This window comes from Thermoactinospora rubra (assembly GCF_002093975.1).
Classification (GTDB): Bacteria; Actinomycetota; Actinomycetes; order Streptosporangiales; family Streptosporangiaceae; genus Nonomuraea; species Nonomuraea rubra_A.
In genome coordinates, this window is record NZ_MSZZ01000060.1 from 1 (window position 1) to 57,001 (window position 57,001).

Here is a 57,001-nt window from a genome sequence, read left to right on the forward strand (position 1 = left end):
CGCCCAACGGCCAACGCCAGACCCCTAAAGTTCCTGACATTGGCCCTGGGGTCACGCCCGGGGAAACCCCGATGTGCGGTCCCTACCCGCAGGGAAGGATCTGAGCCATGAAGAAGCTCGTGATTGCCGGGGCGCTGGTCTCCGGCGCCCTTCTGACCGGCTGCGGCGTCGTCGACAGCATCGGCGGTCCCACCCACCAGGAGGAGAACTCCTACGACGTCCGCGACGAGGTGACCAAGATCCAGCTCAGGAGCGACGCCGGCGACGTGGTGATCACCGAGTCGGACCGCTCGGGCATCCGCGTGACCGAGACGCTGCACTGGCGCGACGACAAGCCCAAGCCCGAGCACCGCGTGGACGGCGGGGTGCTGGAGCTGTCCTACGACTGCAACAAGGTGCTCAACTCCTGCGGCGTCGACTACCGGATCGAGGTGCCCAAGGGGCTCGCGATGGACCTGGAGACCGGCGCCGGCGACATGACGCTCAGGGCCCTGTCGGGGGAGGTCGGGGTCAGGAGCGGCGCGGGCGACATCACCGCCGAGGGGCTGACCGGCAAGAGGCTGACCGCCAACTCGGGCGCGGGCAGCGTGAAGCTGGCCTACTCGGCCGTGCCGGACAACGTGAGCGTGGAGACCGGCGCCGGCGACGCCACCGTGACGCTGCCGAAGGAGTCCTACGACGTGCAGGTGACCACCGGGGTGGGCGACGACGAGATCGCCGTCCAGGACGACCCCGGCTCGCCGCGCAAGATCAAGGTCGAGACCGGCGCCGGCGACGCCCGGGTGCTCGCCCGCGGGTGAGAAACGTGCCCCACGTCGCCGCGGCGCAGGCCGGATGGGTCCACGGGGACCCCAGGCGATCACCGGGCACGTTTCTTGCCCGATAATCCGGGTGCCTTCCCGGGGCGCGACGTGTCACCATCGGGGAAGACACCGAGGTGTCCAGGCGTTCCCTACTAGAGATGACACGAATGCACGACGAAGATATCCAGATCGGCGAGATGGACCTCGAAGAGCGCTACGCGCTGCGTCGCGTCGCGGGTCTGTCCACCGAACTCCAGGACGTCACCGAGGTCGAATACCGGCAGCTGCGCCTCGAGCGGGTGGTGCTGGTCGGGGTCTGGACATCCGGTACGGCGAGCGAGGCGGAGAACTCGCTGCTGGAGCTGAAGCTCCTGGCCGAGACCGCGGGGTCCCAGGTGCTCGACGGGCTGATCCAGCGGCGGAGCAAGCCTGACCCGGCGACCTACATCGGCTCCGGCAAGGCTCAGGAGCTGCGCGACATCGTCGCGGCCAGCGGCGCCGACACCGTGATCTGCGACGGCGAGCTGACCCCCGCCCAGCTGCGCGAGCTGGAAGAGGTGGTGAAGGTCAAGGTCATCGACCGCACGGCCCTCATCCTCGACATCTTCGCCCAGCACGCCAAGAGCCGCGAGGGCAAGGCCCAGGTCGAGCTGGCGCAGCTGCAGTACCTGCTGCCGCGCCTGCGAGGCTGGGGCGGCAACCTGTCGCGTCAGGTCGGCGGCCGGGCCGCGGGCGGCGTCGGCATCGGCGGGCGCGGCCCCGGTGAGACCAAGATCGAGCTGGACCGCCGCCGCATCCGCGAGCGGATGGCCAAGCTGCGCCGCCAGATCGCCGGCATGTCCACCTCGCGCGAGACCATGCGCGTGGCGCGCCGGCGCCGGGAGGTCCCGGCCGTGGCGATCGCCGGCTACACCAACGCGGGCAAGTCCTCGCTGCTCAACCGCATCACGGGGGCGGGCGTGCTGGTGGAGGACGCGCTGTTCGCCACCCTCGACCCGACCGTGCGCCGCTCGCGCACGCCCGAGGGGCGGGTGTTCACCGTGGCCGACACGGTCGGTTTCGTGCGCCACCTGCCGCACCAGCTGGTGGAGGCGTTCCGCTCGACGCTGGAGGAGGTGGCCGACGCCGACCTTATCCTTCACGTCGTCGACGGCTCCCACCCCGACCCCGAAGGCCAGATCGCCGCGGTGCGCGAGGTCTTCAGGGACATCGAGGGCGCCCTCGACGTGCCCGAGATCATCGTGATCAACAAGGCCGACGCCGCCTCGCAGGAGGTCCTGGACCGGCTGTCGCGCCGCGAGCGCAACAGCGTCGTCGTCTCGGCCCGCACGGGCGCCGGGATCGACCGGCTGATGCGGATGATCGAGGACCAGCTGCCCAGGCTCGACCACGAGGTCGTGATGCTCGTGCCGTACGAGCGGGGCGACCTGGTGTCGCGGGCGCACAGGGAGGGCGAGGTCCTCTCGGTCGACCACACGCCGGAGGGGACCGTGCTGCACGCGCGGGTGCTCTCCAGCCTGCTCCACGAGCTGGAGAAAGTGGGCAAACCCGTCGAAATGGTATGATTCTGCTCGAAAGAGTGTGATTCTGCCACGTACATTGGCTGGCTGGGCGAAAATGGACAGCACCTTGACGGCGTGCTAAAATCTGCCCAGCTATTCCTTTACTTTGGCGCGGGTTTCGGATGTCGGCTGCTGCGAGTCATGTCACCTGCGGGGGTCCCTGGGATGATTGGGCTTTCTTCCGAATAACCCTGTACAGCGAGCCGACCCGTGAAATAACGTAACTGAACTGAAATCGCCGGATCATGAGTCCCGGCGGTCGGTTGCCGCACAATCTTGCGCGGACGAGAGCAGGAGACCCCATGTCGTCCGGACCCGGAGCGGACCCAGTGGGCGCGGTGCACACCGTGGCGCGCTGCGCCGTGCTCGCGGCCCGGACTCTGCGCACTGGCGGGGTGGTGATGCGGTGACCGTACGACTACTGACCAACATCGGCCGGCTGTGGACAGGCCATGACGTCCTCAGCAACGCGGCCATCCTGGTGCACAACGACCGCATCGCCTGGGTCGGGCGGGCAGCAGACCTGCCGCAGAGCGTGCCCGGAGTCGTCGACGACATCGTCGACGTCGACCACGTCGAGAACCTGGGCGGCGCTCTGGTCACGCCCGGCCTCATCGACGCGCACACGCACCCGGTCTACGCGGGCAACCGCTACGCCGAGATGGCGATGCGCTCCAGCGGCTCCAGCCCGGCGGCCATCGCGGCCGCGGGCGGCGGCGTCGCCTCCACCGTGACCGTCACCCGGGGCACCGACCCCTGGACCCTCTGCAACGGCGTGCGCGAGCGCCTGCGTTCCTGGCTGCTCAGCGGCACCACCACGGTCGAGGCCAAGACCGGTTACCACCTCACCCGCGACGGCGAGCTGGCCGACGTCCGGCTGCTGCGCGAGCTGGAGAAGGAGCCGATGATGCCGCGCGTGCACGTCACCTTCCTGGCCGCGCACGTGCTGCCGCCGGAGTACTTCGGCCGCCAGCGCGACTACGTCGAGGCCGTGGCCGCCTGGTGCGCCGACGCGGCCGCCGCCGGGGCCGACAGCGTCGACGTCTACTGCGACGAGGGCCACTTCACCACCGAGGAGTCGCGCTGGGTGCTGGCCTCCGGGCGCAACGTCGGCCTGCTGCCGCGCATCCACGCGGGCGTCTTCAGCCGCCGCGGCGCCGTCCAGTTGGCCGCCGAGCTCGGGTGCGCCTCGGCCGACCTGCTCCACTTCACCTCCGACGAGGACATCGCGATCATGTCGCGGTACGGCGTGCCGGCGGTGATCTGCCCGGCGACGGCGATGCAGCGGGGGAGCGTGCCGCCGGTCAAGCGCATGCTGAAGGCGGGCGTCACCGTGGCACTGGGCAGCGACCACAACCCCGGGCACTGCGGGATCACCTCGATGCCGCTGGTCATCAGCCTGGCGGTGGCGATGTTCGGGATGAGCGTGGGCGACGCCCTGCGGGCGGCGACGCTGGGCGGGGCGACCGTGCTCGGGGCGCCGGACCGGGGGATGCTGGCGCCGGGGCGGCTGGCGGACATCGTGCAGTGGGACGCCGACCACGAGGGGGCGTTCGCCTGGTCGTTCGGGTTGAAGCCGCGGCGGGTGTGGCGTGGGGGGACGCCGGTCCAGTAAGGCCTGGCGCCTTGGTTTCGTGGCTCGTGTTCGCTCGGCGTCCGGCGGGTGTCCGCGCGTGCTGCCGGCTGTGGTGTAGGGGCGGTCGTTCGTCCGCTGTCGTGCCTGCCGTACCGGACGCGCGGTGCTCTCCCTCGCCGTCGCAGCCGGGCGCGTCCCGCGAAGGACGGCATGTCGCCACTTGTAGGTTAACTTCGGGGTATGCCGCCATCCGTCGCAGTTGTCACGGACTCCACGTCGTACCTGACCCCTGAGGCCGGTGTCGCGATCGTGCCGCTGCAGGTGGTGGTGGGAGGGTTCGCGTACGACGAGCCGGATTGCCCGGCGTGGACGGCTGCGGCGACGACGTCCCGGCCTTCGCCTGAGCGCTTCGCCAGGATTTATCGCGATTTATCTGCATCCGGTCACTCCGGCGTGGTCTCCGTCCACCTCTCCGCCAGGCTGTCCGGTACGGCGGAGGCCGCCTCGCTGGCCGCCCACGACGTCGACATCCCCGTCGAGGTGGTCGACAGCGGCTCCATCGCCATGGGCCTGGGGTTCCCCGCGCTCGCCGCCGCTCGGGTCGCGGCGCTGGGCGGGTCGTTGCCCGAGGTGGCCACGGCCGCTCGCCGGTGTGCCGCCGCCACCCGCACGCTGTTCTACGTCGACACGCTGGAGTACCTGCGCAAGAGCGGGCGGATCGGCACGGCGGCCTCCCTGGTCGGCTCCGCTCTCATGATCAAGCCGCTGCTCCACATCGCCGACGGCCAGATCTCCCTGCTCGAGAAGCTGCGCACCCCCGCTCGCGCCATCGCCCGCCTGGAAGAGCTCGCGGTGAAGGAGGCGGCCTCCCTCGGCACTGCCCTGGAGGTGGCGGTCCAGCACATCGCCTCGCCCGCCCGCGCCCAGGCTCTGGCCGAACGGCTGCGCCAACGGCTCCCGGAGGCCACCCGGATCCGGATGGCCGAGCTCGGCCCCGTCGTCGGCGTCCACGTCGGGCCCGGCATGCTGGGCGTGACGGTGTCGCCCGCCCCGGAGGCCGCCTGAGCCCGTCGCGGGCTCGCCCGCTTGTCCACAGGCCCGCCGCTCCCGGCCCCGGCTGTCCCCAGAACGCCGCTCGGCACCCGAAGTGAGAGGCCCCGCCTCCTAACCTCGGCCCGTGCGCGTGAACGACCAGGACCGAGCGGTCGCCGAATCCCGGCTCCGCACGATCACCTCACCAGACGAGGGAGGCGGCAAGCTGCTGCCACCCCGGATCCCCGCGTCCTTCCAGGCGTTCCGAGCGTCACTCGCCGCCCAGGCCCCGGTGGTCGACCCGGGCGGGCGAAGCCTTCGCGTCCTGCTCACGCTCGGCCTGGCGGCCGCGGTGGTCGCCGGATTCCTGGTCTGGCGCTCGCAACCCGAGCCCGAGCCGCTGCCCCCGCCGGCGCCTGTGCTCGCCTCCGCGTCTCCCCGCGCCTCCTCCTCGCCCACGTCCGCCGCGGAGGTGTTCGTCCACGTCACCGGAAAGGTCCGCCGTCCCGGCGTCTACACGCTCGCCGCGGGGTCCCGGGTCGCCGACGCCGTCCGTGCCGCGGGCGGCGCCCGACCCGGCGCGGACACGAGTTCGGTCAACCTGGCGCGCCGGGTGGTCGACGGCGAGCAGATCGTCGTCGACGCTCCGGGCGCCGTCGGCGCCTCAGCCGCGGCCGATCCGGCGAGCACGGTCTTGAACCTCAACACGGCGACCCCCGACCAGCTGGAGCAGCTACCCGGCGTGGGAGAGGTGCTCGCGCAGCGGATCGTGGAGTATCGGGACGCGCACGGCGGCTTCCAGAGCGTGGAGCAGCTCGGGGACGTCGTCGGCATCGGTCCGAGCAGGTTCGCGGACTTGAAGGACAAGGTGCAGGTCTGATGCGCCGCCGCCGGCCTTTCCCGGATGCGTGTGCTTGCGCGCCCTGCCGACGCGCGAGCTGGGACGCCTGCCGTACCGGCCGCGGATGCGGTCCAGCCTGCCGCGCCGGGCAGCGAGCACAGGGAGCGCAGGGCCGAGCTGATGGCCGCGTCCGCAACGCGCCACGTCAGGCGGCGTGGTGCTGGGCCGTGCCCGATCACCGGGGAGGGGCCGCCCGTCCATGAGCCCTTCCGCGAACTCCAACGGTTCCGCCGCGCAGCCACCCTCCGGATCGCGCAACGCCCGCGCCCGCATGCGCCCACCTGCGGCGACTTCGGCCGAAGGCACGCGCGGGCACGCTGACGGGCGGGCCAGAACCCCGCGAGAGAGGGGTGCATCGGCAGACGCGCCCGCACCTGACGCGGTGACAGAGGTCCATCCAGCGGCAAGGGGACATCCAGCAGATGGGAGACATCCAGCGGCACAGGCGCATCGAGCGGCAGTGGCGCACGGAGCGGCAGGAACGCATTCCGTGGCGCATTCGGTGGCGGAAGCGTCGGGGCGGCGGCCGGGCCATTCGTGGATCTTGACCCTTCCGGCCCTCGCCTCCTGGATGTGCGCTCTGGTGCTCCTCGGCTGCCATCCAGCGCTCGGCGGGGCTGCGGCGGCGTCGTGCGTCACGGCGGCCTTCGCCCTACGCCGTCGCCTCGGCCCGTGGCGCAACACCGTGATCGCCGTCCTGGGCTGCACCGCCGCGACCTCCGCCGTGGTGGCTCTCCACGTCCACAGCGTCACCACCGGCATCGTGCCCGATCTCGCCGCACGTGGCGCCTTTGTGACGGCAAGGCTGGAGATCACGGACGACCCGAAGGTACGGCGAGCCCGCAGCGGGCCGGTCAGGCGTGAAAGCGTCGTGGTCGAGGCGGTGGTGACAGCCGTCCATTCGAGGACGCCCGTTCAGCCGGCCGCGGTACGGCATGCCGTCCACACGCCGGTGGTCGTCTTCGCCTCCGGGCACGACTGGCGCACCCTCCTGCCCAGCCAGCAGGTCGAGGTGACCGGACGCCTGGCCGAGGCGGACTCCGGCGAGCTCGTCGGCGCCGTGCTGATCGTCCGCGGCCCGCCTCGTGTGATCTCCGGGCCGTCGCCGATCCAGACATTGGCCGGGCACCTCCGCGCCGGTCTCCGGGATGCGGCCGACGTCCTGCCACCCGACCAGCGAGGTCTCCTGCCCGGCCTCGTGGTCGGTGACGTCTCCCGCATGGACCCGGCCGTCACGGCCGACTTCAAGGACGCCGGACTCGCGCACCTGACAGCGGTAAGCGGCGCGAATTTGGCCATCGTCGCCGGCGTCGTGCTCGCCCTCGCCAGGCTGGCGGGCCTGTCGCTGCCCGCGCGGGCGGTCCTCGCGGGCGCGGCGATGGTCGCCTTCGCCGTGGTCGCGCGCCCGTCGCCCAGCGTCCTGCGCGCCTTGGTGATGGGCCTGGTCGCGGTTGTCGCGCTCGGCACGGGCCGCGCCAGGGATGGCATCGCCGCCCTGTCGGCCGCCATCTTGATCTTGATGTGGTTCGATCCGGGACTGGCTCGCTCCTACGGCTTCGCCCTGTCGGTATGCGCTACGGCGGGCATTCTGCTCCTTGCTCCGCGCATGCGCGACCGTATGGCCGACGAGCCTTCCGGCCCGCCACGATCGCCGCTGGACCGCGTGATCGGGGTGCTTTCTTATCTTCCGGGCTTGGCGCGTGAGAAGCGGGCGGGCAGCCGCGTGGCGTCGGCCCAGGGCGGCCTGGCGACCGTGCGCCGCCCGACGCCGCGATTCCGGCAGATGGGCGCCCCCGCACCCCTTCAGAAGGTCCCGACACCCACGACAACCCCACCGTCGCATCACGTCTCGGCGCAGCCATCGCTCGCGGGGAGACCGGGCCCGGGTACACCGCCTTCGCGTGTGACAGTCCTGCGCGGCCCGCTTGGCCTCATCCGGCCAATGCGGCCCGGACCGCCAAGGCCCTCAAGGGCAGGCACGGCGGGGCGTGTGGAGGCGGATGAGGGCGCGATGGCGGCATCGGGCGGCGGTTGGGCGGGGTGGCTCAGGGGCGGGGCGTTGGGATGGTCTCTGGCCGGGAGAGCGGCATCGGGTGGGGGCGGGGCGAGGCGGCTCAGGGGTGGGTCGTTGGGGCCGTCTGGGATCTTCAGGCCGGCCGGTGAGGCCCTGGCGGGGCAGCGACCATGGGTGCCGTCATGGACGCTGTCATGGGCACCTTCACGGACGCCTTCACGGACGCCTTCACGGACGCCTTCACGGACACCTTCGTGGGCGCCGGATGGAGGAACACGGCGGCCGTGGCATGCCGGGGTGCTGGGCCGCGTACGGGTGCCTCGGTGGGCGGCTGAGGCGGTGGCCGTGCCGGCAGCAGCCCAGGCTGCGGTGACGCCTGTCCTCGTGCTCATGTCCGGTGATCTCTCGCTGATCGCCGTCCCCGCGAACCTCCTCGCGTGCCCGGCCGTCGCTCCCGCCACCATCCTCGGCTTCGCCGCCGCGCTCGTCGCCCCGGTGTGGCCGGATGCCGCGCAGTGGCTCGTCATGCCCGCCGGGTACGCCGTCGGCTGGATCGTCTCCGTCGCCCGGTGGGCGGCTCAGGCGCCCCTGACACACCTGCCGTGGCCCGGCGGGATGCTCGGCGTCGCGTTGCTCGCCGTGGCGGTCGTGGTGGCGGCACTTGTCCTGCGCCGCCCGACGTGGCGTCGCGTCGTCCTGGTGGCCTCCGGGGCGGCGCTCGCGGCGGCGGTGGTCGTGCCGCCGATCGCGGCGCCCTGGCCGCCGCCGCGATGGCTCCTGGTGGCGTGCGACGTGGGTCAGGGCGACGGCCTGGTGATCGCCGCGGGGTCGGGACGCGGGGTCGTCGTCGACACCGGCCCCGATCCGGTGGCCATGGACCGTTGCCTGCGGGATCTCGGCGTCCGCGAGGTGCCCCTTGTGGTGCTCACCCATCCGCACGCGGACCACATCGGAGGACTGCGGGGAGTGCTGCGTGGCCGGAGCGTGGGGGCTGTTGTGGTCAGCGCCGCGCACCAGACTCATCGGGCGAAGGGCGGGTGGGAGTACCGAAGCCATGGCGCACAGGACGGGCCGGTGCCGCCGGACGGACCGGGCGAGGGCCAGGCGGCTCCTTCCGGCCAGGCGAGCGCCTCGGGTCACGAGCGACCTGGTACGGCACCGCATGATGGCCGTCAGCTTCCGGAGTGGGTCGCCACACCGGGCGCGCGGTGGCGCTTCGGCCCGTCCGAGCTCACGGTTGTCGCACCCTCGCCGTCCTCGGTCGCCGCGGGGCCGGGCGAGGGGAGCGTCCTCAACAACGCCAGCATCGTGCTTCATGTCCGCTGGGCCGCCGGTTCCGCGTTGCTGGGAGGCGACATCGAGACGGAGGCGCAGACGGATCTGGTACGGCAGGGCATGCCGAAGGCGGACGTGCTGAAGGTGCCGCATCACGGGTCCGGGCGCCAGGACCCGGAGTTCTTGGCCGCCGTGGGCGCGCGTGCGGCCCTGATCAGCGTCGGGGCGGACAACGGGTATGGCCATCCCGCCGTGGACACGTTGACGGCACTTCATCGCCTGGGCGTACGGGCGCACAGGACGGACCGGTCCGGTGATCTCGCGATCGTGGAACGCGACGGGTCGCTGGCGGTGGTGTCGCGCGGTGTCCGTGAAGAGCGCTGATGGAAGCCGATGCGGATGCTTGGCCTGACAGCCAAGTGTCTGGCAACGGGTTGACGTTGTTCGTGTGGAGTCGGCTCTGGCTCGTTCTCGCGGCGTCGGCTCTGGCCCGCGGCTGGATGCCCCAAGACAGAGCAGCAAGCGTGGGGCCGGGTGAATCTCGACGTCTGAGGTCTGGAGGAGGCGTGGCAGAGCAGTCGCCTTTCGGCGAGCTGGGATGAACGTGGGGATTGGCGTAGCCGCAAAGCGTCAGGGCGCGGCCGTGTGAGGAGGTGGCCGTGTGATGGGTCATGGCCGTCCCGGAACAGCCGGGGTCACGGGTCGAGCGGAACTGGCAGAAGTCGAGACGCCGTGACCAGGACGGACGCCGGATACGGTGAGCAGGGCGGAGGCGTGGAGGCGGTGAGTATGACCGACGTGTGAAGGCGGTGAGCAGGACTGGCGCGCGGCGGTGGTGAGCGCGACAGGTGCCCGGACGCCGTGAGCATGTGGGACGGCGAGCACGCTGGAGCATCGAGTACCCGGATGTCAGTGGCGCGTGGCATGCTGCTCGGCATGGCGCAGACCCAACCGGCACCCGTCACCCTGGTCGTCGGCGAGGAGGAGTTGCTCGTCGAGCGGGCCGTGCATGCCGCCGTGGCGGCCGTGAAGGCGGCCGATCCCGATGCCGAGGTGCATGACCTGGTGGGCGGCAAGGTGGAGGTCGGGGAGCTGACGAGGCTGGCGTCGCCGTCGCTGTTCGGCGATCGGTCCGTGGTGGTGATCCGGTCGGCGCAGGACCTCGCGAAGGAAGTGATCGGCGAGGTGGTGGCCTACGCGGCGCATCCGTCGGAGGAGACGGTGCTCGTGCTGGCGCATCCGGGCGGGGTCAAGGGCAAGGCGCTGGTCGACGGGGCGAAGAAGGCCGGCGCCCACGTCGTCACGATCGCGAAGGTCACGAAGCCGGGGGAGCGGCTGGAGTTCATCCGGGGGGAGTTCAAGCGGGCGGGGCGCAGCATCTCCGCCGACGCCGCCCAGGCCTTGCTCGACGCGGTGGGAAGCGATCTGCGGAGCCTGGCCGCCGCGTGCAGCCAGCTCATGTTCGACACCCAGGAGAAGGCGATCGGGCTGGCGGCGGTCGAGCGCTACTACCGCGGCCGGGCTGAGGTGACCGGGTTCACGGTCGCCGACTCGGCCGTCGAAGGGCGGCTGGGGGAGGCGCTGGAGCAGGTCAGATGGGCCCTGGGCAGCGGGGTGGCGCCGGTCCTGCTGGTGAGCGCGCTGGCGGGCGGGCTCCGCTCGCTGGCCAAGGTGCAGGGCGCGCCGCGCAACCTGCGCGGGGGCCAGCTGGCGGCCCAGCTCGGGATGCCGCCGTGGAAGGTCGACCGGGTGCGCAGGCAGCTCAACGGCTGGGGGCCGGAAGGGCTGTCGAGGGCGATCCAGGCGGTGGCGCACGCCGACGAGCAGGTGAAGGGCGGGGGCGCCGACGCGGGCTACGCGCTGGAGCATGCGATCCAGGTCATCGTCGCCAGCCGCACCGGACGCTGACGACAGCGGGTCCCGACACGCCGCCAGTGCCGTCCAGGACGCTGACGGATGGCAGGATCCGACGGGTGCCAGTGCCGTATGGGCGGGCGGGTGGCAGGGTCCCGTCACATGTCAGTGCCGCACGGGATGTCGAGGGACAGCAGGGTCCGGCGCCGGGCTCAGGGCGCTGCCGGGGCGGTCTCGCGCACCATCCCGTCCGCGATCTCCAGCACCCTGTCCGCCAAGGTGATCAGTCCCGGGTCGTGCGTCGCCACCAGAGCCGTCACCCCCTCGCTGCGCACCAGAGCCCGCAGCAGCTGCATGATCTGCCGCCCCGTCTGCGAGTCCAGCTGCGCCGTCGGCTCGTCCGCGATCAGCAGCCGCGGCCGGTTCGCCAGCGCCCGCGCGATCGCCACCCGCTGCCGCTGCCCGCCCGACAGCTCGTACGGCCGCTGGTTGGCGTGCTGCTCCAGCCCCACCAGGGCCAGCAGCATGCGGATCCGCTTCTCGCGTTCCTCCACCGGCATCCGCACCAGCCGCATCGGCACCCCGACGTTCTCGGCCGCCGACAGGACCGGGATGAGGCCGAAGGTCTGGAACACGAAGCCGATGACGTCGCGCCGCAGGGCCAGCAGCTCGTCCTCGCCCATGGCCGTGACCTCGTGCCCCGCGACGACGACCCGTCCGGTGTCGGGCCGGTCCAGGCCGCCGATCTGGTTCAGCAGCGTGGTCTTCCCCGATCCCGAGCGGCCGCGGATGGCCACCAGCTCCCCGGGATGGGCCTGGAACGACACCCCGCGCAGCGCGACGACCTCCCGGGGCCCGCTCCGGTAGACCTTGCGCACGTTCTCGACGACGACGAGCGGCTCACTCATCGGTTTCCTCCGGTCCCTGGGCGGCGGGCCACACGCCGATGTGGTCGGGTTCGAGCTCCAGCCGGACGCGGCGTTCCATGTTCAGGGCGTTGATGAAGTCGCGCGGCAGCTGGAGCCGGCCGACGCGGTCGAGCACCGCGTACTCCTCCGCCCGCCCGCCGTCGCGCCGCAGCGTCTCGCTGGAGGTGCGCCCGTCGCGGATGCCGACCGTGCGGTCCACCTGCTCGGAGACGAGGGGGTCGTGCGTGACGACGACCACGGTCACCCCGAGCTCCCGGTTGGCCCTGCGCAGCGCCTCGAACACCGTCGCGGCGCTCTCGCTGTCCAGCTCGCCGGTGGGCTCGTCGGCCAGGACGATCTGGGGCGAGTTGGCCAGCGCGACGGCGATGGCGACGCGCTGCTGCTCGCCGCCCGACAGCTGGCCGGGCTTGTTGTCCGCGCAGTGCCCCACGCCCAGCAGGTCCAGCAGCTCCAGCGCGCGTGCGGAACGCCGCCGGCCCGCCAGCCGTACGGGAAGCTCGGCGTTCTCGCGGGCGGTCAGGTAGGGCAGCAGGTTGCGCGAGGTCTGCTGCCAGATGAAGCCGACGATCTCGCGCCGGTAGCGGAGCCGGTCGCGGGCGGTCATGGCCAGCAGGTCCATGCCCGCGACCCTGGCCAGGCCCGCGGTGGGCACGTCCAGCCCGGACAGGATGTTGAGCAGGGTCGACTTGCCCGACCCCGACGCGCCGACGACGGCCACCAGCTCGCCCTTGTCCACGAGGAGGTCCAGGCCCTGCAGGGCGACGACCTCGACGCCTTCGGTCTTGTAGATGCGCACCAGGTTGTCGCACACGATGTGCGCGTCGTGGCCGAAGGCGACCCGTTCCCGCGACGCCTGCGCCTCCAGCTCGGCGAGCGTGGGGTCCATCCGGTCTCCCTTCCAGGTCAGGCGGCGTATGCCGACAGGTCCAGGGCCGAGCCGATCAGGTACGGCAGGGCCAGCCCGGCCAGGAGTCCCGCGCCCGCCGCCAGGGCGAGGACGGGCGCGAGCTCCAGCCAGGTCAGCCGTCGCGCCTGCCGCGCCGACAGGCCGATGGCGCGCAGCATCGACAGGGCGCCGCCCCGCTCCGAGCCGGTGACGGCCACGGTGAGCACCACCGCGGCCAGCGCGTAGAGCGCGAAGGCGGCCACGGCCGTCCAGAACATGCTCTGGACCAGCCGCGTCAGCGGCGTGGAGCGCATCCCGGCCAGGACCTCCTCCCGCACGTCCACCCTCGCGTCCTGCCCCAGCGCCTCGGCCAGCCGGCGGCGGTCCAGGTCGTGCCCGCCGACGTAGACGACGTTCACCTGCCGCGCGCCGCCCAGCCGTTCGACGGCGTCCTCTGGCACGACCACCGAGCCGCCGGGCAGCCCCGGGAACGTCTCCAGCCTGCCTCGCGGCGCGAGCTTCATGTGCCGGTGCCAGAACACCTCCACCTCGCCGGTCTCCATCAGCAGCGGCGGCACCAGCGCCGGGATGGGCTGCCCGCCCGTGTCCGGCGGCGGGGGCGGCATCCGCAGCGGCGAGTCCTCGATCAGCTCGCGGTAGGCGGCCAGGTCCAGCGCGAGCATCGTGTAGGTCTGGCTGTGGGGGAACCGCGCGGTCCCGGACTGGACGGCGACCACGCGCTCCACGCCGGGCACGCGCCGCAGCCGCTCGATCGCCTCGGGCGGGAACTGCGTGGCGGTCCACAGCCGGGCATCGGCGCCCACCCGCTCCCAGGCCGCCCGGTCCTGGGCCTGCGCCAGGTTCGCGGCCACCCCGCCGCCGAACACCGACACGGCGAGCGCGGGCAGCAGCACCAGGACCGGCAGCGCCGACAGGGCCGTGCCGCGGGCGGCCATGGTCAGGCCCAGGAAGGGTACGGCGGAGCGCCGCCGCGCGGCCAGCCGTACCAGGAGCAGCAGCGGATAGGGATAGCAGCGCACGACGAGGACCCCGCCCGCCAGCGTCAGCCCGAGCGGCGCGAGCAGCAGGAGCGGGTCGCCGGCCAGCCCGCGCGAGCGGAGCAGGGCCACCGAACCCGCGCCCAGCACGACGATCGTGGCCTCGACCGCGAGGCGCAGCGGGGAGGACCTGCCGGTCACCAGGTCGGCGCGGCGTTCGAGCAGGGGCCTGCGGTGCCTGACGGCCAGCGCGGCGGCCGCGCCCAGGACCGTGACCAGGGCGATCGCGGCAGGTCCGGCCTGGGACAGCGGTACGGCGGGGCCGGGGACGGCGAGCGCCGCGAGGTGCCCGGCGGCAGCGGCGGGCAGCGCCGCGAGCGCGACGACGCCGGCGCCGGTGCCGGCGACCTGCCGCAGCGAGCCGCCGCGCGCCCGGATCAGCGCGAGGGCCCGCTCGGTGCGGCCTGCGAGCAGCTGGACGGCCAGCGCGATGGCCCCGACGGCGACGACGAGCAGGCCGCCGATCACCAGGTAGGCGACGGAGGAGGCGGCCGACCGCTCCTGAAGGAAGCCCTCCACGAGGGTGGACAGCGCGCTGTCCAGCACGAACGTGGTCCAGGGTGACTGGCTGAGCCCGCCCATGCGGCCCTTGACCTCCTCCAGTCCCTGCAGCAGCGCGGGAGCCGCGGCGGAGCGCGCCTTGGCCGGATCGACGCCGAACACCCACACGCAGGTGAGGGGGTCGGGCATGGTGCGCAGCCGCTCCAGCGCCTGGGCGGGGAGGACGGCGTTGACGTGGTGCTCGAGGTAGTCCAGCCCGGGCTTTTGCAGGTGGTTCAGCTCGCGGGTCAGCGCGTTGTGCTGCCAGTAGCGGTCGGCGGGGTCGACCGGCTCGAACAGGCCGGTGATCTCGACGGCGAACCGGTCGGTCCCGCCCAGCTGGAGGACCGAGCCCACGCCGATCTTCAGCTCGGCGGCGGCCGACCGGACCAGGCCTGCCTGGAAGCGGCCGTCCCCGCCGGGCGGGCCCGGCGGGGCGCCCTCCACCCAGCGGACGCGGCGGTCCAGGTCCGACAGCCAGACGAGGCCGACGAAGGTGTCGGAGACCGGCGTGCCCTTGTGGACGGGGAGCGTGGCGCGCTCGACGCGGATGTGGCTGGTGCCCGCCGTGGTGGTGAACCGGGCGACGGACGGGGGGATGACGGACCGCAGCCGGGCGCCCGTCTCGGCGAAGCCCTGCGCGCCCTGCGGCATGCCCTGACCGGCGACCACGTCCAGCCGGACGCTCAGGTCGGACTGCCGGGCCGTGGCGTCGGTGACGCGGCGGGCCAGCGCCGAGTCGAAGGCGCCCTCGGCGGCCTTGGGCAGGGCGGCCGGCAGCAGGCTCGCGCCCAGCACCAGCAGGGCCAGGACGGCGAGCGCGCCGCGGTGCTCGCGGGCCAGGCGCAGCGTGGTCATCGTCCCTCCTCCAGGTCCGGGCTCATCGCTCGTCCCCGATGCGCAGCAGCCGGCCGAGCCCCTGGCGGCGCAGCGTGCGCGCCAGCGCGGCCAGCACGGCGGCCAGCAGGACGGTGACCGCGGCCAGCATCCCGAGCGTCGCGCCCCACGGGATGTCCAGCAGCACGCCGGGCGTCACGGTGGTGGCCTGGCCGGTCAGGACGATGCGCGGCACGACCTGGACGGCGATGCCGGCGGCCAGGGCGGTGCCCACGGCCAGCGACAGCCCGATGACGAACGCCTGCTCCACCGCCAGCAGCCCCGACAGCTGGCGGAAGCTCACCCCGAGCGCCCGCAGGATGCCGAAGTCCGTCATGCGTTCGCGGGCGGCGACCGCGGCGTTGACCACGAAGCCGAGCACCGCGAACAGCAGGGCCGCCAGGAAGCCCAGCACCAGCGCCCCCTGCAGGCCGCCGGCGAGCGGGTCGTCGCGCAGGCGGGCCGTGACCTGCCCCAGCTCCACGGCCGTGGCCTCCCACGCGGGGTGCCGCCGCAGCTGCTCCAGGGCGGCGCCGGCGTCGCCGCCGGCCACGCGCGCCCACCACTCGGTGACCGGCCTGGGCTCGCGCCCGGTGAGCTGCTGCCTGGCCTGCAGGGACGGCAGGTCCAGCAGCAGGGCGGGCTGCCCGGGACGGGTGGTGGGCAGCGCCTCCACGATCCCGGCCACGGTGACCTGGACCGGCCAGCCGTCGAGCACGAGGTTCCTGGTCTCGGCGGGCCGCAGGTTCAGCGCCTGGGCCAGGTCCCGGTTGACCACCGCGGGCAGGGGCGCGGCGGCCTGCTCGCCCACCAGCACGACGAGCGGCTGGGGGCGGTCCATCCGGGTGGCCGCGCCGAGGGCGAGGGAGAAGCCGCCGGGCCGTACGGTCAGATCGGCCGCCGGCAGGGGCGGCCGGCCCTGGAACAGGCGCGTCCACCTGGCGCCGGGCAGCCCGTGCACCTCCACCGTGGCGGGCCCCTGCCAGGGCGTCATGGGGACGTCGAAGGTGAGCCCGCGCAGCGCGATCGGCTCCGCCAGCCGCCCGCTCTTGCCGGTGAGCTTCGAGGCGTCGACGCTGACGGGGTTGTCGCCGCGCTTGAGCGTCCCCAGCGGCACGTCGCGCCAGACGCCCATGCCGTCGACCAGCACCGCCCTGGCCTCCAGCCCCTGGAACGCCGGTTCGGCCGTCACGCGGACGCCGAAGTCCAGCCGCCCGCCGGAGGCCGGGAGCGCAGGCAGGGCGGGACGGCCCGCCCGCAGGCGTTGGGCCAGCGTCGAGACGCCGTCCCGCGACAGGTCGGGCCGCAGCGTCATGAGGCTGCCGAGCTGGCCGGCGTCCATCGCGAGCGCCGTGCTGACCTTGCCGCCCACGTCCATGCCGCCGCGGTGGACCGGGCCGAAGGAGGTGACCCCGGGCAGGGCGCGGAAGGTGGCGCCGCGGCCCAGCGCGCCCAGCTCGGGGCTGTCGGGCGGGTCGGCGATGCGCAGGTCGGTCCCGGCCTCGTGACGCGCCTGGTCCAGCTGGGAGGTGCGCCACGTGGCGGCGGTGGCCATGCTGATCACGCCGATCGCCACGGCCATGGTGAGCAGCAGCGCCGGGCCGGCGTAGCGGAGCGGGCGCCTGCTCACCTGCCAGGCGCCCAGCGCGGGAGCCAGGCCGGAACGCCTGGCCGCCATCCCGGCGATGAGCCGCGCGACCCGGGGGACCAGACGCAGCCCCAGCAGGCCGCCCGTGAGCAGGGCCAGGGCCGGTCCGCTGACGATGAGCGGATCGATGCCCAGCTCGCCGCCGGCGCTCGCGGTGACCGGCCCGCCGTAGCGGGCCAGCTGCCACAGCGCCAGCGCCGCCACGCCGAGCAGGAGCACGTCCGCGCCCGCCCGCTCGATGAGCCCCTTGCCGGCGCGTGCCGTCTGGACCTCGACATAGGTACGGCGCGCGCCGGCGAGCGCGGGCAGCGCCAGCAGCACCGCGCAGGCGAGCGCGACGCCGCCCGACAGCAGGAACGTGCCGGGTCCGGGGGCCGGGGCCAGCCGCAGGCCGGTGGAGCCGATCCACGGCAGCAGGTTGACCAGCCGCAGCAGCGGCGGGGCGAGGAACGGCGCGGCCGCCGCGGCCGGCAGCGCCACCAGCAGGGCCTCGGTCCCGGCCAGGAGGGCCAGGCGGCCGTTGCCCGCGCCCCGGGCGCGCAGGAGCGCGACCTCCATGCGGCGGTGGTCGGCCAGCAGCCGCGCGGTGAGCACGAGGGCGTAGGCGGACAGGAGCAACAGCTGTAAGACGGGGATGAGCATGGTGGAGCGGGCCACCAGCGCGGCGGTCGCGAGCTGCGTCAGCGCCTCGGGCAGCCGGCTGGACACGCCGCAGCCGTAGCATCCCGCCTGGTCCAGGTGCTGCTTGAGCCCGGCGGCGCCGGCCGCGACCGCGCCCGCCCGGTCGAGGGAAACGACGCCCAGGTCGGGCACCAGCATCCACGTGGCGCTGACCTGGTCGGCGAAGTGCCGGACGAACGTCTCGCGCGGCACCATCAGCGGGCCGAACGTCGTGTAGCCGCCGCGCTCCACGCCGCGTACGAGCAGCTGGTGGCGCTGCCACAGGTCGGAGAAGGGGTCCTCCAGCTGGAAGACGCCCGTGATGCGGACCTTGACCGGCTCGTGGGTGATGCGGCTCTCGGTGGTGATCTCCTTGCCGGGCTGCAGGCCGAGCGCGGTCGCGACCGGCTGGGAGACGGCGGCCTCGGGCGTGGCCCCCGGCGCGGGCCAGGAACCGGCGACGAGCCGGGCGTGCTCGGCGAGCCGGTCGTGGGTGCCGAACACCAGCAGATCGGGATGGTCGCGGCCCTCCTGGCCGGGGACGACGTAGGAGCCCGACTGGGCGCTCATGGTGATCGTCAGCGGGACACCGGGATAGGCCCGGCGGGCGGTGTCCTGGATGAGGCGGTCCACCTGGGCGACGTCGTCACGGCCGGCCGACCCGGTGATGGTCGTCGAACGGGTGGCGACCGGCATCGTCGCCAGCGCGCGGCGGGCTCCGGCGTCGACGACCGAGGAGGCGTACATCGCCAGCGCCACCAGCGTCGTGGTCGCCAGCAGAATGGACAGCAGTGCGGCGGCGAGCAGCAACGGCTCGCTCCGCGCCCTTGCCATCACCAGCCCCCGCATGCCGACCATGCTCGGTGCTCCCGGACGGGACGGGCAAGATCGGAAGGGCAACGGTGACGCAAGCGTGACACTTTCCGCCCTTTTGGGGGGCGAAAGTGACAGATCTTTTCACGGAGATCACGGCAAGGACACGGGCATGCGAAAACGCCGCACCCCGTCCCAGGGTGCGGCGCTCGGCGGCGCGAGAGCCTACTTGGCGGCGGCCAGGGCGGCGGCGCGCTTGGCGATCGCCGACTTGCGGTTGGCGGCCTGGTTCTTGTGGATGACGCCCTTGCTGACGGCCTTGTCCAGCTGGCGGGCGGCGGCCCGCTGCAGCGCCACGGCCGCCTCGACGTCACCGCGCTCGGCGGCCTCGCGGAACTTGCGGACCGCCGTCTTCAGCGAAGACTTGACGGCCTTGTTGCGCAGACGACGCTTTTCGTTCTGCTTGTTGCGCTTGATCTGGGACTTGATGTTCGCCACGAAGAAGCCTCGGTGAAGGTCATTGGGTGGATGGGACGCGCGGGGCTCGGAGAGAGGGCGCGCCACACGCAGTTGTTCAGGTTACCAACAAGCCAGGTCGCCACTCAAATCAACGAGCTGTGCCGCAGCATTCTAAAGGGTGGTCAGCCGGGCTGGAGCCATGCGTCGCGGTACTCGCGCCAGTCCTGCTCGGTCGCCGCGAAGTCGACATACAGCGCCAGCCCGAACAGCTCGCGCGAGCCGTACTCCGTCAGGGCCAGGCGCGCGGCCCGCGCGGCGGTCGCCACGCTCTCGGCGGCGTCCAGCCCCGGCACGCCGTGGTCGTGGTAGGCGGGCGCGCCGATCAGCAGGAGCCTGTCGCGCGGCACGAGCGGCATCGCCAGCTCCGCCTGCCGGACGACGTGGCCGCCGTAGAGGTCGGCGAGGGGCAGGAAGGCGTCGTAGGTCATGATCGCGACCTGGTCGGACCGGGCGGCGACGGCCTTGAAGTAGTCCTGCGACCAGTACTTGTCGTGGCCGAGCACCGCCCTGGCCGCCGGGCGCATGAGGGGGTACGGCTCGATCTGCGGGGTCGAGACCGACAGCAGCTTCGTGAGCGGCCGGGTGCGGTCGAGCAGCTCCAGGAACTCCGCGTCGCCGTCGCCGATCGGCTCGAAGTTGTAGTGCACGCCGTCGAAGCCCTGCGCGAGGATCTGCCGGACCCCGGCCAGGACGCGCTCGCGCGCCCGCGCGTCGTCGAGGTCGAGGGTGCCGTCCACCGCCTGGCCCAGCCAGGCCGAGACGCGGACGCCGGGGAGGTGCTTGCGCACCCAGCTCACGAAATTTCGGGCGCTGGGGTATTTATCGGGCCTGAGGCTCCCGTCCCGCTCGAAGGGCCCGGAATGGACGTATAAATCCTCGATCCCGGTACGGCGGAGCCGTACGGCCAGCTCCTCGACGTCCTGCTCGGTGCGGCGGCCGTCGACCCACATGTGGCCCAGCCACAGGGCGTCGTGCCCGGTGCTCTTCGCCCAGCCCGCCGGCTCGCCGGTAAACTTGAGCCGGTGCGCGGCGGCCAGCAGGCCGGCCGACAGCACCACGAGCGCGGCGGCGAGCGCGACCAGGCGCAGGCCGCGGCGGAGGGCGGTCCGGGTCGTCACCCGGACATGCCACCATGGAAGACGCTTGAGCTCAACTCTGTCGAAACGGACTTCGGTGCGCATCCAGCCTGGCCAGACTGACCCCGCGTTGATTCGCAACTTCTGCATCATCGCGCACATCGACCATGGCAAGTCCACCCTTGCCGACCGCATGCTCCAGATCACCGGCGTGGTCGACGAGCGTTCCATGCGCGCGCAGTACCTCGACAGGATGGACATCGAGCGGGAGCGCGGCATCACCATCAAGTCGCAGGCCGTGCGCCTGCCGTGGAAGGGTCATGTCCTCAACATGATCGACACGCCCGGCCACGTCGACTTCACCTACGAGGTCTCCCGGTCGCTGCAGGCGTGCGAGGGCGCGATCCTCCTGGTCGACGCCGCCCAGGGCATCGAGGCGCAGACGCTGGCCAACCTCTACCTGGCCATGAACGCCGACCTGCACATCATCCCGGTGCTCAACAAGATCGACCTGCCCGCCGCGCAGCCGGAGAAGTTCGCCGAGGAGCTGGCCGGGCTGATCGGCGTCGACCCCTCCGAGGTGCTGCGGGTGTCGGGCAAGACCGGCGAGGGCGTGCGCGAGCTGCTCGACCACGTGGTGGAGACGGTCCCGGCGCCGGTGGGCGACGCCGACGCGGCCGCCCGGGCGCTGATCTTCGACTCGGTCTACGACACCTACCGCGGCGTCGTCACCTATGTCCGCGTGATGGACGGGCACCTGGGCAAGCGTGAGCGCATCCTCATGATGTCGACGCAGGCCACCCACGAGACGCTGGAGATCGGCGTCATCTCGCCCGAGCCGCGGCCCTCCGACCTCGGGCTGGGCGTGGGCGAGGTCGGCTACCTCATCACCGGCGTGAAGGACGTCCGTCAGTCGAGGGTCGGCGACACCGTCACCTCCGCGGCGCGCCCGGCCTCCGAGATGCTGGCCGGCTACGAGCACCCCAAGCCGATGGTGTTCTCCGGCCTGTATCCGATCGACGGCGACGAGTACCCCGAGCTGCGCGAGGCGCTCGACAAGCTGCAGCTCAACGACGCGGCCCTGATCTACGAGCCGGAGACCTCGGCGGCGCTCGGCTTCGGCTTCCGCGTCGGCTTCCTCGGCCTGCTGCACATGGAGATCGTCCGGGAACGGCTGGAGCGCGAGTTCGGGCTGTCGCTGATCTCCACGGCGCCCAACGTCGTCTACCGGGTGATCATGGAGGACGGCAAGGAGTTCACGGTCACCAACCCGTCGGAGTTCCCCACGGGCGGGAAGATCGCCCAGGTCTTCGAGCCGGTCACCAAGTCCACGATCCTGGCCCCGGCCGAGTTCATCGGCGCGATCATGGAGATCTGCCAGGGCCGCCGCGGCCAGCTGCAGGGCATGGACTACCTGTCGGAGGACCGCGTCGAGATCCGCTACACCCTGCCGCTCGGCGAGATCATCTTCGACTTCTTCGACCAGCTCAAGTCGCGCACGCGCGGCTACGCCTCGCTCGACTACGAGCCCGCGGGCGAGCAGGAGGCCGACCTGGTCAAGGTCGACATCCTGCTGCAGGGCGAGCCGGTCGACGCCTTCAGCGCCATCGTGCACAAGGACAAGGCGTACTCCTACGGCGTCGAGATGGCCAAGAAGCTCAAGGACCTCATCCCGCGGCAGCAGTTCGAGGTGCCGATCCAGGCGGCCATCGGCTCGCGCGTCATCGCGCGCGAGAACATCCGCGCCATCCGCAAGGACGTGCTGGCCAAGTGCTACGGCGGTGACATCACCCGCAAGCGCAAGCTGCTGGAGAAGCAGAAGGAAGGCAAGAAGCGGATGAAGATGGTCGGCCGGGTCGAGGTGCCGCAGGAGGCGTTCGTGGCCGCCCTGTCGACGGAGTCGAGCACGGACAAGGCCAAGAAGTAGGCCGGGTCGCGCCCGGGCGTCCGGACGCCCGGACGCCCGGGCGCGGGCTGTCCGTGAACAGACACGGAGCCGGGGCCGGATTTTGTCGGTGGCGTCGCCTACCGTGAATCTCGAACTTGTGTGCGAGATGGGAGTGGTGTGGCATGAGCGTCGCCTCCGAGAGGTTCGAGCGCGCGGCCGTCCTCGGGATCGCCATGGCCGGGGAGGCGCGGCGGATCCTGCGCGAGCACATGACGCCGTCCGAGGTGGCCGACGACGGGACCATCCTGATCTCCGTGCCCTTCCCCGACTCCGAGCTGCTGCGTGCCGTGCTGGATGTGGCGGCGGAGTGCTTCGGCCAGGCGGGCGCGTCCCGGGAGGAGGCCAGGCGGCAGGCTCTCGACACGTTGTTACAGCTGGCGGGGCCGGATATGGAGTCGCAGCTCAACAGCCGTGTGAGCTAACGTCTCCAGCATGTTGCTCCTGTCTGTCAACGTGGGCACCTCTGTCGACGCCGAATGGGCGGGCAAGCTCAAGCGGACCGCCATCGACAAGCAGCCCACGACCGGGCGTGTCACCGTGCACCCCAACGGGCTGGCCGGGGACGAGCGTGCCGACAAGGCCAACCACGGCAGCCCCGACCACGCGGTCTACGCCTACGCCAGGGAGGACTACGACTGGTGGGAGGCTGAGCTGGGGCGCGAGCTGCGTTCCGGGCAGTTCGGGGAGAATCTCACCACCCAGGGCATCGACGTCAACGGCGCCATGCTCGGCGAGCGGTGGCGCATCGGCACGACCGTGCTGGAGGTGAGCGGGCCACGTGTGCCGTGCGTCGTGTTCCGCAACTGGATGGACGAGCCGGGCTGGGTCAAGCGCTTCACCGTGGCCGAGCGGCCGGGGGCGTACCTGAGCGTCGTCGAGCCCGGCGAGCTGGGGGCCGGGGATGAGATCGAGATCGTCTCGCGTCCGGGGGACAGCGTGACCGTCGCGGAGTCGTTCCGCGCGTATCACGGTGACGTGGAGCTCATGCGGCGCTTGCTGGCCTTCCCGGGGCATGGGCCGCGCTGGGACGAGATCGCCGCCCGCGTCCTGGGCTGACCACCTCGCCGCGCGGACCGTCGCAGGCCGTTGCGGACCGGTCGCCGGGTGGTGGTCGCCGGGCGGTGGTCGCCGGGCGGGGTCGCCGGGTGGCGGCAGGCGCCGTGGCGCCGGGCATGGCCGGCGTCCAACGGCACAGGATCGCCGAGTTCGAGGTCGCAGCGCTCCGAGCACGGCCGGGCCGATCATGGGTGAGTCACGTCCGGTGAGCGTGGGCTTCACCCGATCGTGGGCGTGGGCGCTACCCTGATCGCCAACCGGTTGTGCGGGCCGCCGAGGGAGCGCCTGGCGGCCCGGTGGCGGACGCACCGCCCAAAGCGTCAGCCACCGAAGCCAGCCACCCCCGAGTGTCGGCCACCTGAGCTCATCACCCCAATGAGCCGGTCACCGAGGTCAACCACCCTGAAGCGCCGGTCACCGAGGCCGGCCGCCATGAAGTGTCGGCCGCCGAGGACGGCCGCCCTGAGGAGTCGATCACCGGGGCCGGCCGCCTTGAAGTGCCGGTCACCGGGGCCGGCCGCCCCAAGAGCCGGCCACCGAACCAAGCCGAACCAAACGTCACATGCGCTGCCACAAGGCCGGTACGTTGGGCGGTTCCCAGCCGACCTGTGACGTGTGCGCCTGAAGGCAGCGATACGTCGCTCCGCCGTACGTCACCTGCTCCCCGGCCTGGTACGCGCGGCCGGCCTGCCACGTGGTGCCGCCGGGTGGCGGCGAGGTCGGCGGCGGCGAGGTCGGCGGGGTGCCCGGGACGTTGAGCACGAAGTCGAAGGTCGCCTCGCGGCCCGAGCCGTTCGTGCGGACCGTCATGACGAGCGCCGGGTTGAAGATCGAGTCCGTGGAGTTGCGCGGCTCGCCGGGGAAGTAGAGCTGCGTGGTCAGCACCGGGCGGTTGGGCGCCTGGAGCTTGACGTGGATGTGGCGCGTGCGCCCGGGGTAGAGGCCCGGGACGATCGTGGTGAGGTGGTAGGCGCCGTTCGCGTCGGTGAACTGGTGTCCGCGCAGGTTGTAGCCGACGTTGTCGTACTGCCCGTTCGCGTCGGCCTGCCAGAAGTCGAGCAGCACGTTGGCGAGCGGCTGGCAGGCCAGGCCGAAGACGTAGCCGCTGACCGTCAGGGGCGTGCCCTGGCCGGGCAGGGTGCTGCGGCGGGGCGAGTTCGGCTTGAAGTAGGGTCCCTCGGTCTGAGGCGGCGTCGGGTCGTCGCCGTCGTCGCAGGCGGGTGTGGGAACCAGCGATTGGGCGAGCGTGGGGGCCTGCCCGGCGAGGAAGGGGAGGGGTGCGCCGACCAGGGCGGCCTTCAGGAGGGTCTTGCGCGAGATGAGCGTCCGGCCCGGCTCGGCGTCGCTGGTGACGTGGTCTTCCCTGTCGTCCATGAGGGTCTCCGTGTCGTCCGTGAGCAGGGACTCCCGGCCATGGTGGCATCGGGGCATCCGGCCGGATAACCCGTCATCTCTCCATAACCCCGCACTATGTCCCCCGAAGGAAGGGCCGAACCATGGCCCTGGTGGAAGACCCGCACCACGTCTCCCGGTGGAAGACCGCATTATGTCCCCCCGGCAGAAGACCCCACTGTGTCCCCCGGCGTACCCCGGCGGAAGAAAGGGAAGGCGCTCCCCGGAGAACCCAGATCGTCGGGGAGCGCCTTCCGGCTCGGTGAGCCCTACCGCAGGACGCGGTAGAGCGCCGTCGTGAGGGAGGCCCGGGCGTCGTCCTGGTCGATCGACCACATCATCGAGCCGCCCAGCCCGCGTGCCCGGATGTAGAGCGCCTTCTGGGTCATGACCGCCGGGTCGTCGTAGGACCAGAACTCGCTGCCGTCGTAGAGCCACAGCGTGCCGGTGCGCAGGTCGCGGTAGCGCTTGCCGGGCTTGGCGACGAGGTCCTTGTAGTCCTCCGAGCCGGCGGCCCACTTGCCCGGCGCGGGTCCGGCGGCGGGCTGGTAGAGGCCGTCGCCGCGGGGGCCGGGGGCGACGCCGGTCCAGCCCTGGCCGTAGGCGGGGACGCCGACGACGAGCTTGCGGGCGGGCGCGCCGCGCGACAGGTAGTCGCGCACGGTCTGCTCGACGCTGTAGCGGACCTCGTTGGGGTCGCGGCGGTCGGTGAACAGGTTGCCGTTGTGACCCGTGCGGCTCTCCCAGCTGCCGCGCAGGTCGTAGCCCTGGATGGTGGCGAAGTCGAGCTGGCGGAAGACCTCGCGCACCTCGTAGCCGGCGTCGATCTTCGTGGCGGCGGCGGGCAGGAAGGCGGTCAGCTCGGCGTCGCGGGAGTAGGCCCGCAGCTGGGCGCGCAGCTCGGTGACGAAGGCCGTGAAGTTCTGCTTGTCCTCGGGCCGGATGACGTTGCCCGGCGCGCCGGAGGAGCCGGGCCACTCCCAGTCCAGGTCGATGCCGTCGAAGACGCCGGCGGCCGCGCCCTCGGGCAGCCCGGGCAGGTTGCCGCGCAGCCACAGGTCGATGCACGAGCGCGCCAGCTTGGCCCGCGACTCGGGGGTGAGCACCGCGTCGGAGAAGTGCTTGGAGCCGGTCCAGCCGCCCAGCGAGATCAGGACCTTCAGCCCGGGGTGCCTGGCCTTGAGCTTGCGCAGCTGGTTGAGGTTGCCGTTGAGCGCCTGGCCGGGGGCGTCGGCCACGCCGTCCACGCTCTGCTCGGCCGGGACGGGGCGCTGCCAGTCGGCCCACGGGTCGGCGGAGTAGCACTGGGCGTCGGCGCTCACGAAGCCGAAGGCGTAGTTGAGATGGGTGAGCTTGGCCGCGGCGCCGCTGGCGTCGACGTCCTTGACGTGGAAGTTGCGGCCGTAGATTCCCCACTGGATGAAGTACGCGACCCGCCTGAAACCGGTGTCCGCCTCCGCCGGAGCGGCGAGCGCCGAGGGGAGCACCGATAAGCCGAGCGCGACCGAGAGTGCGACGATGACCTTCTTCACAGGGCCTCTCCCGCGAAAGCCGTACTTATAGGAAACTTTCCTATAAGTTGAGCGGATCGTAGGGCCGCGGGACCGGCCAGTCAATGGCAGGCGGCAGACTGGAGAGGTGCCATCCACCCTTCCCGAAGGCGAGCCCGCTCCCGCCTCCGGCGAGCTGCCTCCCAGCGCCCTGCGCAGCCTGGGGGAGCGGCCGTTCGGCTGCTACGTCCACGTGCCGTTCTGCGTGACCCGCTGCGGCTACTGCGACTTCAACACCTACACCGCCGCCGAGCTGGGCCCGGGCGCCTCGCAGCGCGACTACGCCGACACGGCGATCCAGGAGGTACGGCTGGCGCGGCGCGTGCTGAAGGACGCCGACCTGCCGGTGACGACGGTGTTCTTCGGCGGCGGCACGCCCACGCTGCTCCCGGCGCGCGACCTGGCCAGGATCCTGCGCGCCGTCGACGCGGAGTTCGGGCTGGCCCCGGACGCGGAGGTCACGACCGAGGCCAACCCCGAGTCGGTGGACCAGGCATACCTGGAGGAGCTTCGCGAGGCGGGCTTCACCCGGGTGAGCTTCGGCATGCAGAGCGCCCGCGAGCACGTGCTGAAGGTGCTCGACCGGCGGCACACGCCCGGGCGGGCGGCGCAAGCCGTCCAGGAGGCCAGGAAGGCGGGCTTCGAGCACGTCAACCTGGACCTCATCTACGGCACGCCGGGCGAGTCGGAGGCGGATTGGCGCGTGTCGCTGGAGGCGGCGATCGCGGCGGGGCCCGACCATGTGTCGGCGTACGCGCTCATCGTCGAGGAGGGCACGAGGCTGGCGGCGCGCATCAGGCGCGGCGAGGTGCCGATGCCCGACGACGACGTCGCGGCCGACCGCTACCTGCTGGCCGACCGGCTGCTGGCCGAGGCCGGGTTCGCCTGGTACGAGGTGTCCAACTGGGCGACCTCGCCCGCCGCGCGCTGCCGCCACAACCTGCTGTACTGGACCGGCGGCGACTGGTGGGGCGTGGGCCCCGGAGCGCACAGCCACGTCGGCGGCACCCGCTGGTGGAACGTCAAGCACCCGGCGGCGTACGCGGCGCGCCTGGCCGAGGGCGTCTCGCCCGCCCACGCCCGCGAGGTGCTCGCCGAGGAGGACCGCGAGGTCGAACGGCTCATGCTGGAGCTGCGGCTGGACTCCGGCTACCCGCTCGCCGGCGTCAGGCCGCGGGCGCGCACGGCCGTCGCCCGGGCGCTGGGCGACGGGCTGCTGGAGCCGGAGGCGTTCAAGCGCGGCCGCATGGTCCTCACGCTGCGCGGCAGGCTGCTGGCCGACGCGCTGGTCCGCGACCTGGTGTAGCGGTCAGGTGACCATCCTGATGTTGATCGGGTAGCGGTAGTTCTCGCCCCGGTTGGCGGCCATCGCGGCGATGATCTGGAAGATCAGCGCGCCGATCCAGACCACGAAGATCATCACGAAACCGATCAGCACGAACATCAGCACGATGCTGACCATGTAGGCGATGAACGCGGTGATCTGGAAGTTGAGCGCCTCGGCCGACTGGTCCCTGACATAGGGCGACTCGTCCTTCTTGACGAAATACAGGATCAGCGGGCCGACGAAGCCGGTGAGGATGCCCAGCAGGTGGGCGAGCATCGCCAGCGAGGTGTCGTCGGTGCCGGGACGCGGGCCGTACCGGCCGGGGACGTGCGGCTGCGGCGCGAAGTAGCCCGGCGGCTGGTATCCGGGCGCGGGGGGCTGGTACCCGGGCGGGGCGTACGGCGGAGGCGGGGCGTAGCCGGGCGGCGGCGTGGGCGGCTGCCCGTACCCGTATCCGGGGTGCTGCGGCCCCGACCCGTAGCCGGGCTGTTGTGGCCCCGACCCGTAGCCGGGCTGCTGCCCCGACCCGTATCCGGACGGGCCCGGCCCGTACTCCGGCTGCTGGTGGGGCCCGGGAGTGCCGTACCCGGGCTGCTGCGGTCCCGAGGGCGGGATGCGCCGGGTGGCGTCGTCGTCCGGAGGCTGCGTCATAGGTCGAGGCTAGTCGGACTCGCCCGGATCCGTCACGAAGTCGATGAGCTCCTCCACCCGCCCGAGCAGCTCGGGCTCCAGGTCCGCGTACGTCGACACCGCGCCCAGGATCCGCCGCCAGGCCTCCGCCGGGTCCGCCCGCCAGCCGAGGGCCTTGATCACGCCCTCCTTCCACGGCACGCCCCTGGGCACCTCCGGCCAGGCGCGGATGCCGAGCGCCGACGGCTTGACCGCCTGCCAGACGTCCACGAAGGGATGCCCCACGACCAGCACGTACGGCGAGGCCACCTGCGCGGCGATCCTGCTCTCCTTGGACCCCTCCACCAGGTGGTCCACCAGGACGCCGAGCCTGCGCCCGGGCCCCGGCCGGAAGTCGGCCACGATGGCGGGCAGGTGGTCCACGCCCTCCAGGTACTCCACCACCACGCCTTCCACGCGCAGGTCGTGGCCCCAGACCTTCTCCACGAGGGCGGCGTCGTGGACCCCCTCGACGTAGATCCGGCTCTCCCTGGCCACCCTGGCCCGCAGGCCCTCGACCGCGATCGAGCCGGAGGCGCTGCGCAGCGGACCCCGCGGGGCCCGGGCCGGGCGCACCAGCGTGACCGGCTTGCCCTCCAGCAGGAAGGCGGCGGGCGCCAGCGGGAACACCCGCCGCCTGCCGAAGCGGTCCTCCAGCGTGACGGCCTCCTTGTCACAGGCGACCACCGCGCCGCAGAAGCCGCTGTCGGCGTCCTCGACCACCAGCTCAGGTTCGGCCGGGACCTGCGGGATCTTCCCCTTCAGCGGCCGACGCCAGTTGCCCGCGAGCACGTCTCCGTCGTAGCGACTCACACCGGGGACCGTAGCAGGCGCCTGCGGGCGGCACTCCGCCGTACCAGGACCACGATCGTCGTGGCGGCTCCGGCGAGCAGCCCCACGGCGGTGAACAGGATCAGCCCGCCCACGCCGCCCAGGATGCTCCCGGCCGAGTCCGCCGGCGCGCCTCCCACGCCGAACCGCGCCGCCACCTGCTCCTGCGTCGTGCACTGGAACCGGTACTCGCCCTCCGCGGGCACGTTGACCATGCCGATCACATACCAGCTCATGCCGCCCGAGAGCAGCTTCTGCTGTCCCGACTGCTTGACCAGCCTGGCCGGACCGAGGCTCTTGCAGGTGTAGGTCGCCTTGGGGCCGTTGTAGTACAGGGCCGAGGGCGTGCCGGGATCCAGGCGGACCGTCACCTGCTCGCCCGGGCCGAACTGCGTCCGTGGCGTGCCGCGCGTCACGCCGTCGGACACGCCGTTGAGGAACATCGCCACGCCGATGACGACGCACACCAGGGCGACTCCCCAGCCGCCCGCCAGCCACCCCAGGGACGGGCCGATCTTCGGTCCCCTCTGGGGCGGCCCGCCGTACTGCGAGGGCCCGTACTGGGGAGCGCCGTACTGCGGAGCGAGGTGGGGCGGGTACTGCGGGCCGCTCGGGGGAGGCGGCGCGTAGGGGGGAGCTGGATGCGGACCGGACCCTGGCGGGCCGTACGGCGTGGCCTGCGGCGTGTACGGCTGGCCCTGGGGAGGCGCCCCGTACGCCGGCGCCCCGTACGGCTGCTGCCACGGGGGAGGCGGCGCGGAGGCGGGCGGCGGAGGCGGGGCGTCCCATGACCCTCGCGCGGGAGAGTCCCGGGGGTCGCGGGCAGGGGACTCCCGTGAGTCGTGCGTGGGCGAACCGTCCGGCGGCGTCGGGGATTGGTCGGTCATGCCAGTCAGTGTGACCTTCGACCGGTATTGCCCGCCATAGGACAATCGCTTCATCGCACCCGGAGGGCGAGAGCCGTACACTTGGCACTCAGGAACACAGAGTGCTAGACCAGTGTTCCCGTCAATGGGCGACGCAGGAGGTGAGCACGTGCTCGACGACAGGAAGCTGGCGGTGCTCCGCGCCATTGTCGAGGACTACGTGGCCACCAACGAACCGGTGGGCTCCAAGGCACTGGCCGAGCGCCACAACCTGAACGTCTCCCCGGCCACGATCAGGAACGACATGGCCGTGCTGGAGGAGCAGGGCTACATCACCCAGCCCCACACCAGCGCGGGCCGCGTGCCGACCGACAAGGGCTACCGGCTCTTCGTCGACCGGCTGTCGCAGGTCAAGCCGCTGTCGGCGGCCGAGCGCCGGGCGATCGAGACCTTCCTCATGGGCGCCGTCGACCTCGACGACGTCATCATGCGGACCGTGCGCCTGCTGGCGCAGCTGACCAGGCAGGTGGCGGTGGTGCAGTATCCCACGCTCACCCAGTCGACGGTCCGCCACGTGGAGCTGGTGCCGCTCACCGAGCGGCGCATCATGCTCGTGCTGATCACCAACACCGGCCGCGTCGAACAGCGCGTCATCGAGCTGCCCGAGGTGGTCGAGGACACGCGCATCGCCCACCTGCGCGCCGTGCTCAACTCCTGCCTCGACGGGCGCTACCTCAGCAGCGTCCCCGACCTCGTGGCCGACGTGCCCGACCGGCTGCCGGTCGAGGACCGCCCGGCCGCGGCGACGATCCTGTCGGTGCTGCTGGAGACCCTCGTCGAGCGGTCCGACGAGAAGATCGTCTTCGCCGGTACGGCCAACCTGGCCGGGGCCGACTTCAGCAGCGGCCTGCGCGAGGTGCTCGAGGCGCTCGAGGAGCAGGTCGTGCTCATGCGGCTGCTCGGCGAGACCACGCCCGACACCCCCTCGGCGCTGACCGTGCGGATCGGCTCGGAGAACCCGGTCAGCGGGCTCCGCCGCACATCCATCGTCGCGGCGGGATACGGTTCAGGCGACAAGCAACTGGCCCGCCTGGGCGTGCTCGGCCCCACTCGGATGGACTACCCGGTGACGATGGGCGCCGTCCGCGCGGTGGCCCGCTACGTCAGCCAGATCCTGGCTGCTTCCTAAGAGGGTTCACAAGGGGACTGATAAGTGGCACACACCGACTACTACGCCACCCTCGGGGTGAGGCGTGACGCCAGCCAGGACGAGATCAAGAAAGCCTACCGGCGTCTCGCCCGCGAGCTGCACCCCGACGTCAACCCCGACCCCGCGACCCAGGAGCGGTTCAAGGAGATCACCCAGGCGTACGAGGTGCTGTCCGACCCCAGCAAGCGGCAGATGTACGACCTGGGGGCCGATCCCTTCGCCGGGGCCGCGGCGGGCGCGGGCGGCTTCGGCGCCGGGTTCCCGTTCAGCGACATCATGGACGCCTTCTTCGGCACCGGCGGCGCCTCGCGCGGGCCCCGCTCGCGCGCCCGCCGCGGCCGCAACGCGACCATCCGAGTCGAGCTGGACCTGCGCGAGGCGGCGTTCGGCACCACGCGGGAGCTGCACGTCGACACCGCGGTGCTGTGCGAGGTGTGCCAGGGCGCCGGCGTCGCGCCGGGCACCCACCCGGACACCTGCGACATGTGCCGCGGGCGGGGCGAGATCTCCCAGGTCACGCGGTCCTTCCTGGGCCAGGTCATGACCTCGCGGCCCTGCCCCCAGTGCGGCGGCTTCGGCTCGGTCATCCGGCACCCGTGCCCGGAGTGCTCCGGCGACGGCCGTGTCCGCACGCGCCGCACGCTCAAGGTGCGCATCCCGGCCGGCGTCGAGGACGGCACCCACATCCAGCTGGCCGGCGAGGGCGAGGTCGGACCCGGCGGCGGGCCGCCCGGCGACCTGTTCCTCGAGATCGTCGAGCGGCCGCACGAGATCTTCGAACGGCGGGGCGACGACCTGCACTGCACCGTGCAGATCCCCATGACGGCCGCCGCGCTGGGCACCACGCTGACCATCGAGACGCTCGACGGCGCCGAGGAGGTCGACGTCCGGCCCGGCACCCAGTCCGGCCAGGTGATCACCATGTACGGGCGCGGCGTGCAGCGGCTCAACGATCCCGGACGCGGCGACCTGCTCATCCACGTCAACGTGGAGACGCCCACCCGGCTCGACGCGGCCCAGGAGGAACTGCTGCGGGAGCTGGCCAAGCTCAGGGGCGAGGAGCGGCCGCCCGGCAAGTTCGCGCCGGGGCAGCAGGGCTTCTTCTCGCGCCTGCGCGACGCCTTCAACGGACGCTGACCTCGCCTCCTCCCTGGCCCTCAGCCCGTGCCTCATCTCCTCCCCTTGGTCCTCAGCCACGTACGGCGGGGCAGGGGCGCACGGCGGACCAGGGAGTACGGCGAGCCGCCCGCCGAGGACACAACGCCCCCCACCTCCGTGGGAGCCTAGAGGGCATGAGCGTTCCGGTGTTCCTGGCCGACCGGGCCCAGTTCGACGCGGATGACGTGCTGCTCGACGGGCCCGAGGGACGGCACGCGGCCACGGTGCGGCGGTTGCGCCCCGGCGAGAGGGCCGACCTGACCGACGGAGCCGGCGCGGTGGCCGAGTGCGTCGTGCGCGAGGCGCTCAAGGACGCCCTCCGCCTGGAGGTCCTGCGAACCTACGACACGCCCCCGCCCGCCCCGCGGATCGTCGTCGTCCAGGGCCTGCCCAAGGGCGAGCGGGGCGAGCTGGCCGTGGAGATGATGACCGAGGTCGGGGTCGACGTGATCATCCCCTGGCCGGCGGCCAGGAGCATCACCCAGTGGAAGGCCGAGCGCGCGGCCAAGGCGCTGGCCCGCTGGCGCTCGACCGCCCGGGAGGCGGGCAAGCAGGCCAGGCGGTTCCACCTGCCCGAGGTGGCGGAACCGGCGTCCACGGCGCAGGTGGCGCGGCTGCTGGAGAAGGCGGCGCTGGGCCTGGTGCTGCACGAGGAGGCCGAGACCGGGCTGGCCGCCATGGACCTGCCCGGCGAGGGGGACGTCGTGCTCGTGGTCGGCCCCGAGGGCGGGGTCGCGCCGCAGGAGCTGGAGGCGTTCGCGGCGGCGGGAGCCGTACCGGCCCTGCTGGGACCGACGGTGCTGCGCACGTCGACGGCGGGGGTCGCGGCGGCGGCGGTGGTGATGGCCAGGACCGGGCGGTGGTGACGCTCCGGTGACGCGCTGGCGTGTCAGCCGGTGGGCTGGCTGAGCGGCGTGTAGGCCTCGGTGGCCGAGGGCATGGCCGGCGGCGAGGCCGGGGGCTCCTCCGGCGGGCACTGCTCCGGCGGGCACGTGGCGTTCGGGTCCGACGTCTCGGTGGGCGTCGGGGTGTCCGTCGGCTCCTCGGGCGGGCACTCCTCGTCCGCGGGGCGCGTGCTCGGGCAGACCGTGGGGGACGGGGAGGGCGAGGGCTGGGAGGTCGAGTCGGCGGTCCGCTGCCGCTTCTCGGGCTCCTTGCGGGTCGGGCCCGGCACGATCGCGGGCCGCGACGAGTTCGGCTTCGGGGTGGGCGCCGGCTTGGGCCGGGAGGTGGACGACGAGCTGGGGGTCGGGGTGACCTCGGTGGTGTTATCGACCCAGTTGGTGATGACCGTGTCGCGCCACTCGGGGACGATCATCACGATGGTTCCGGCCACGAGCACCGCGCTCACGGCCGCCGCGCCGGCGCGCCACCAGAACAGGTTGCGCACGCCGCGCCGCGCGATCTTCGCGCGAATGATCTCCAGTCCATCGGGAGATGGCACGACCTGGTCCGCCTCCGCGCGCAACACCCTGCGCAGGAGGTCGCCGTACTCGTCGTTGGACTGGGTCATGAGAGCTTCTCCAGGACAGAACGGAGGGCGGCCATGCCACGTGCCGTGTGGCTCTTGACCGCCCCCTTGCTGATGCCCATGGCGTGGGCTATCTCCGCCTCCGACAGGTCACCGTAGTAGCGAAGGACCAGGGCCTCCCTCTGTCTGGCCGGCAGGGCACGCAGAGCCTCGATGACGGCGGAGCGCTCCAGCTCGCCGATCGCGCCGTTCTCGGCGCTCGGGGCGTCGGGCATGCCCTTGGGGGCGTACTTCTCGACGACGGCACGGTGCCGCAGCACGGACCGGGACCGGTTGACGACGGATTGACGCAGGTAGGCGAGTGCTTTGTCGGGGTCGCGAAGACGGCGCCACGCCCCATGGAGGGCTACGTAGGCGTCTTGCACGACTTCCTCCGCGGTTGCAATGTCGCGCACCAGCAGCACAGCGAGACGCACCAATGACCGAAAGTGCGCGCTGTAGAGCGCGGTCACGGCCATGTCCGCGTCCCACCCGACCGGCACCGCCCCCAGCGACCTGTCGGCCAGCAGGGTTTCGGTGGTCACATCAGTGGGACGCGCGGCCTTCCCCGTGGGTTTACGCTCTTCCGGTTGTTTAGAGGGCATGACCCACTCGTGTCCTCGCCAGGTGGCCTCGCCCGACCCTGAACGTCGTTTTGTTCGTGAAGTGTCGCACATACACCCTAGCTGTGGGGATCTTCCCGCGCACGACACGGCGAATTACCAATTGACAACGGCGCCCTGCTCGCGTGACCGGGAGTTTACGATCTCCTCAAGCGACTGAGACGGACCGGGTGATGACCGACCGAGATCGCGACAGCGTCAAGCAGCTCAGGCATCGGCTCGCGGAAGCCGCCACCGCGCTGTCCCCGTACTTGGTCATCATCACCGCGTCGGGCCCCTATCTGCCCTCCCCGGCGATGTTCTGGGTGCTGGCCGCCCTGTACGTGTCCGCGAGCCTGCTGCTGGCCCGGATCTCGGTCGTGCGGCCCGACGGCCGGGTGGCCCGGCTGGTGAGGAGCACGGCCGGGGCCTTCCGCGGGGCGGCCGTCCACGGCTGGCGGCTGCTCGCCGTCCGGCGCGAGCCGCCCGGGCCGGTCCCCGACCGGCCTCCGGCACGGCGAGCGTCCGCTGTGGCCGGCCGTACCGCCATCGCGCTGGCCGGGACGGCGGTCGGCGCGGGCGCCATGCTGGGCGTGTCGGGCCTGGCCACGCTCGTCCGGTCGGCGGTGGGCCCGTGCCCGCCGCCGGTGCAGCTGAGGGTGGCCACCGCGGCCGAGAACCTGGCGGCGGCAGAGGCGCTGACCGGCCAGTTCGTCCACGAACACCTGGCCGCCGGCGGCTGCGCGCCCGTCCGGTTCACCGTGGAGGAGCAGCCGCCGCTCGCGGCCATGGTCAAGGGCGCCCAGACCGGCTGGCACGATCGGGCCCGCGCCGACGGCCCCCACGTCTCGCTCATCGGCCTGCACCCCGACGTCTGGCTGGCCGCCGGCACCGCGACCGCGGACCACGTCCTGGCCGCCTACGCCAACCACACCAGCGTGGCCGAACTCCGGCGGCTCGGCCCGGTCGCCGCCTCGCCCCTGGTCGTCGCGGTCACCCCGGAGCTGGCCCAGCGGCTGGAGGCCACCGGCGCGGCCACGGACACCGTGGCCGACTTCGAGCCGCACGGCCTGATCCGGCCGCGCGCCGACCTGTCGGAGGTGGCGCTCATCGCCACGGCCGGGCTCTACGCCGACCCGAGCGGCGACGTGGCCAGGGAACTGGCCCTCACCCCGCCCGGCCTGCCGCTGACGGACGCCGCCGCGCTGCTGTGCCACGTCCGCGAGCGCCTGGCCGCCGGCGCCGACGACGGCCAGGCCATGGTCGTGCCGGAGCACCTCGTGCTCGCCTTCAACGACGACCAGGCCCTCGGGCCGTGCGGGCCCGGCCGGGCGGGCCCCGACCTGACCATGTACCGTCCGGGCGACCTGCCCAACCTGACCTACGAGCTCGTCGAGGCCAAGTGGCCCGGGCAGGACCTTCCAGAACGGCGGCGCTGGATCCGCGCCCTCCACGCCTGGCTCGCCGAGCGCGGCATGCAGGAGTACGGCTACCGCACGCCCACGGGGGAGTTCCGGGGACGCAACAGCCCGCTCGGCGACCGCGTCGACGTGCGGGACGAGCGGATCGGCGACGTCGGCGCCCTCATGGACCGGGTCTCCCGCGCCCATCCGCCCATGACGACTCTGCTCGCCCTGGATGTGTCGGGATCCATGGACGACGTGCCGGCCGAGGGCGGCCCCGCCCTGGAGACGGCCCGCTCGGCGGCGCGCGAGCTGCTGCGCCGGCTACGCGACGGCCACGACACGGCGGGACTGGTCACCTTCTCGGAGCCGGACGGCGGCGCGCCGGTGCGCGAGCAGCCCGGCGCCACGCTGGACGACCTCGCGACGGCCCTGCAGCGCGTCACCGCCGAGGGCCGGGACGCGCTGCTCGGCCAGGTGCTCGACGAAGCCGCCAGGCGCCTGGACGGAGAGCCGAACCCCGTCGTCGTCATGCTGACCGACGGCGGGAGCCGTACGGGACCGGCCGGCCGGCTGGCCGAGGTCACGGGCCTGGAGGTGGTGCTGCTGCTCACCGGCGGCCAGGAGTGCGCCGCGCCGCACCTCCAGCCGCTGCTGGAGGAGGCCGGCGAGGCCGTCCACTGCCGCCGGATCCGGCCCGGGCAGGACCCGTCGGACGTCGTCCACGAGGAGCTGGTACGGCTGTGGCAGCGCGAACGCTGAAGATCTTCTCCATGGGCCTCGTCGTGGGCGCGGTGGCGATGGCCGCCGTGGCCGACGCCGCCGGACCCCATCGGGTCCGGCACTGCCCGCAGACGGGCAAGCTCAGGGTCGCGATGGCCCCCGACGTGAGCGCCAGCGGCGTGTGGCGCAGGATCATCGCCCGCTATCCGGACCCCGTCGAGGTCGTCGAGGTCTCCCCGGTCGCCGACCTGCAGGACGCCGAGACGCGGGCCGCCGCCCAGGCCGTCACCTGCCCGGAGTTCGACGTCTACGCCCTGGACGTGGTGTCGGTGGCCGAGTACGCCGCGGCGGGCCTGCTGCGCGAGCTGCCGCCGCGGCCCGGGCTGGTGGAGCGGGCGGCGGCCACGGGCCGATGGCGCGGCCGGCAGTACGCGCTGCCGTTCACCACCGACGTCGGCCTCCTGTACCGGCGCGCCGAGCTGCCGGAACCCCGGACGTGGGTGGAACTGTGGGCCGCCGCCCGCGCGGTCAGGACGACCGGGCGGGCCGGGCTGGCCGCCCAGCTCGCCGACTACGAGGGCGGCACGGTGAACCTGCTGGAGATGATCAGGACCAGGGTCGTGGACCGCGACGGCGACGTCGTGCTGGACGAAGGCGACAACGCCGCCGACGCCGCCCGGGCGCTCTCGCAGCTCGCCGAGGCCGGCCGCAACGGCGACCTGGGCGCCTCCTGGTCGGCCAAGGAAGCCGACTCGCTGGCCGACTTCGCCGCCGGAAAGGCGGGCTACCTGCGGCACTGGCCCTACGCCTACCATCGGCTGGTCACCGACGGGCGCGTGGACTTCGAGGTCTCCCCGCTGCCGGGCACGCCCGCGCTGGGCGGCACGAACCTCGCCGTCGACGCCCGGTCGGGCAGGCACGAGCAGGCGCTGGAGTTCGTCGAGTTCCTGCTGCGCCCGGACAACCAGCGCGACCTGTTCGCCTGCGGCGGCTACGCGCCCGTGGTCGAGGCGGCCTACCGGGACGTCCAGCCGTGCTCCATCGCCGGCTCGGCGGACTCCCGCCCCACCCCCTCGGTCCGCCAGCTCACCGCGTTCGCCAAGGTCCTCCAGGAGGCGCTCGCCCGGGCGGACCGGCCGTCGCTGGCCCACTACGCCCGCTTCAGCCAGGTGTTCCGGCAGTGCGTGACGCATGCCGTACAGGAGGAGAACACGAGCGAGCAGCGGGTGCGCGACATGGCCGACGCCCTGCGGCACGCCGTCGACGGCAGGCTGACCGGCGACGACCTGTGCGGGTGAGCCCGTGTCGGTAAGGTGGTGCGACGTGACCGACTGCCTCTTCTGCAAGATCGTCGCCAAGGAGATCGACGCCGACGTCGTGCACGAGACCGACACGACGCTGGCCTTCCGCGACATCAACCCGCAGGCGCCCACCCACGTCCTCGTCGTCCCCAAGGAGCACCACGCCGACGCCGCCGCGCTCGCGGAGGCGGACCGGGGACTGGCCGACGACGTGCTCAAGGCCGCGCACGCGGTGGCCGTCCAGGAGGGTGTCGCCGAGACCGGCTACCGCATCGTGTTCAACACCGGCCCCGGCGCCGGCCAGACCGTCTTCCACGTCCACGCCCACGTCCTGGGCGGCCGCGGCCTCACCTGGCCGCCGGGCTGATATTCGCAGGAGACGGCGACCGCTCGGGGCTACGATGGAGGAGAAGACCCCACCGAGACCGGGAGGCATCAGGCCAGACGGCCTGCCCATGACCGAGCTACACGATTCCCGCAGAGCAGCACCACCCACTCGCACACAGGCCAAGGTGCTGATTCCGGACGAATACCCGATGGTCAGCCTCCTGGGTTCCCGGGATGAGCTGCTGCGCGTCATCGAAGGCGCCTTCCGCGCCGACATCCACGTCCGGGGCAACGAGATCACCATCACCGGCACGCCGGAGGAGAGCGGCTCCGTCGTGCGCCTCTTCGAGGAGCTGGTGGAGGTGCTGCGCACCGGCGGCGAGCTCACGCCCGACGCCGTCGAGCGCAGCATCGCCATGCTCAAGCTGAGCTCCGAGCGTCCGGCCGAGGTGCTCTCGCTCAACATCCTGTCCGCCAGGGGCCGCACCATCCGGCCCAAGACCGCCAACCAGAAGCGCTACGTCGACGCGATCGACAAGCACACGATCGTGTTCGGCATCGGCCCGGCGGGCACCGGCAAGACCTACCTGGCCATGGCCAAGGCGGTCAGCGCCCTGCAGGACAAGAAGGTCAACCGCATCATCCTGACCCGTCCCGCGGTCGAGGCCGGCGAGCGGCTGGGCTTCCTGCCCGGCACGCTCTACGAGAAGATCGACCCCTACCTGCGCCCGCTCTACGATGCGCTCCACGACATGCTCGACCCCGACAGCATCCCGAAGCTGATGGCGGCCGGCACGATCGAGGTGGCGCCGCTCGCTTATATGAGGGGTCGCGCGATGCCGCTGGGCACGGGAGTGCTCACGCCCGACGGCTGGCGCTCGATCGGCGAGCTGAAGGTCGGTGACCTCGTCATCGGCTCGAACGGCGAGCCCACGCCGGTGCTCGGCGTCTACCCGCAGGGCGAGAAGAAGATCTACCGCGTCTTCGCGCAGGACGGGGCCTCGGTCCTGGCCTGCGAAAACCACCTCTGGGCGGTGCGCACTCGAGACGACGCCGATCGCGGCAAGCCGTGGCGGGTGCTGGAGACCAAGGAGATGATCGGCGACCTGCGGACCGCCCACTACCGCAAGTGGGAGCTGCCGCTGCTGAGCGCGCCCGTTCGCTTCCCCGAGCAGCCCGTTCCGATGGACCCCTACGCGCTGGGCCTGCTCCTGGGCGACGGATGCGTCACGGGGACGACCACGCCGAGCTTCTCCACCGACGACCGGGAGCTGGCCGAGGCGCTGGGCCGCCTCCTTCCCGACGTCGAGGTGCGGTGGAAGAGCGGTCCCGACTACGTCCTCAACCGCGTCAGGCAGCCCGGCGAGCGGGTGACGCTGGCCAACCCGGTCACCGCCGCCATGCGCGAGCTCGGGCTGTCCGGCTGCGCCTCTCACACGAAGTTCGTGCCGGAGCGCTACCTGTACAACACGCCCGAGGTACGGCTCGCCGTTCTCCAAGGGCTGCTCGACGCCGACGGTGGCCCGGTGACGCAGCACGGACGCTCGTGCCGCGTCCAGTTCAGCACCACCTCGCCGAGGCTCCGCGACGACGTGGTCTTCCTGGTGCGGTCGCTGGGCGGGGTGGCCTCTTGGGGCGAGCGCCCCGCAGCCGGGCGTCCCCCCGGGCTGGCCAAGGGACGGCCGGTGCGTCACCGTCACGGCGCCTACGTCCTCGACATCCGGTTGCCGAAGGGCGTCGAGCCGTTCCGGCTGGCGCGCAAGGCGGCGGTCTACCGCGAGCACGGCGGTGGGCGGCCCATGCGTTACGTCGACCGGATCGAGCCGCGTGGCACGGCGGAGTGCGTGTGCATCCAGGTGGCGGCGGAGGACTCCCTGTATGTCACCGAGGATTTCCTCCTGACCCACAACACCCTCAACGACGCCTTCATCATCCTCGACGAGGCGCAGAACACCTCGCCCGAGCAGATGAAGATGTTCCTCACCCGGCTCGGCTTCGGGTCGAAGATCGTCGTGACGGGTGACATCACGCAGGTCGACCTGCCCACGGGCACCGAGAGCGGCCTGCGGGTGGTGCAGGGCATCCTGGCCGACATCCGCGACATCCACTTCGCCCGGCTCTCGAGCGAAGACGTGGTGCGCCATCGCCTGGTCAGCGACATCGTCGACGCCTACGGCCGCTACGACGCCGCCCGGCAGCAGGAGCTGCAGGCGGTCAAGCAGCAGGGCCGCGCCCGGTACGGCACGCGCCCGGGGGACCGGCCATGACCGTCGAGATCAACAACGAGTCCGGCGTGGAGATCGACGAGGAGCGCATCGTCGAGCTGGCCACCCACGTCCTGGGCGAGATGGAGATCAACCCGCTGGCCGAGCTGTCGATCATCGTGGTCGACGAGGAGACCATGGCGGCGCTTCACGAGAAGTGGATGGGCGAGCCCGGGCCGACCGACGTGCTCGCCTTCCCGATGGACGAGCTGCGTCCCGGCGGCGGCGCCCGCGGTGACGGCGAGGGGCCCGCCGATCCGGCGCTGCTGGGTGACGTGGTGCTGTGCCCGCAGGTCGCGGCCAGGCAGGCGGCCGAGGCGGGCCACAGTACCCGCGACGAGCTCGAGCTGCTGTGCACGCACGGCATCCTTCACCTGCTCGGCTACGATCATGCCGAGCCGGAGGAGCACAAGGAGATGTTCGGTCTGCAGGCCCGGCTCCTGGAGTCGTGGCGGGAGGTGTCCAGCCCCCGGTGAACGGCTGGTTGCTGTTGGCCATCGCGCTCGTGGTGTGCGGTGGCCTCATCGCCAGCGCCGAGACGGCGCTGTCCCGGATCTCGCGCGTGCGGGCGGAGGAGTTCGTGCGCGAGGGCCGGCGGGGTGCCGGGCGGCTGCAGGCCATCGTCACCGACCCGCCGCGTTACCTGAACCTGCTGCTGTTGCTGCGGCTGAGCTGCGAGCTGGTGGCGACCGTGATCGCGGCGGCGCTGTTCATCGACCTCATGGGCGATCAGGGCTGGGCCTACGTGACGGCCGCTGCCGTCATGGTGGTGGTCAGCTACGTGATCGTGGGCGTGTCGCCGCGGACGCTCGGCCGCCAGCACGCCGAGCCGGTGGCGCTGGCCGGGGCGCCCATCGTCTACGCCCTCACCCGGATCTTCGGGCCGCTGCCGACGCTGCTGATCCTGCTGGGCAACGCGCTGACGCCCGGCAAGGGCTTCAAGGAGGGGCCCTTCACCTCCGAGGCCGAGCTGCGCGACCTGGTGGATCTGGCCGAGGAGCGGCGGGTCATCGAGCCGGACGAGCGCGAGATGATCCACTCGGTGTTCGAGCTGGGTGACACGCTGGTCCGCGAGGTGATGGTGCCGCGTACCGACATGGTGTTCATCGAGCGCGGCAAGACCCTCAACCAGTCCCTGTCGCTGGCGTTGCGCAGCGGCTTCTCCCGCATCCCGGTGGTGGGGGAGAACGAGGACGACGTCATCGGCATCGCCTACCTCAAGGACATCATCCGCCGGGTCCACGAGTCGGGCGACGGTACCGAGAAGGTCGAGTCGATCATGCGTCCGGCCACCTACGTGCCGGAGAGCAAGCCGATCGACGAGCTGCTGCGCGAGATGCAGGCCGCGCAGATCCACCTGGCCATCGTCATCGACGAGTACGGCGGGACCGCCGGGCTGGTCACGATCGAGGACATCCTGGAGGAGATCGTCGGGGAGATCACCGACGAGTACGACCAGGAGGCGCCGCGCGTGGAGGAGCAGCCGGACGGCTCGGTCCGGGTGACCGCGCGCATGCCCGTCGACGAGCTGGCCGAGCTGTTCGACATCGAGATCGACGTGGACGACGTGGAGACCGTGGGCGGCCTGCTGGCGCACGCGCTCGGCCGCGTGCCGATCGCGGGGTCGCAGGCCGAGGTGGCCGGGCTGCGGCTGATCGCCGAGAGCCTGGCCGGGCGGCGCAACCGCATCAGCACCGTGCTGGTCAAGCGGGTCAGGACCGAGGAGGGCCAGGAGGCCCTGTCGGCTCCGGCGGAACACGACTGATGTCCTGCAAGTCCGCTTCAAGCGGATTGCAAGCCGTGTCCGGCACTGTGGTCATCGACACCCGGTGCGGTGGGTGTTCACGGGGGGTCGTCCGGACGCCGGGAGGGGTTCACGGTCGCGAGGACGATCCTGGGGGTGAGCAACGCTGGTTGCTCGACGCTTGAGGGCGCTCTCGCCTGGCGGGGGCGCCCTTAAGCGGTTGTTTGCCGGTTCCCGGCAATGGCCTCATTCGCCGGCGGGCACATGATTGATCGTGATTCGGGGACTTTGCGGCGTGATGGCCTGTGCCGCGGCGGTGGCCGGATGCGCGAGCGCCGGACCGGGCGCGGGCGGCCAGACGCGCGAGAACCGCGAGGATAAGGTACGGCTGCGCACGACCCTGCAGCGCCAGGCCCCCTCGCTGCCGGACGGCTTCTCCGACAAGCCGCTGCCCGCCTGGCGGCCGCCCTTCACCCCCGACAGCCGCGCCTGCCGGATCGTGCTGCAGACGGCCGCCGGGCACGCCCCGCCGCGCGCCCTCAAGGCCCAGGCCGCCGCGACCTACCAGGGCGACCTGCTCGGCGAGCTGGTGGCGGTGAACATCGTCGCCTATGAGCCCGGCCAGGCCGGCTGGCGCCTGCGCGAGCTGGGCAAGAGCCTGCGGGAGTGCACGAGGCTCGCCGCGGGCCCCGGCACGCGGCTGAGGATGCGGCCCCTGCACATGGAACGGCTGGGCGACGACAGCGTGGCCGCGAGCGCCCGGGGTCGGCTCAACGGTTACCCCTACGCCTTCAACCTGGTGCTGGCCCGCTCCGGCGACACCGTCGTGTCGGTCGTCCACACCGGTCTGGCCGGCGTGGAGGCCCGGCGCACCCGGGACCTGGCGCTGGCCTTCCTCCAGTAGCCTTGGCTTTCGTGGACCCGGAAGACAGCAAGATCATCACCTTGGCCCGGTCGGCGAGGGCGCGCAACGAGGCCCGGGAGGGCGCGGCGGTCCGCGACGAGACCGGCCGCACCTACGCCGCCACCAACGTCGAGCTCGCCGCGCTGCGGCTGTCGGCGGTGCAGGCCGCCGTGGCGATGGCGGTCTCCGGCGGCGCCCGCTCGCTGGAGGCGGCGGCGCTGGTGACCTCCGGCGAGGGGCCGAGCGCGGAGGACCGCGCGGTCGTCGAGGAGCTGGGCGCCAAGGCGTTCTTCGTCGCCGACCCGGCCGGCACCCTGCGGGACTGACCGTGCCGATGTCCCCCTATCTGGCCGGGCTGCGGGCCGTGGTGGGCTCGCGGCTGCTGCTGATGCCCGCGGTCACCGGCCTGGTGTTCGACGAGCGCGGCAGGCTGCTGGTCGCCCTGCACGCCGACACCGGCCTGTGGGCGCCGCCCGGCGGCGCCGTCGACCCCGACGAGCGCCCGGTCGACGCCCTGGTCAGGGAGCTGCGCGAGGAGGTGGGCGCCGAAGTCGAGGTGCTGGGCATCGTCGGCGTGTACGGCGGGCCGGAGTTCCGCACGGTCTACCCCAACGGGCACGAGATGGCCTACGTCAACGCCGCCTACGGCTGCCGCGTCCTCAGCGAGGTCACGCCCGACCGTGTCGAGATCGACCAGGTGCGGTGGGTCACCGAGGAGGAGGCCGCCGGGCTGGACATGCCCGCCTGGTCGCCTCACGTGCTGCCCGAGGCGTTCGCCTGGTGGGCCGCCCGGAATGGGAGAATCAGCAGGTGACCACAGAGCATCGCGCCGGGTTCGCCTGCTTCGTCGGGCGGCCCAACGTCGGCAAGTCCACGCTGATGAACGCCCTGGTCGGGCAGAAGGTGGCGATCACCTCCACCAAGCCGCAGACCACCCGGCGGGCCATCCGCGGCATCGTGCACAGGCCTGACGCGCAGCTGGTCATCGTCGACACGCCCGGCCTGCACCGGCCGCGCACGCTGCTGGGAGAGCGCCTCGACAGCCTGGTGCTGTCCACCCTCACCGAGGTCGACGTCATCGGCTTCTGCGTCCCGGCCAACGAGAAGATCGGCAAGGGCGACCGGTTCATCGCCGACAAGCTCGCCCAGGTCGGCAAGACACCGGTGGTGGCCGTGGTCACCAAGTGCGACCTGGCCACCCGCAAGGAGATCGCCGAGCAGCTGCTGGCCGTCTCCGAGCTGGGGGAGTTCGCCGACGTCGTCCCGGTCTCCGCCGCCGTGGGCGACCAGCTGGACGTGCTGTCCGACGTGCTGGTCAAGCACCTGCCGCAGTCGCCGCCCCTCTACCCCGACGGCCAGCTCACCGACGAGCCGGAGCAGGTGCTGGTCGCCGAGCTGATCCGGGAGGCGGCGCTGGAGGGCGTCCGCGACGAGCTGCCGCACTCCATCGCGGTCGTGGTGGACGAGATGATGCCGAGGGAGGGCAGGGACGACCTGCTCGACATCTACGCGCACATGTTCGTCGAACGCCCCTCGCAGAAGGCCATCGTCATCGGCCACCGCGGCGAGCGGCTGCGCGAGGTCGGCACCAAGGCGCGCAAGCAGATCGAGGCGCTGCTCGGCACCCGCGTCTACCTCGACCTGCGGATCAGCGTGGCCAAGGACTGGCAGCGCGATCCGAAGCAACTGCGCCGCCTGGGCTTCTACGACTGATCGCGACGATCGCGGACACCACCACCGCCACGGCCGAGGCCAGCGTCGCGAACCAGCCGTAGCGCAGGCCCGGCTCGACCGACAGCAGCCCGCCCAGCTCCACCGAGACGGCGCCGCGGGTGCCGGTGAGGAAGAGCACCGGCAGCACCACCGCGAGCCCGCCGGGCAGCAGCGCGAGCGCGGCCGGCAGGCGGCGGCCCGTCAGCAGGCCCGCCAGGCCCAGCCCGGCCGCCACGAGGCCCGCCGCCAGCGCGGACAGGCCCATGGCGTCGTCGACGCCGCGCACGTCATGGCTCACGCCCGCGCCGATGAGGTCGCTGCGCGCCTCGATGCCCGCCCACGGCAGCGTCGCGCTCACCACCAGCAGCGCGCCGGCGACCGTCACGGCGAACGCCGGCCCACGAGAGTTGCCCATACGGCCATCATGACCGAACGGGCGCGGCCGCCAAGGCGCTCGGGGAATCGACGCACCGTGCTACGTCAGGGGGGTGTGCAAGGCGCGGGCAATCGCGGTGCAAGGCGCCGGCCGTACGGTCGGGCCATGTCGAAGACCGGGATGCTCGCCGCGGTGGCCGGGGTGGCCGCCGTCGTGTTCTGTTCGCCCGCGGCCATGGCCGCCGCTCCTCCCAAGCCCGCCGCCGTCGCGGACAAGCTGTTCCACGCCTGGCTCAGCCGCGACAAGGCGGCGGCGTCGAAGGTGGCCACGCCCGCCGCCGTCGAGGCCATGTTCTCCTACGTCTTCCGCGCGCCCGACAAGTTCGCCGGGTGCGCGGGCCAGGTGTGCCGGTACGTGCACACCAGCGTGAGCGTGCCGGGCGGGCTCGACGGGATCCTGATGGTCGTCTCGGGGTCGAAGGTCGCCAAGGTCTACACCTCGCGCCACCTCACCACGCCCTCGGCCGCCGCCAAGCACCTGTACGCCGCCTACCGGAAGGGCGACCGCCACCGCGGCCTGGAGGTCGCGACCGGCAAGGCCGTCAAGACGCTGTTCAAGGTCAAGTACGACCCGAAGGGCGTCCCCCAGACCTTCATGGGCTGCGTCAAGGAGCCCAAGGGCCACGCCTGCCAGTGGTACTACGAGGGCGGCGCCATGACGATGCACGTCACCGGCTCCAAGGCGCGCGGCTACACCGTGCAGCGCATCAGCTATATCGCCGACTGAACCGTCCTTGACCCCTTCGGGCTCGACGTCACCCACTCGCCCTCCTAGCGTGAGGTGAAGGGGAGACGTCTTTGAGAAGGGGGGCGCCATGTTCATCCAGGTCATCCAGGGTCGGGTGGCGGCCACTAAGGAGGAGCTGCGGGCGTCGCTGGACCGCTGGCACCAGGAGCTCGCGCCGGGGGCGCAGGGCTGGCTCGGAACCACCGCGGGGGTCACCGACGACGACAGGTTCATCTGCCTGGCCCGCTTCGAGTCCAGGGACGCGGCCAGGCGCAACAGCGGCCGGCCCGAGCAGCACCAGTGGTGGATGGAGACCGCCAAGCTCTTCAGCGGCGACGTGGCCTTCCACGACTGCGAGCAGGTCATCCAGTACGGCCCGGGCGGCTCGGACGACGCCGGGTTCGTCCAGGTCATGCAGGGCAGGCTCACCGACGTCCAGCGGGCGGTCCAGCTGCTGTCCCAGCAGGACGACACGCTGGCGAGGGTCCGGCCCGACCTCATCGGCAGCATCTCGGCCATCGACAACGACGGCGTCTGCACCGATGCGGCCTACTTCACCTCCGAGCAGGAGGCCAGGGAGGGCGAGCGCAAGGAGCTGCCGCCGGAGGCGCGCGAGCAGTTCCAGCAGTGGCAGAACCTGTTCGAGGGCGGGCTCGCCTACTTCGACCTGCGCGAGCCCTGGCTGTACTCGCCCCGGTGACGCTCAGGCCGTCGCCGAGCCGTCCGTGACGCGCTCGCAGGCGGCGCGCACGATCTCCTCCAGCCGCCCGCTGTGGGCGCCGCGCCAGTACACCTGGCCGCAGTCCGCGCACTGCCCGTAGACGTCGTAGGAGCGCTTCGTCCCGTCGGGCAGGCGGCCGGCGACCTGGTCCTTGCCGACCGCCCGCAGCTCGCCGTTGCAGGCCGTGCACCTGGTCCACGGCCGCAACGGCGGGGCGAAGCGGTCCAGCACGTCGCGCAGCTGCTCGTCGGGGTCGGAGCCGCGCACGTACGCGCCCAGCCACAGCGCCGCGCGGTGCAGCAGCCCCCGATCCTGGGTCAGCAGCACGCGCCGCTCCTCGTTGGCCTGCGCCACCAGCTCGGGGTCGTCCCTGTCGTTGTGGTAGGCGGCGTCCAGCCCCAGCAGCCGCAGCCGCCGCGCCAGCGTGCCCAGGTGGACGTCCAGCAGGAAGCGCGGCTCGCCCTCGACCCGCTGGGGCCGCGGCATGGGCCGCACGTCGACGACCTCGCCGCCGGCCGGGACGCGGGCGGCGTCCAGCGGGGCGACCTCGGTCAGCGGGATGCCGATCGACCTGATCAGGTGGCCGACCGTGGACGTGCCGTCGAGGGGGACCTCCTGCCATTCGCGCCGGCGCGCGACGGGCAGGAAGATCCGCAGCTCGGGGGCGACGCGCAGGTGGGCGACAGGTCCGTCGGCGGTGTTCACTGCCGGTAGTTCTCCACCTCGCCGGCCGGGCGGACCGTCGCGGCGTCGGGGTCCTCGCCCGCGTCCCGCCGGGCACGGCGCTGGCGCAGCAGGTCCCAGCACTGGTCGAGCTGGACCTCGAGCTCCCTGACGCGGGCGTTCTCCTCCTCGGAGCTGAGCCGGCCCTCCTGGAGGCGGGAGCGCAGCCGGCGCTCCTCCTCGACCAGGTCCTTGATGCGGCCCAGAATCTCGTTGTCCTGCATGGTCTGACTCTAGCCAGGACGTGGTAGAACTCGCGTCATGCCCGGTATCGCACTGGTAAGGACCCCGAGCCCGAGGCTGGCCGACGGCATCGTCACGCACGTGGAGCGGCAGCCGGTGGACTACGGCCTGGCGCGCGAGCAGCACGCCCGCTACGTCGCCGCCCTGGAGGACGGCGGCTGGCAGGTGCGTCCCGTACGGCCGGCCGACGAGCTGCCCGACGGGGTGTTCGTGGAGGACGCGGTCGTGGTGTGCGGGGGGCGTGCCGTCCTGACCCGGCCGGGGGCGCCCGAGCGGCGGCCGGAGGTCGACAGCGTGGCGCAGGCCGTACGGGACCTCGGCCTGGAGACGACGCGCGTCCGGGAGCCGGGCACGCTCGACGGCGGCGACGTGCTGCAGGTGGGGCACGCCGTCTACGTCGGCAGGACCGCGCGCACCAACGACGAGGGCATCGCGCAGCTGGCCGCCGCCCTGCCGGACCGCGAGGTCGTGCCCGTGCCGGTGCGCGGCGTGCTGCACCTGAAGTCGGCGGTCACCGCGCTGCCAGACGGCACGCTGATCGGCGACCCGCGATGCGTCGACCTGCCGGGCATGCTGGTCCCGCCGGAGGAGGCCGGCGCGCACGTGGTGCTGCTCGGCGGCGACCGGGTGCTGATGGCGGCCTCGGCGCCGCGGACCGCGGCGATGCTGCAGGAGCGCGGCCTGGAGCCGGTGACGGTGGACATCTCGGAGTTCGAGAAGCTCGAAGGCTGCGTCACCTGCCTTTCGGTTCTCATCATGTGAGATCGCGGCCGGGTCATCGCGAGACGTCTGATAGCTTGTCTGTCATGCTGCGCGGGCTCCTCCTGCTTACCCGCCGCGGCGGGGGCCTGTAAGAGGCCGGCTCCCTCGCCGCGGTGGCGCTTCCGCGTGTCGGCCGTTTCCCGTTCCAGACCCGGCCGAGGAGCCATTGCAGATGACCAGCCAGCAGCCCAGCGGCATGCCGATCCATCGCTACCAACCCTTCGAGCCCGTACGGCTCGCCGACCGCACGTGGCCCGACAAGGTGATCACCAAGGCGCCCCGATGGTGCGCCGTGGACCTGCGTGACGGCAACCAGGCCCTGATCGACCCGATGGACTCCCACCGCAAGCTCCAGATGTTCGAGCTGCTGGTGCGGATGGGCTTCAAGGAGATCGAGGTCGGCTTCCCCGCCGCCTCCCAGACGGACTTCGACTTCGTCCGCAAGATCATCGAAGAGGGCCGCATCCCCGACGACGTGGTGATCCAGGTCCTCACCCAGGCCCGCCCCGAGCTGATCGAGCGCACCTTCGAGGCGATCCAGGGCGCCAGGCAGGCCATCGTCCACCTGTACAACTCCACCTCCACGCTCCAGCGCCGCGTGGTGTTCGGCCTGGACAAGGACGGCGTCACCGCCATCGCCGTCGAGGGCGCCAAGCTGGTGCGGAAGCTGGCCGAGGCCAGCGACGTGGACGTCTACTACCAGTACTCTCCCGAGTCCTTCACCGGCACCGAGCTGGAGTACGCCGTGGAGGTGTGCGACGCGGTCAACGAGGTCTGGCAGCCCACCCCCGACCGCAAGGTGATCATCAACCTGCCCGCCACGGTCGAGATGGCCACCCCCAACGTCTACGCCGACCAGATCGAGTGGATGCACCGCCACCTGAGGAACCGCGACTCGATCATCCTGTCGCTGCACCCCCACAACGACCGCGGCACCGCCGTGGCCGCCGCCGAGCTGGGCTACATGGCCGGCGCCGACCGCATCGAGGGCTGCCTGTTCGGCAACGGCGAGCGCACCGGCAACGTGTGCCTGGTGACGCTGGGCATGAACCTGTTCTCCCAGGGCGTCGACCCCGAGCTCGACTTCAGCGACATCGACGAGATCCGCCGGATCACCGAGTACTGCAACCAGCTGCCGGTCCACCCGCGCCACCCCTGGGGCGGCGAGCTGGTCTACACCGCCTTCTCCGGCTCCCACCAGGACGCCATCAAGAAGGGCTTCGAGCACCTGGAGAAGGACGCCGCGGCGGCGGGCGTGCCGGTCGAGCAGTACCCGTGGGCCGTGCCGTACCTGCCCATCGACCCCAAGGACATCGGCCGCACCTATGAGGCGGTCATCCGGGTCAACAGCCAGTCCGGCAAGGGCGGCATCGCCTACATCATGAAGACCGACCACCAGCTCGACCTGCCCAGGCGGCTGCAGATCGAGTTCTCGAAGGTCATCCAGGCGCGCACCGACGCCGAGGGCGGCGAGGTCACCCCGGCCGAGATGTGGGAGATCTTTACCGACGAGTACCTGCCCAACCCCGCCAACCGGTGGGGACGGCTGGGCCTCATGGCGCACCGGCACGAGTCCACGGTCGACGACAAGGACCGCATCAGCGCCGACGTCCGCGTCGACGGCGAGATCCGCGAGGTCGAGGGCGTGGGCAGCGGCCCCATCTCGGCGTTCATCGACGCGATCTCGGTCATCGGCGTGCAGGTGCGGGTGCTGGACTACGTGGAGCACGCGCTCACGGCGGGCAGCGACGCCAAGGCGGCGTCCTACGTGGAGTGCGACGTCGACGGCAAGGTGCTGTGGGGCGTGGGCATCGACGCCAACACCACCACCGCCTCGCTCAAGGCGATCATCTCGGCCGTGAACCGCGCCACGCGCTGAGGCCCAGGTAGCGGGCCATGGAGAGCGCGCCGTGCTCGAAGGTCGCGGCGCGCTCTTCTATGACGTTGTCGTACATGCCGAACAGCTCGAAGCTGACCGCCCCGTAGATCCACGTCCAGGCGTGCAGGCCACGGAGCGCGACCTCGCCGGGGACGTCGCCGAAGAGCAGCTCGCGCAGGCGGGCCGCGTCCTCGTGGTGCCCGGCCGGCGCGGGAGTCGGCTCGGGGGCCTGGATCGCGCCGGCGGCCCAGGCCTCGCCGAGCAGCCGGGCGAACACGACGCCGTCCCGGGAGGCCGGGGCGACGGTGTCGGCCGGGGCGCGGTAGCCGGGCACAGGGGTGCCGTGGATGAGGGCGTACTCGTGGGGATGCGCGAGCGCCCACTCCCGGATCGCCCGGCACAGGGCCAGCCAGCGGCCCACGAAATCCTCGCGCGGGCAGGTCGCGTCCGCGTCCTCCACCGCCTGGCCGACGGAGTTGAAGGCGTCGATGATCAGCGCCGTCAGCAGGGCGTCCTTGGTCGGGAAGTAGCGGTGGATCGCGCTGGACACCATGCCCATCTCCCGGGCGACCGCCCGCAGGGACAGTCCGTTCGCGCCCTCGGTGGCCAGGTGGCGGCGCGCGATGTCGGTGATCTCCCGGATTAGCTCGGCTCTCACCCGTTGCCTCGCGGTACGGCCTGCGCTCATGCGTCCAAGGTAGCAGAGCATCGCTTAGAAACGAGAGCAGTGCCCTTGACGAGCGGTGCTCTCAAAGGAGAGCATTGCTCTCATAGGAAGCGACGACGAGGCGGAGCGTGAGATGCCCTCCCTGCGAGTGCTGTACGAGGAGTACGCGGCGAACGGCCGCATCGACGAGTCGGCTCCCGTCACCGGCGAGTCGGTGGTGGAGATCGACGCCCTCGCCTCCACGGTCTGGCGGTTGCTGACCGAGATGCGGGACTGGCCGGCTTGGGCGCCCGGCCACGAGAGGTACCTGGGCATGCTCAAGGCCGCGGCGGAGTCCCGATGACCCCGCTCGAGAACACCGATCCGCTCCTTTCGAAGATCCTCTGGAAGCAGGTCTGATCATGGGCAAGCACGTCGTCGTCGGGGCCGGGCAGGTCGGCTCCCACCTGGCCGCCAAGCTCGCCGCGCAGGGACACGAGGTCGTCGTGGTGACCCGGTCGGGCAGCGGCCCGGCCGGGACCACCCGGGTGGCGGCCGACGTGGCCGACCAGGCCCGGCTGACCGAGCTGGCCGAGGGCGCCGACGCCCTCTACAACTGCGTCAACCCGCCCTACCACCGCTGGCTCACCGACTGGCCGCCGATGGCCGCCTCCTTCCAGACGGCGGCCGAGCGCACCGGGGCGGTGCTCGTCATCCTCGGCAACCTCTACGCCTACGGGCCGGTGGACGGCCCGATGACCGAGGACCTGCCGCTCGCCTCCGACGTCCCCAAGGCGCGCGTCCGCGCGAAGATCTGGCACGACGCGCTGGCCAGTGGCATCAGGACCGTGGAGGTGCGCGGCTCGGACTACTTCGGCCCGGGCGCCACCGACCAGGGCTACCTGGGGGACAGGTTCATCGGGCCCCTGCGAGCCGGCAAGACCATCCGCACGCTGTGGCCCCTGGACGTCCCGCACAGCTGGACCTACCTGCCCGATGTGGCCGACGCGCTCATCGCCGCCGCCACCACCGAACGCGCCTGGGGCCGCGCCTGGCACGTGCCCACCGCCGAACCGCTCACCTTCCGCGAGATGGGCGCCCGCATGGCCGCGACCCTCGGCCTGCCGGAGCCGCGCATGGCGACGCTCCCGTGGCCGGCGGTGCGGGCCATCGGCCTGGTCTCGCCGATGATCGGCGAGCTGAGGCACGTGCGGTACCAGTTCACCAGGCCCTTCGTGCTCGACTCCACGGCCTCCCAGGAGGTCCTGGGGCTGCGCCCCACGCCGATGGACGTGGCGCTCCGCCGTACGCTGGGACGATGAGAATCGCCATGATCGGGCTCGGCGACATCGCCGAGAAGGCCTACCTCCCGGTGCTGGCCGCGCAGCCCGGCCTCGAGTTGCACCTGTGCACGCGCAACCCGGCCACGCTGGAGCGGCTCGGAGAGCGGTACCGGGTGCCGAGCCGGTCCGCCTCCGTGGAGGAGGTGGTCAAGGCGGGCGTCGACGCCGCGTTCGTGCACGCCGCGACCGAGGCGCACCCGCCGATCGTGGAGGCGCTGCTCGAGGCGGGCGTGCACGTCTACGTGGACAAGCCGATCGCCGGCACCCTGGAGGAGACCCGCCGGCTGGTACGGCTCGCGCGGCACGCCGGCCGGTCGCTGATGACCGGCTTCAACAGGCGATACGCGCCCGGCTACGCGGGACTGCTGGAGCTGTCCCGGCACCTGGTGGTGATGGAGAAGAACCGCGAGCGCCGGCCGGACGCCGTGCGCCGCGTGATCTTCGACGACTTCATCCACGTGGTCGACACCCTGCGCTTCCTCGCGCCGGGGGAGGTGACCTCGCGGCGGTGCCGTACCAGAGTCCGCGACGGGCTGCTGGAGCACGTGGTGCTGGAGCTGGCGGGGGACGGGTTCACCGCGATCGGGATCATGAACAGGGCGAGCGGCGCGTCCGAGGAGTCCTGCGAGGTCATGGGCGACGGCGTCAAGCGCAGGGTGGTCAACCTGGGCGACGTGATCGACTACGCGGGCGGCGAGACGCTGATCCGCAGGCCCGACTGGGTGCCCGTCTCCCGCCAGCGCGGCATCGAGCAGGCCTGCCTGGCCTTCCTCGGCGCCGTCCGCTCCGGGCGCGTGATCGACGCCGAGGACGCCCTGGTCACGCACGAGATCTGCGAGGAGATCGTCAGTCAGGCGCGGTAGGCGTCGGCGAGCTCGCGCAGCCGCGCGTGGGCCGACTCGTAGACCTCCGGGCCGTCGAGGCACGCTTTGGGGATCTTGGCGACCATCGTGTAGTTGGTGTCGCACACGTTGCCCACGGGCGCCCGGCCGGCCTGGCTGACCAGCTGGTAGGCGTCCAGGAGGTCCAGGCCGGTCAGCGAGGCGGTCCAGGTCACCAGGTCGTGCTGGCTGATGCGGTAGGCGTCCTCCAGCGGGCGGGCCGACCCGGTGGACATCAGGTGGGTGTCGTCCTCCATCCGCGGCCACGGCGTGGCGACGCCCTTGATCAGCTCGACGGCGACCACGGTGTTCATCGCGCACTCCAGCGCGGTGCCGCACACCTCGCCCTCGCCCTGGCGGGCGTGCCCGTCGCCGATCGCGAACAGCCCACCCTCGACGTTGACGCCCAGGTAGACGGTCACCCCGGCGCGCAGCTCGGTGGTGTCCATGTTGCCGCCGTGCGCGTCGGGCGTGATCGTCATGCGGGCCTCGTTCGCGGCCGGGGCCACGCCGACCGTGCCGTGCATCGGGTCCAGGGGCAGCTCGACGGTGTAGTCGCTGTTCCTCGCCTGGAAGAGGGCGGTTCTCCGGGACAGGTCCAGGTCGTACCGCCAGACCCGCTCCTCCAGCGGCGGCTGCAGGGTCGCGGTCGTGTGCGTGCCGGTCAGCGCGCCGAACAGCGGGAACGTGCTGGACCAGGCGTGGTCGCGGGCCGGGGCGATCGAGACGAAGTGCAGGGCGAGCGTGTCCCCCGGCTCGGCCCCCTCCACGTGAAAGGGGCCGGTCACCGGGTTGAGATACGGGAACTCGCACACCTGCGAGGGCAGGTCCGACACCGACGTCACCCGGCCGCCGAAGCAGTCCTCGGTGAACAGCTCCAGGATCGTGCCCGGCCGTACCCTGCCGACGGGTGCCCGGCCGCCGAAGGTGTAGCTCAGCTCGTCCGGCCCGGGGTGGTAGGACACGACGTTCACGAGACCTCCGTGGGCAGGGTGGGCCGGTGGCCGAAGGCGTAGGAGGCCACCAGGATCGACAGGCCGAGCGCGAGCCAGCCGAAGCCCAGCAGCTGCGCGGCGACCTTGGCGTTGACGACGACGAAGACCAGCACGAGGAAGCCGATCACCGGGACGAGCAGGTGGGGCACCCAGTCGCGGCTGCCCCGCCGTACGACGTGGTGGACCACGACCGACACGTGCAGCAGCAGGAACGCGGTCAGGGCCCCGAAGTTGACCAGCGAGCTGAGCAGGGCGATGCCGTCGCTGTACAGGCTCATGCCGATGCCCAGCACAAGCGACACCGCGGCCACCAGGAGGGTGGCGTTGACGGGGACCTTGTGCCTGGGGTGCACCTTGGCGAGGAAGGCGGGAAGCCGGCGGTCGCGGCCCATGGCGTACAGCAGGCGCGAGGTGGCCGCCTGGGCGACGAGGGAGTTGGCGAAGCCCCACGCGACCGCCGTGGCGACCGCCGTCAGCACGCCGAGCCAGGCGCCTCCGGCGTACTCGGCCATGACGTAGAAGGCGTTGCCGCTGGGGTCCTGGCCGGCGGCGATCAGCTCGGAGCGCTGCGGGGTGAGCAGCGCCGCGACCCAGGTCTGGACGACGAACAGCACCCCGGCCAGCGCCAGCGCGGCCACCATGGAGCGGCCCAGGCGGGCGGCGTCCTCGCGGTTCTCCTCGGCCAGCGTCGAGATGCCGTCGAAGCCCAGGAAGGACAGCACGGCGATGGAGGCGGCGCCGAACACCACGGCCCAGGAGAACGTCGACGGGTCATACAGCGGCGCCAGCGCCCCGGCCTGCGCCTTGCCCTGCGCGAGGGCGACCACGCCGACCACCAGGAAGATCGCGAGCACCGCGAGCTCGGCGACCAGCATGATCCGGGTGATGCGGGCGGTCATCTGGATGCCCAGGTAGTTGACCACGGTGTTGAGGACCACGAACGCGATCACCCACGCCCAGACCGGGACGGCGGGCACGAAGGAGTTCATCGCGACGCTCGCCACCAGGTACAGCAGACCGGGGACGAGGATGTAGTCCAGCAGGATGGCCCATCCGGCCATGAACCCGACGGGCGCGGCGATGCCGCGTCCCGCGTAGGTGTAGACCGATCCGGCCATCGGGAAGGCGCGGGCCATCTGGGCGTACGACAGCGCGGTGAAGGCCATGGCGACCAGGCCGATGAGGTAGGCGAGGACCACCATGCCGCCGGAGGCGGCGAAGACGCCGCCGAAGATGCCGAACGGGGCGATCGGCACCATGAAGATCAGGCCGTAGATCATGAGGTCGGCGAAGCCGAGGGAGCGTTGCAGCTCCTGGCGGTAGCCGAACCTCTCCAGAGCTTCTGGAGGTTGGGTCATGGACGTACAGTAGAAGCATTGCTTTCTACTGAAAAGGTTTCTCTAGAAAGAATTGCAGTCCATCGGCCCTTCCGAGGAGGACGCGCTGCCGTACCTGCCGGTTCTCCAGCGTCAGGCGCCCGCGGGCGCTGGTGATCGTCGTGCCGTCCGCGACGGCGTCCACCTGCGGTACGGCCAGCGTCCCCGCGCGGTCGGCGAGCGCGGCGACCATGGCGACCGCCTCGTAGCAGCCGTGACCGTGGGCGTTGAGCAGGGGCGCGTGGGGGCCGAAGCGGCGGGCGTACCGCTCGGCGAAGTACAGGCCGGCGTCCGTGGGCAGGCCGTGGAAGTAGCCCATCGAGGTGTACAGCTCGCCGGTGTCGTCGCCGCCGATGCCGAGCAGGCCGTGCTCCTCCAGCGCGCCGCACAGCCGGGCCGCGCGGATGCCGCTGCGGAGGAAGGCGCGGTTGAACGCGACCAGGTCGCTGCCGATCAGCGTCAGGAGGATGGCGTCGGGGCCCGCCGCCTTGACCTCGTCGAGGGTGGAGGCGACGGTGCCGCTTCCGTAGGGGATGAAGCGCTCGCCGACCACCTTTTCCAGATATTTCCGGACACTGGCGTGGACGAGGCGCGGCCAGACATAGTCGTTGCCCAGCAGGAACCACCGGCGCGCCCTGCGATGCTCGGCCAGCCACTCGATGGCCGGCCTGAGCTGCCGCGACGGGGTCTCGCCGAGGAAGTAGACGCCGCTGGCGTGACCCGCGCCCTCATGCGGCGGGGCGTACACGAACGGCACCCGGCCCGCGACGGCGCGCGCCACGGCCACCCGCACGTCGCTGGCGTGCATGCCGGCCAGGGCGTGGACCGTGCCGGTGCCGACCAGCCCGGCCACCTCGCGCGCCACCTCCCGCGGCGGGCGCCCGCCGTCCACCAGCACCAGCTCCACCGGGCGGCCCAGCACGCCACCCCGCGCGTTGACCTCCTCGGCGGCCAGCACGGCGCAGTTGATGGCGCACGGACCGGCCAGCCCCAGCACGCCCGAGACCGGCACGACGAGCCCGACCCGCACCGACCTCGTCGGCATCAAGCGGGCCTCGAACGGGTCGACGATCGTCGCCACGCCGACGAGTATCCTCCAGTCAGGCGGCACACGCACCCAGGGAAGGACCAAACTTCATGATGACGACGGGGCTCGCGTCCTCCCTGGCGTACCTCCTCAGTCGAGCCGAGCGCAGCGTCAACAAGGGCCTGGCGGCCTGCCTGGCGCGGGAGGAGCTCACCGTCGAGCAGTGGCGCATCCTGCGGGCGCTCGCCGACGGGCGAGGGCACTCGATGGGGGAGCTGGCGGCGGCGGTGCTCATGCCGCACCCCACGCTGACCAAGGCGGTCGACCGGCTGATCGACCGGGCGCTGGTGTACCGGGGGCCGTCGGAGGGCGACCGGCGGCGCGTCGCGGTCTTCCTCGCCGACCGGGGGACCGACCTGCTCGCGCGGGTGGAGGGGGCGGTGGCCGAGTACCAGCGGGGGATCGAGGCGGCGTACGGCAGGGAGCGGACCGAGGAGCTCATGCGGGCGCTCGAGGAGCTTGTCGAGGTGCTTGAGGATCGGTAGCTTCGCGGCCCACCCGTTGCGCGCCTGGACTTCTACGCGCCTGATGCCCACCCCCGGGTGGTCCTCGCTGAGGGGCGCTTCGTGCCTTGGGGCTCGGGCTGTTCGTTTCCAGTCGCGCCGGGGGCGCGACTCCTGGCGGTCCTCGCTTCGCTCGGGCTGTCTATCGGGGTTGCTCCCT

51 protein-coding genes and 3 pseudogenes are annotated in these 57,001 nt (G+C 72.3%); 34 read left to right on the forward strand and 20 right to left on the reverse strand.

Going from position 1 to position 57,001, the window contains the following annotated elements:
* The first annotated feature begins 107 nt into the window (after positions 1–107).
* The 7 genes from BSB02_RS33585 (at position 108) to holA (ending at position 11,071) form a co-directional block, all read left to right on the forward strand.
* Positions 108–800, forward strand: coding sequence for a DUF4097 family beta strand repeat-containing protein (locus BSB02_RS33585; protein WP_084965021.1), 693 nt, complete (start codon positions 108–110; stop codon positions 798–800).
* Positions 801–970: 170 nt separating this feature from the next.
* Positions 971–2,368, forward strand: coding sequence for a GTPase HflX (gene hflX / locus BSB02_RS33590; RefSeq protein ID WP_240506891.1), 1,398 nt, complete (start codon positions 971–973; stop codon positions 2,366–2,368).
* 403 nt (positions 2,369–2,771) lie between these two features.
* Entirely contained in the window at positions 2,772–3,980 is a 1,209-nt protein-coding gene (gene hutI / locus BSB02_RS33595) for an imidazolonepropionase (protein ID WP_084965023.1), read from the forward strand.
* 201 nt (positions 3,981–4,181) lie between these two features.
* Positions 4,182–5,006 (forward strand): DegV family protein, encoded by an 825-nt coding sequence (locus BSB02_RS33600; RefSeq protein ID WP_084965024.1) that lies wholly within the window; start codon positions 4,182–4,184, stop codon positions 5,004–5,006.
* A 112-nt stretch (positions 5,007–5,118) separates the two neighbouring features.
* On the forward strand, positions 5,119–5,853 hold the full coding sequence (locus BSB02_RS33605) for a ComEA family DNA-binding protein (RefSeq protein ID WP_206185029.1): 735 nt from the start codon (positions 5,119–5,121) through the stop codon (positions 5,851–5,853).
* Positions 5,854–6,637: 784 nt separating this feature from the next.
* Complete coding sequence (locus BSB02_RS33610) at positions 6,638–9,547, forward strand: ComEC/Rec2 family competence protein (RefSeq protein ID WP_240506893.1); 2,910 nt, start codon at positions 6,638–6,640, stop codon at positions 9,545–9,547.
* 522 nt (positions 9,548–10,069) lie between these two features.
* Complete coding sequence (holA, locus tag BSB02_RS33615) at positions 10,070–11,071, forward strand: DNA polymerase III subunit delta (RefSeq protein ID WP_240506895.1); 1,002 nt, start codon at positions 10,070–10,072, stop codon at positions 11,069–11,071.
* Positions 11,072–11,229: 158 nt separating this feature from the next.
* On the opposite strand, the gene BSB02_RS33620 is transcribed toward holA, so the two are convergent.
* The 6 genes from BSB02_RS33620 to BSB02_RS33645 all read right to left on the reverse strand — a co-directional run bounded on the left by BSB02_RS33620 (position 11,230) and on the right by BSB02_RS33645 (position 20,064).
* Positions 11,230–11,925, reverse strand: coding sequence for an ABC transporter ATP-binding protein (locus tag BSB02_RS33620; RefSeq protein WP_084965026.1), 696 nt, complete (start codon positions 11,923–11,925; stop codon positions 11,230–11,232).
* On the reverse strand, positions 11,918–12,832 hold the full coding sequence (locus BSB02_RS33625) for an ABC transporter ATP-binding protein (protein WP_084965027.1): 915 nt from the start codon (positions 12,830–12,832) through the stop codon (positions 11,918–11,920). Before BSB02_RS33625 ends, BSB02_RS33620 begins: the two co-directional genes overlap by 8 nt.
* Positions 12,833–12,849: 17 nt before the next feature.
* A complete protein-coding gene (locus BSB02_RS33630; protein ID WP_084965028.1) occupies positions 12,850–15,288 on the reverse strand; it encodes an FtsX-like permease family protein in 2,439 nt (812 codons plus the stop codon).
* Between the two features lie 22 nt (positions 15,289–15,310).
* A complete protein-coding gene (locus BSB02_RS33635) occupies positions 15,311–18,472 on the reverse strand; it encodes an ABC transporter permease (protein WP_084965029.1) in 3,162 nt (1,053 codons plus the stop codon).
* 180 nt (positions 18,473–18,652) lie between these two features.
* Complete coding sequence (gene rpsT / locus BSB02_RS33640) at positions 18,653–18,925, reverse strand: 30S ribosomal protein S20 (RefSeq protein WP_084965030.1); 273 nt, start codon at positions 18,923–18,925, stop codon at positions 18,653–18,655.
* A 143-nt stretch (positions 18,926–19,068) separates the two neighbouring features.
* Positions 19,069–20,064: a glycoside hydrolase family 18 protein gene (locus tag BSB02_RS33645; RefSeq protein WP_084965031.1), complete on the reverse strand. Its 996-nt coding sequence runs from the start codon at positions 20,062–20,064 to the stop codon at positions 19,069–19,071.
* A 55-nt stretch (positions 20,065–20,119) separates the two neighbouring features.
* Here BSB02_RS33645 and lepA point away from each other — a divergent pair, with 55 nt between their 5' ends.
* The 3 genes from lepA (at position 20,120) to BSB02_RS33660 (ending at position 23,026) form a co-directional block, all read left to right on the forward strand.
* Positions 20,120–21,949, forward strand: coding sequence for a translation elongation factor 4 (lepA, locus tag BSB02_RS33650; protein ID WP_143591503.1), 1,830 nt, complete (start codon positions 20,120–20,122; stop codon positions 21,947–21,949).
* A gap of 143 nt (positions 21,950–22,092) precedes the next feature.
* Positions 22,093–22,392: a hypothetical protein gene (locus BSB02_RS33655; protein WP_084965032.1), complete on the forward strand. Its 300-nt coding sequence runs from the start codon at positions 22,093–22,095 to the stop codon at positions 22,390–22,392.
* Positions 22,393–22,402: 10 nt separating this feature from the next.
* Positions 22,403–23,026, forward strand: coding sequence for an MOSC domain-containing protein (locus tag BSB02_RS33660; RefSeq protein WP_084965033.1), 624 nt, complete (start codon positions 22,403–22,405; stop codon positions 23,024–23,026).
* A 558-nt stretch (positions 23,027–23,584) separates the two neighbouring features.
* Here BSB02_RS33660 and BSB02_RS33665 read toward each other — a convergent pair.
* On the reverse strand, positions 23,585–24,400 hold the full coding sequence (locus tag BSB02_RS33665; protein WP_084965070.1) for a dioxygenase family protein: 816 nt from the start codon (positions 24,398–24,400) through the stop codon (positions 23,585–23,587).
* A gap of 287 nt (positions 24,401–24,687) precedes the next feature.
* Positions 24,688–25,950: a glycoside hydrolase family 18 protein gene (locus BSB02_RS33670; protein WP_084965034.1), complete on the reverse strand. Its 1,263-nt coding sequence runs from the start codon at positions 25,948–25,950 to the stop codon at positions 24,688–24,690.
* A gap of 106 nt (positions 25,951–26,056) precedes the next feature.
* Between BSB02_RS33670 and hemW the strand changes: the two genes are divergently transcribed.
* On the forward strand, positions 26,057–27,274 hold the full coding sequence (gene hemW, locus BSB02_RS33675; RefSeq protein ID WP_084965035.1) for a radical SAM family heme chaperone HemW: 1,218 nt from the start codon (positions 26,057–26,059) through the stop codon (positions 27,272–27,274).
* Positions 27,275–27,277: 3 nt separating this feature from the next.
* On the opposite strand, the gene BSB02_RS33680 is transcribed toward hemW, so the two are convergent.
* The 3 genes from BSB02_RS33680 to BSB02_RS40170 are packed head-to-tail and all read right to left on the reverse strand — an operon-like array spanning position 27,278 to position 29,682.
* Positions 27,278–27,946: a DUF4870 domain-containing protein gene (locus tag BSB02_RS33680; protein WP_084965036.1), complete on the reverse strand. Its 669-nt coding sequence runs from the start codon at positions 27,944–27,946 to the stop codon at positions 27,278–27,280.
* 9 nt (positions 27,947–27,955) lie between these two features.
* Complete coding sequence (locus BSB02_RS33685; protein ID WP_084965037.1) at positions 27,956–28,777, reverse strand: DUF3097 domain-containing protein; 822 nt, start codon at positions 28,775–28,777, stop codon at positions 27,956–27,958.
* Positions 28,774–29,682, reverse strand: coding sequence for a hypothetical protein (locus BSB02_RS40170; protein WP_143591505.1), 909 nt, complete (start codon positions 29,680–29,682; stop codon positions 28,774–28,776). The genes BSB02_RS33685 and BSB02_RS40170 overlap by 4 nt, the downstream gene beginning before the upstream one ends.
* Before the next feature lie 148 nt (positions 29,683–29,830).
* Here BSB02_RS40170 and hrcA point away from each other — a divergent pair, with 148 nt between their 5' ends.
* The 3 genes from hrcA to BSB02_RS33705 all read left to right on the forward strand — a co-directional run bounded on the left by hrcA (position 29,831) and on the right by BSB02_RS33705 (position 32,895).
* Positions 29,831–30,850 (forward strand): heat-inducible transcriptional repressor HrcA, encoded by a 1,020-nt coding sequence (hrcA, locus tag BSB02_RS33695; RefSeq protein ID WP_084965039.1) that lies wholly within the window; start codon positions 29,831–29,833, stop codon positions 30,848–30,850.
* A gap of 24 nt (positions 30,851–30,874) precedes the next feature.
* The gene (dnaJ, locus tag BSB02_RS33700; protein ID WP_084965040.1) at positions 30,875–32,008 is read left to right on the forward strand and encodes a molecular chaperone DnaJ; all 1,134 of its coding nucleotides are present in this window, start codon (positions 30,875–30,877) and stop codon (positions 32,006–32,008) included.
* Between the two features lie 155 nt (positions 32,009–32,163).
* Positions 32,164–32,895: a 16S rRNA (uracil(1498)-N(3))-methyltransferase gene (locus BSB02_RS33705; protein WP_084965041.1), complete on the forward strand. Its 732-nt coding sequence runs from the start codon at positions 32,164–32,166 to the stop codon at positions 32,893–32,895.
* 23 nt (positions 32,896–32,918) lie between these two features.
* On the opposite strand, the gene BSB02_RS33710 is transcribed toward BSB02_RS33705, so the two are convergent.
* On the reverse strand, positions 32,919–33,542 hold the full coding sequence (locus tag BSB02_RS33710; protein WP_084965042.1) for a hypothetical protein: 624 nt from the start codon (positions 33,540–33,542) through the stop codon (positions 32,919–32,921).
* Positions 33,539–34,018: a SigE family RNA polymerase sigma factor gene (locus tag BSB02_RS33715; RefSeq protein WP_143591519.1), complete on the reverse strand. Its 480-nt coding sequence runs from the start codon at positions 34,016–34,018 to the stop codon at positions 33,539–33,541. Before BSB02_RS33715 ends, BSB02_RS33710 begins: the two co-directional genes overlap by 4 nt.
* Before the next feature lie 317 nt (positions 34,019–34,335).
* Between BSB02_RS33715 and BSB02_RS33720 the strand changes: the two genes are divergently transcribed.
* The 12 genes and pseudogenes from BSB02_RS33720 to era all read left to right on the forward strand — a co-directional run bounded on the left by BSB02_RS33720 (position 34,336) and on the right by era (position 44,520).
* The gene (locus tag BSB02_RS33720) at positions 34,336–36,306 is read left to right on the forward strand and encodes a VWA domain-containing protein (protein ID WP_084965043.1); all 1,971 of its coding nucleotides are present in this window, start codon (positions 34,336–34,338) and stop codon (positions 36,304–36,306) included.
* Positions 36,288–37,565, forward strand: coding sequence for an extracellular solute-binding protein (locus BSB02_RS33725; protein ID WP_084965044.1), 1,278 nt, complete (start codon positions 36,288–36,290; stop codon positions 37,563–37,565). The genes BSB02_RS33720 and BSB02_RS33725 overlap by 19 nt, the downstream gene beginning before the upstream one ends.
* Positions 37,566–37,590: 25 nt before the next feature.
* On the forward strand, positions 37,591–37,935 hold the full coding sequence (locus tag BSB02_RS33730) for a histidine triad nucleotide-binding protein (RefSeq protein ID WP_084965045.1): 345 nt from the start codon (positions 37,591–37,593) through the stop codon (positions 37,933–37,935).
* 88 nt (positions 37,936–38,023) lie between these two features.
* Positions 38,024–38,734: pseudogene (locus tag BSB02_RS42660) on the forward strand (PhoH family protein); the annotation flags it as partial.
* 561 nt (positions 38,735–39,295) lie between these two features.
* Positions 39,296–39,514: pseudogene (locus BSB02_RS42665) on the forward strand (LAGLIDADG family homing endonuclease); the annotation flags it as partial.
* A 291-nt stretch (positions 39,515–39,805) separates the two neighbouring features.
* Positions 39,806–40,162 (forward strand): annotated as a pseudogene (locus BSB02_RS42670) (PhoH family protein); the annotation flags it as partial.
* Positions 40,159–40,635 carry an rRNA maturation RNase YbeY gene (gene ybeY / locus BSB02_RS33740; protein WP_084965047.1) on the forward strand — a complete coding sequence of 159 codons (477 nt, stop codon included), beginning with the start codon at positions 40,159–40,161 and terminating at the stop codon, positions 40,633–40,635. The pseudogene BSB02_RS42670 and the gene ybeY, both read left to right, overlap by 4 nt.
* Positions 40,632–41,924: a hemolysin family protein gene (locus tag BSB02_RS33745; protein ID WP_084965072.1), complete on the forward strand. Its 1,293-nt coding sequence runs from the start codon at positions 40,632–40,634 to the stop codon at positions 41,922–41,924. The genes ybeY and BSB02_RS33745 overlap by 4 nt, the downstream gene beginning before the upstream one ends.
* A gap of 253 nt (positions 41,925–42,177) precedes the next feature.
* Positions 42,178–42,807 carry a hypothetical protein gene (locus tag BSB02_RS33750; RefSeq protein WP_143591507.1) on the forward strand — a complete coding sequence of 210 codons (630 nt, stop codon included), beginning with the start codon at positions 42,178–42,180 and terminating at the stop codon, positions 42,805–42,807.
* Between the two features lie 2 nt (positions 42,808–42,809).
* Positions 42,810–43,133: a cytidine deaminase gene (locus BSB02_RS33755; RefSeq protein ID WP_084965049.1), complete on the forward strand. Its 324-nt coding sequence runs from the start codon at positions 42,810–42,812 to the stop codon at positions 43,131–43,133.
* A gap of 8 nt (positions 43,134–43,141) precedes the next feature.
* Complete coding sequence (locus tag BSB02_RS33760; RefSeq protein ID WP_143591509.1) at positions 43,142–43,621, forward strand: NUDIX domain-containing protein; 480 nt, start codon at positions 43,142–43,144, stop codon at positions 43,619–43,621.
* A complete protein-coding gene (gene era, locus BSB02_RS33765) occupies positions 43,618–44,520 on the forward strand; it encodes a GTPase Era (RefSeq protein ID WP_206185030.1) in 903 nt (300 codons plus the stop codon). The genes BSB02_RS33760 and era overlap by 4 nt, the downstream gene beginning before the upstream one ends.
* On the opposite strand, the gene BSB02_RS33770 is transcribed toward era, so the two are convergent.
* Positions 44,456–44,935 carry a hypothetical protein gene (locus BSB02_RS33770; protein WP_084965051.1) on the reverse strand — a complete coding sequence of 160 codons (480 nt, stop codon included), beginning with the start codon at positions 44,933–44,935 and terminating at the stop codon, positions 44,456–44,458. The genes era and BSB02_RS33770 overlap by 65 nt on opposite strands.
* A gap of 126 nt (positions 44,936–45,061) precedes the next feature.
* Between BSB02_RS33770 and BSB02_RS33775 the strand changes: the two genes are divergently transcribed.
* Positions 45,062–45,682, forward strand: a complete 621-nt coding sequence (locus tag BSB02_RS33775) for a hypothetical protein (RefSeq protein WP_143591511.1) — start codon at positions 45,062–45,064, stop codon at positions 45,680–45,682.
* An 88-nt stretch (positions 45,683–45,770) separates the two neighbouring features.
* On the forward strand, positions 45,771–46,382 hold the full coding sequence (locus BSB02_RS33780; RefSeq protein ID WP_084965053.1) for a hypothetical protein: 612 nt from the start codon (positions 45,771–45,773) through the stop codon (positions 46,380–46,382).
* A gap of 3 nt (positions 46,383–46,385) precedes the next feature.
* Here BSB02_RS33780 and BSB02_RS33785 read toward each other — a convergent pair whose 3' ends face one another.
* Both BSB02_RS33785 and BSB02_RS33790 read right to left on the reverse strand, forming a co-directional pair.
* Positions 46,386–47,108 (reverse strand): Mut7-C RNAse domain-containing protein, encoded by a 723-nt coding sequence (locus tag BSB02_RS33785; RefSeq protein WP_084965054.1) that lies wholly within the window; start codon positions 47,106–47,108, stop codon positions 46,386–46,388.
* On the reverse strand, positions 47,105–47,350 hold the full coding sequence (locus BSB02_RS33790; RefSeq protein ID WP_084965055.1) for a DUF2630 family protein: 246 nt from the start codon (positions 47,348–47,350) through the stop codon (positions 47,105–47,107). Before BSB02_RS33790 ends, BSB02_RS33785 begins: the two co-directional genes overlap by 4 nt.
* 37 nt (positions 47,351–47,387) lie before the next feature.
* Here BSB02_RS33790 and ddaH point away from each other — a divergent pair, with 37 nt between their 5' ends.
* Positions 47,388–48,131, forward strand: coding sequence for a dimethylargininase (ddaH, locus tag BSB02_RS33795; protein WP_084965056.1), 744 nt, complete (start codon positions 47,388–47,390; stop codon positions 48,129–48,131).
* Between the two features lie 172 nt (positions 48,132–48,303).
* Positions 48,304–50,010: a 2-isopropylmalate synthase gene (leuA, locus tag BSB02_RS33800; RefSeq protein WP_084965057.1), complete on the forward strand. Its 1,707-nt coding sequence runs from the start codon at positions 48,304–48,306 to the stop codon at positions 50,008–50,010.
* Here the strand turns inward: leuA and BSB02_RS33805 are convergent.
* On the reverse strand, positions 49,979–50,698 hold the full coding sequence (locus tag BSB02_RS33805; RefSeq protein ID WP_084965058.1) for a TetR/AcrR family transcriptional regulator: 720 nt from the start codon (positions 50,696–50,698) through the stop codon (positions 49,979–49,981). The genes leuA and BSB02_RS33805 overlap by 32 nt on opposite strands.
* A gap of 112 nt (positions 50,699–50,810) precedes the next feature.
* Between BSB02_RS33805 and BSB02_RS33810 the strand changes: the two genes are divergently transcribed.
* The 3 genes from BSB02_RS33810 to BSB02_RS33820 are packed head-to-tail and all read left to right on the forward strand — an operon-like array spanning position 50,811 to position 52,862.
* Entirely contained in the window at positions 50,811–51,020 is a 210-nt protein-coding gene (locus BSB02_RS33810) for a hypothetical protein (protein ID WP_143591513.1), read from the forward strand.
* A 58-nt stretch (positions 51,021–51,078) separates the two neighbouring features.
* The gene (locus BSB02_RS33815) at positions 51,079–51,978 is read left to right on the forward strand and encodes an NAD-dependent epimerase/dehydratase family protein (protein WP_084965060.1); all 900 of its coding nucleotides are present in this window, start codon (positions 51,079–51,081) and stop codon (positions 51,976–51,978) included.
* Positions 51,975–52,862, forward strand: a complete 888-nt coding sequence (locus BSB02_RS33820; protein WP_084965061.1) for a Gfo/Idh/MocA family protein — start codon at positions 51,975–51,977, stop codon at positions 52,860–52,862. Before BSB02_RS33815 ends, BSB02_RS33820 begins: the two co-directional genes overlap by 4 nt.
* Here BSB02_RS33820 and BSB02_RS33825 read toward each other — a convergent pair.
* Genes BSB02_RS33825 through BSB02_RS33835 form a run of 3 tightly spaced genes read right to left on the reverse strand, consistent with a single transcriptional unit; the run spans position 52,850 to position 56,332 of the window.
* Positions 52,850–53,854: an acetamidase/formamidase family protein gene (locus BSB02_RS33825; protein WP_084965062.1), complete on the reverse strand. Its 1,005-nt coding sequence runs from the start codon at positions 53,852–53,854 to the stop codon at positions 52,850–52,852. The genes BSB02_RS33820 and BSB02_RS33825 overlap by 13 nt on opposite strands.
* Positions 53,851–55,233 (reverse strand): APC family permease, encoded by a 1,383-nt coding sequence (locus tag BSB02_RS33830; protein ID WP_084965063.1) that lies wholly within the window; start codon positions 55,231–55,233, stop codon positions 53,851–53,853. The genes BSB02_RS33825 and BSB02_RS33830 overlap by 4 nt, the downstream gene beginning before the upstream one ends.
* A gap of 25 nt (positions 55,234–55,258) precedes the next feature.
* Positions 55,259–56,332 (reverse strand): substrate-binding domain-containing protein, encoded by a 1,074-nt coding sequence (locus BSB02_RS33835; RefSeq protein WP_240506897.1) that lies wholly within the window; start codon positions 56,330–56,332, stop codon positions 55,259–55,261.
* 56 nt (positions 56,333–56,388) lie between these two features.
* Between BSB02_RS33835 and BSB02_RS33840 the strand changes: the two genes are divergently transcribed.
* Positions 56,389–56,823 carry a MarR family winged helix-turn-helix transcriptional regulator gene (locus tag BSB02_RS33840; protein WP_084965064.1) on the forward strand — a complete coding sequence of 145 codons (435 nt, stop codon included), beginning with the start codon at positions 56,389–56,391 and terminating at the stop codon, positions 56,821–56,823.
* The last annotated feature ends 178 nt before the right edge of the window (positions 56,824–57,001 follow it).

Coding starts and splice junctions, on each gene's coding strand:
- BSB02_RS33600 (WP_084965024.1), top strand. CDS start 4,182: ATGCCGCCATCCGTCGCAGTTGTCACGGACTCCACGTCGTACCTGACC.
- BSB02_RS33720 (WP_084965043.1), top strand. CDS start 34,336: ATGACCGACCGAGATCGCGACAGCGTCAAGCAGCTCAGGCATCGGCTC.
- BSB02_RS33775 (WP_143591511.1), top strand. CDS start 45,062: ATGTCGAAGACCGGGATGCTCGCCGCGGTGGCCGGGGTGGCCGCCGTC.
- BSB02_RS33620 (WP_084965026.1), bottom strand. CDS start 11,925: ATGAGTGAGCCGCTCGTCGTCGTCGAGAACGTGCGCAAGGTCTACCGG.
- BSB02_RS33830 (WP_084965063.1), bottom strand. CDS start 55,233: ATGACCCAACCTCCAGAAGCTCTGGAGAGGTTCGGCTACCGCCAGGAG.
- BSB02_RS33625 (WP_084965027.1), bottom strand. CDS start 12,832: ATGGACCCCACGCTCGCCGAGCTGGAGGCGCAGGCGTCGCGGGAACGG.
- BSB02_RS33770 (WP_084965051.1), bottom strand. CDS start 44,935: ATGGGCAACTCTCGTGGGCCGGCGTTCGCCGTGACGGTCGCCGGCGCG.
- BSB02_RS33780 (WP_084965053.1), top strand. CDS start 45,771: ATGTTCATCCAGGTCATCCAGGGTCGGGTGGCGGCCACTAAGGAGGAG.
- holA (WP_240506895.1), top strand. CDS start 10,070: ATGTCAGTGGCGCGTGGCATGCTGCTCGGCATGGCGCAGACCCAACCG.
- BSB02_RS33815 (WP_084965060.1), top strand. CDS start 51,079: ATGGGCAAGCACGTCGTCGTCGGGGCCGGGCAGGTCGGCTCCCACCTG.
- BSB02_RS33810 (WP_143591513.1), top strand. CDS start 50,811: ATGCCCTCCCTGCGAGTGCTGTACGAGGAGTACGCGGCGAACGGCCGC.
- BSB02_RS33655 (WP_084965032.1), top strand. CDS start 22,093: ATGAGCGTCGCCTCCGAGAGGTTCGAGCGCGCGGCCGTCCTCGGGATC.
- BSB02_RS40170 (WP_143591505.1), bottom strand. CDS start 29,682: ATGACCGACCAATCCCCGACGCCGCCGGACGGTTCGCCCACGCACGAC.
- BSB02_RS33660 (WP_084965033.1), top strand. CDS start 22,403: ATGTTGCTCCTGTCTGTCAACGTGGGCACCTCTGTCGACGCCGAATGG.
- hflX (WP_240506891.1), top strand. CDS start 971: ATGCACGACGAAGATATCCAGATCGGCGAGATGGACCTCGAAGAGCGC.
- BSB02_RS33630 (WP_084965028.1), bottom strand. CDS start 15,288: ATGACCACGCTGCGCCTGGCCCGCGAGCACCGCGGCGCGCTCGCCGTC.
- BSB02_RS33760 (WP_143591509.1), top strand. CDS start 43,142: ATGTCCCCCTATCTGGCCGGGCTGCGGGCCGTGGTGGGCTCGCGGCTG.
- BSB02_RS33840 (WP_084965064.1), top strand. CDS start 56,389: ATGATGACGACGGGGCTCGCGTCCTCCCTGGCGTACCTCCTCAGTCGA.
- BSB02_RS33715 (WP_143591519.1), bottom strand. CDS start 34,018: ATGGCCGTGACCGCGCTCTACAGCGCGCACTTTCGGTCATTGGTGCGT.
- BSB02_RS33635 (WP_084965029.1), bottom strand. CDS start 18,472: ATGGTCGGCATGCGGGGGCTGGTGATGGCAAGGGCGCGGAGCGAGCCG.
- BSB02_RS33820 (WP_084965061.1), top strand. CDS start 51,975: ATGAGAATCGCCATGATCGGGCTCGGCGACATCGCCGAGAAGGCCTAC.
- BSB02_RS33790 (WP_084965055.1), bottom strand. CDS start 47,350: ATGCAGGACAACGAGATTCTGGGCCGCATCAAGGACCTGGTCGAGGAG.
- ybeY (WP_084965047.1), top strand. CDS start 40,159: ATGACCGTCGAGATCAACAACGAGTCCGGCGTGGAGATCGACGAGGAG.
- ddaH (WP_084965056.1), top strand. CDS start 47,388: ATGCCCGGTATCGCACTGGTAAGGACCCCGAGCCCGAGGCTGGCCGAC.
- BSB02_RS33585 (WP_084965021.1), top strand. CDS start 108: ATGAAGAAGCTCGTGATTGCCGGGGCGCTGGTCTCCGGCGCCCTTCTG.
- BSB02_RS33705 (WP_084965041.1), top strand. CDS start 32,164: ATGAGCGTTCCGGTGTTCCTGGCCGACCGGGCCCAGTTCGACGCGGAT.
- BSB02_RS33805 (WP_084965058.1), bottom strand. CDS start 50,698: ATGAGCGCAGGCCGTACCGCGAGGCAACGGGTGAGAGCCGAGCTAATC.
- leuA (WP_084965057.1), top strand. CDS start 48,304: ATGACCAGCCAGCAGCCCAGCGGCATGCCGATCCATCGCTACCAACCC.
- BSB02_RS33710 (WP_084965042.1), bottom strand. CDS start 33,542: ATGACCCAGTCCAACGACGAGTACGGCGACCTCCTGCGCAGGGTGTTG.
- BSB02_RS33680 (WP_084965036.1), bottom strand. CDS start 27,946: ATGACGCAGCCTCCGGACGACGACGCCACCCGGCGCATCCCGCCCTCG.
- BSB02_RS33665 (WP_084965070.1), bottom strand. CDS start 24,400: ATGGACGACAGGGAAGACCACGTCACCAGCGACGCCGAGCCGGGCCGG.